Annotated in this window: 52 protein-coding genes and 2 pseudogenes (2 of these 54 cut by a window edge); 28 read left to right on the forward strand and 26 right to left on the reverse strand. The window is 70.4% G+C overall.

Going from position 1 to position 55,978, the window contains the following annotated elements; genetic code table 11:
* The 4 genes in view from ACIP6N_RS23665 to ACIP6N_RS23680 are tightly spaced (at most 10 nt apart) and all read left to right on the forward strand, a layout consistent with a single transcriptional unit that may run on beyond the window.
* Positions 1-122 carry the 3' end of an ABC transporter substrate-binding protein gene (locus ACIP6N_RS23665; protein ID WP_401818827.1) on the forward strand. Its footprint begins 1,078 nt before the window's first position, so the window shows 122 of its 1,200 coding nt (coding positions 1,079-1,200); its start codon lies beyond the left edge, outside the window; the stop codon is at positions 120-122.
* 1 nt (position 123) lies between these two features.
* Positions 124-2,217, forward strand: a complete 2,094-nt coding sequence (locus ACIP6N_RS23670) for a branched-chain amino acid ABC transporter permease (RefSeq protein WP_401818466.1) — start codon at positions 124-126, stop codon at positions 2,215-2,217.
* Positions 2,214-3,023 carry an ABC transporter ATP-binding protein gene (locus ACIP6N_RS23675; RefSeq protein ID WP_401818468.1) on the forward strand — a complete coding sequence of 270 codons (810 nt, stop codon included), beginning with the start codon at positions 2,214-2,216 and terminating at the stop codon, positions 3,021-3,023. The genes ACIP6N_RS23670 and ACIP6N_RS23675 overlap by 4 nt, the downstream gene beginning before the upstream one ends.
* Before the next feature lie 10 nt (positions 3,024-3,033).
* Complete coding sequence (locus ACIP6N_RS23680; RefSeq protein ID WP_401818470.1) at positions 3,034-3,762, forward strand: ABC transporter ATP-binding protein; 729 nt, start codon at positions 3,034-3,036, stop codon at positions 3,760-3,762.
* Between the two features lie 108 nt (positions 3,763-3,870).
* Here ACIP6N_RS23680 and ACIP6N_RS23685 read toward each other — a convergent pair whose 3' ends face one another.
* Positions 3,871-5,088, reverse strand: a complete 1,218-nt coding sequence (locus ACIP6N_RS23685) for an FAD-dependent monooxygenase (RefSeq protein WP_401818472.1) — start codon at positions 5,086-5,088, stop codon at positions 3,871-3,873.
* A gap of 931 nt (positions 5,089-6,019) precedes the next feature.
* On the opposite strand from ACIP6N_RS23685, the gene ACIP6N_RS23690 reads away from it, so the two are divergent.
* Positions 6,020-8,431: a hypothetical protein gene (locus ACIP6N_RS23690; protein ID WP_401818474.1), complete on the forward strand. Its 2,412-nt coding sequence runs from the start codon at positions 6,020-6,022 to the stop codon at positions 8,429-8,431.
* A gap of 404 nt (positions 8,432-8,835) precedes the next feature.
* Positions 8,836-9,738, forward strand: coding sequence for a phosphotransferase family protein (locus ACIP6N_RS23695; protein WP_401818476.1), 903 nt, complete (start codon positions 8,836-8,838; stop codon positions 9,736-9,738).
* Positions 9,739-10,040: 302 nt separating this feature from the next.
* Here ACIP6N_RS23695 and ACIP6N_RS23700 read toward each other — a convergent pair whose 3' ends face one another.
* On the reverse strand, positions 10,041-10,316 hold the full coding sequence (locus ACIP6N_RS23700; RefSeq protein ID WP_401818477.1) for a helix-turn-helix domain-containing protein: 276 nt from the start codon (positions 10,314-10,316) through the stop codon (positions 10,041-10,043).
* A gap of 56 nt (positions 10,317-10,372) precedes the next feature.
* On the opposite strand from ACIP6N_RS23700, the gene map reads away from it, so the two are divergent.
* Positions 10,373-11,140 carry a type I methionyl aminopeptidase gene (gene map / locus ACIP6N_RS23705; protein ID WP_401818479.1) on the forward strand — a complete coding sequence of 256 codons (768 nt, stop codon included), beginning with the start codon at positions 10,373-10,375 and terminating at the stop codon, positions 11,138-11,140.
* 97 nt (positions 11,141-11,237) lie between these two features.
* Here map and ACIP6N_RS23710 read toward each other — a convergent pair whose 3' ends face one another.
* The 5 genes from ACIP6N_RS23710 to ACIP6N_RS23730 form a co-directional block, all read right to left on the reverse strand.
* The gene (locus ACIP6N_RS23710) at positions 11,238-12,914 is read right to left on the reverse strand and encodes a hypothetical protein (RefSeq protein WP_401818482.1); all 1,677 of its coding nucleotides are present in this window, start codon (positions 12,912-12,914) and stop codon (positions 11,238-11,240) included.
* Positions 12,915-12,922: 8 nt separating this feature from the next.
* A complete protein-coding gene (locus ACIP6N_RS23715) occupies positions 12,923-14,761 on the reverse strand; it encodes a flavin-containing monooxygenase (protein ID WP_401818484.1) in 1,839 nt (612 codons plus the stop codon).
* A gap of 73 nt (positions 14,762-14,834) precedes the next feature.
* Complete coding sequence (locus ACIP6N_RS23720) at positions 14,835-16,064, reverse strand: cytochrome P450 (protein ID WP_401818830.1); 1,230 nt, start codon at positions 16,062-16,064, stop codon at positions 14,835-14,837.
* Positions 16,065-16,271: 207 nt separating this feature from the next.
* Positions 16,272-16,472, reverse strand: coding sequence for a ferredoxin (locus ACIP6N_RS23725; protein WP_401818485.1), 201 nt, complete (start codon positions 16,470-16,472; stop codon positions 16,272-16,274).
* Between the two features lie 104 nt (positions 16,473-16,576).
* Positions 16,577-18,034 (reverse strand): MFS transporter, encoded by a 1,458-nt coding sequence (locus ACIP6N_RS23730; protein ID WP_401818488.1) that lies wholly within the window; start codon positions 18,032-18,034, stop codon positions 16,577-16,579.
* A gap of 159 nt (positions 18,035-18,193) precedes the next feature.
* On the opposite strand from ACIP6N_RS23730, the gene ACIP6N_RS23735 reads away from it, so the two are divergent.
* Positions 18,194-18,655, forward strand: a complete 462-nt coding sequence (locus tag ACIP6N_RS23735) for a MarR family winged helix-turn-helix transcriptional regulator (RefSeq protein ID WP_401818490.1) — start codon at positions 18,194-18,196, stop codon at positions 18,653-18,655.
* A gap of 165 nt (positions 18,656-18,820) precedes the next feature.
* Here the strand turns inward: ACIP6N_RS23735 and ACIP6N_RS23740 are convergent, their stop codons facing one another.
* The 9 genes from ACIP6N_RS23740 to ACIP6N_RS23780 all read right to left on the reverse strand — a co-directional run bounded on the left by ACIP6N_RS23740 (position 18,821) and on the right by ACIP6N_RS23780 (position 29,183).
* Complete coding sequence (locus ACIP6N_RS23740; protein WP_401818492.1) at positions 18,821-20,188, reverse strand: aldehyde dehydrogenase family protein; 1,368 nt, start codon at positions 20,186-20,188, stop codon at positions 18,821-18,823.
* 105 nt (positions 20,189-20,293) lie between these two features.
* Positions 20,294-22,072, reverse strand: a complete 1,779-nt coding sequence (locus tag ACIP6N_RS23745) for an asparagine synthetase B family protein (protein ID WP_401818494.1) — start codon at positions 22,070-22,072, stop codon at positions 20,294-20,296.
* A 123-nt stretch (positions 22,073-22,195) separates the two neighbouring features.
* Complete coding sequence (locus tag ACIP6N_RS23750) at positions 22,196-22,708, reverse strand: hypothetical protein (protein WP_401818496.1); 513 nt, start codon at positions 22,706-22,708, stop codon at positions 22,196-22,198.
* Positions 22,674-23,633 carry a hypothetical protein gene (locus ACIP6N_RS23755; protein WP_401818497.1) on the reverse strand — a complete coding sequence of 320 codons (960 nt, stop codon included), beginning with the start codon at positions 23,631-23,633 and terminating at the stop codon, positions 22,674-22,676. The genes ACIP6N_RS23750 and ACIP6N_RS23755 overlap by 35 nt, the downstream gene beginning before the upstream one ends.
* Positions 23,630-24,649, reverse strand: coding sequence for a hypothetical protein (locus ACIP6N_RS23760; RefSeq protein ID WP_401818499.1), 1,020 nt, complete (start codon positions 24,647-24,649; stop codon positions 23,630-23,632). The genes ACIP6N_RS23755 and ACIP6N_RS23760 overlap by 4 nt, the downstream gene beginning before the upstream one ends.
* Entirely contained in the window at positions 24,646-25,338 is a 693-nt protein-coding gene (locus tag ACIP6N_RS23765; RefSeq protein WP_401818502.1) for a cupin domain-containing protein, read from the reverse strand. The genes ACIP6N_RS23760 and ACIP6N_RS23765 overlap by 4 nt, the downstream gene beginning before the upstream one ends.
* Positions 25,339-25,611: 273 nt before the next feature.
* Positions 25,612-26,382 (reverse strand): DUF1801 domain-containing protein, encoded by a 771-nt coding sequence (locus tag ACIP6N_RS23770; protein WP_401818504.1) that lies wholly within the window; start codon positions 26,380-26,382, stop codon positions 25,612-25,614.
* Between the two features lie 76 nt (positions 26,383-26,458).
* On the reverse strand, positions 26,459-27,703 hold the full coding sequence (locus ACIP6N_RS23775; protein ID WP_401818506.1) for an amidohydrolase family protein: 1,245 nt from the start codon (positions 27,701-27,703) through the stop codon (positions 26,459-26,461).
* A gap of 1 nt (position 27,704) precedes the next feature.
* Entirely contained in the window at positions 27,705-29,183 is a 1,479-nt protein-coding gene (locus tag ACIP6N_RS23780) for a glutamate--cysteine ligase (RefSeq protein WP_401818508.1), read from the reverse strand.
* Positions 29,184-29,390: 207 nt separating this feature from the next.
* Between ACIP6N_RS23780 and ACIP6N_RS23785 the strand changes: the two are divergent.
* Both ACIP6N_RS23785 and ACIP6N_RS23790 read left to right on the forward strand, forming a co-directional pair.
* Positions 29,391-29,975: pseudogene (locus ACIP6N_RS23785) on the forward strand (polysaccharide deacetylase family protein); the annotation flags it as partial.
* Positions 29,976-30,141: 166 nt separating this feature from the next.
* Positions 30,142-31,041, forward strand: a complete 900-nt coding sequence (locus ACIP6N_RS23790) for a pyridoxal phosphate-dependent decarboxylase family protein (protein ID WP_401818511.1) — start codon at positions 30,142-30,144, stop codon at positions 31,039-31,041.
* 25 nt (positions 31,042-31,066) lie between these two features.
* Here the strand turns inward: ACIP6N_RS23790 and ACIP6N_RS23795 are convergent, their stop codons facing one another.
* The 3 genes from ACIP6N_RS23795 to ACIP6N_RS23805 all read right to left on the reverse strand — a co-directional run bounded on the left by ACIP6N_RS23795 (position 31,067) and on the right by ACIP6N_RS23805 (position 34,559).
* Positions 31,067-32,155, reverse strand: coding sequence for a SagB family peptide dehydrogenase (locus tag ACIP6N_RS23795; protein WP_401818514.1), 1,089 nt, complete (start codon positions 32,153-32,155; stop codon positions 31,067-31,069).
* A gap of 33 nt (positions 32,156-32,188) precedes the next feature.
* A complete protein-coding gene (locus ACIP6N_RS23800) occupies positions 32,189-33,481 on the reverse strand; it encodes a YcaO-like family protein (protein ID WP_401818517.1) in 1,293 nt (430 codons plus the stop codon).
* Between the two features lie 934 nt (positions 33,482-34,415).
* Entirely contained in the window at positions 34,416-34,559 is a 144-nt protein-coding gene (locus ACIP6N_RS23805; RefSeq protein ID WP_401818520.1) for an azolemycin family RiPP peptide, read from the reverse strand.
* Between the two features lie 502 nt (positions 34,560-35,061).
* Between ACIP6N_RS23805 and ACIP6N_RS23810 the strand changes: the two genes are divergently transcribed.
* The 6 genes from ACIP6N_RS23810 to ACIP6N_RS23835 all read left to right on the forward strand — a co-directional run bounded on the left by ACIP6N_RS23810 (position 35,062) and on the right by ACIP6N_RS23835 (position 40,666).
* A complete protein-coding gene (locus tag ACIP6N_RS23810; RefSeq protein ID WP_401818522.1) occupies positions 35,062-35,922 on the forward strand; it encodes a class II fructose-bisphosphate aldolase in 861 nt (286 codons plus the stop codon).
* A gap of 4 nt (positions 35,923-35,926) precedes the next feature.
* Entirely contained in the window at positions 35,927-36,721 is a 795-nt protein-coding gene (locus ACIP6N_RS23815; RefSeq protein WP_401818524.1) for an HAD-IA family hydrolase, read from the forward strand.
* A gap of 23 nt (positions 36,722-36,744) precedes the next feature.
* Positions 36,745-37,401, forward strand: a complete 657-nt coding sequence (gene dhaL, locus ACIP6N_RS23820; RefSeq protein WP_401818526.1) for a dihydroxyacetone kinase subunit DhaL — start codon at positions 36,745-36,747, stop codon at positions 37,399-37,401.
* Positions 37,402-37,559: 158 nt separating this feature from the next.
* Positions 37,560-38,555 (forward strand): dihydroxyacetone kinase subunit DhaK, encoded by a 996-nt coding sequence (gene dhaK / locus ACIP6N_RS23825; RefSeq protein WP_401818529.1) that lies wholly within the window; start codon positions 37,560-37,562, stop codon positions 38,553-38,555.
* A gap of 330 nt (positions 38,556-38,885) precedes the next feature.
* Positions 38,886-39,749: a fumarylacetoacetate hydrolase family protein gene (locus ACIP6N_RS23830; protein WP_401818530.1), complete on the forward strand. Its 864-nt coding sequence runs from the start codon at positions 38,886-38,888 to the stop codon at positions 39,747-39,749.
* Positions 39,746-40,666, forward strand: coding sequence for a VOC family protein (locus tag ACIP6N_RS23835; protein WP_401818533.1), 921 nt, complete (start codon positions 39,746-39,748; stop codon positions 40,664-40,666). Before ACIP6N_RS23830 ends, ACIP6N_RS23835 begins: the two co-directional genes overlap by 4 nt.
* A gap of 331 nt (positions 40,667-40,997) precedes the next feature.
* Here ACIP6N_RS23835 and ACIP6N_RS23840 read toward each other — a convergent pair whose 3' ends face one another.
* The gene (locus ACIP6N_RS23840) at positions 40,998-41,657 is read right to left on the reverse strand and encodes a GntR family transcriptional regulator (protein WP_401818535.1); all 660 of its coding nucleotides are present in this window, start codon (positions 41,655-41,657) and stop codon (positions 40,998-41,000) included.
* A gap of 323 nt (positions 41,658-41,980) precedes the next feature.
* Between ACIP6N_RS23840 and ACIP6N_RS23845 the strand changes: the two genes are divergently transcribed.
* Positions 41,981-42,373 (forward strand): YciI family protein, encoded by a 393-nt coding sequence (locus tag ACIP6N_RS23845; RefSeq protein WP_401818537.1) that lies wholly within the window; start codon positions 41,981-41,983, stop codon positions 42,371-42,373.
* Positions 42,374-42,797: 424 nt separating this feature from the next.
* Here ACIP6N_RS23845 and ACIP6N_RS23850 read toward each other — a convergent pair whose 3' ends face one another.
* Together ACIP6N_RS23850 and ACIP6N_RS23855 are read right to left on the reverse strand one after the other, a co-directional pair.
* Positions 42,798-43,316, reverse strand: a complete 519-nt coding sequence (locus ACIP6N_RS23850) for a MarR family winged helix-turn-helix transcriptional regulator (RefSeq protein WP_401818539.1) — start codon at positions 43,314-43,316, stop codon at positions 42,798-42,800.
* 63 nt (positions 43,317-43,379) lie between these two features.
* Positions 43,380-43,940 carry an NADPH-dependent FMN reductase gene (locus ACIP6N_RS23855; RefSeq protein WP_401818541.1) on the reverse strand — a complete coding sequence of 187 codons (561 nt, stop codon included), beginning with the start codon at positions 43,938-43,940 and terminating at the stop codon, positions 43,380-43,382.
* A gap of 269 nt (positions 43,941-44,209) precedes the next feature.
* Here ACIP6N_RS23855 and ACIP6N_RS23860 point away from each other — a divergent pair, with 269 nt between their 5' ends.
* A complete protein-coding gene (locus ACIP6N_RS23860; protein ID WP_401818831.1) occupies positions 44,210-44,644 on the forward strand; it encodes a cold-shock protein in 435 nt (144 codons plus the stop codon).
* A gap of 108 nt (positions 44,645-44,752) precedes the next feature.
* Here ACIP6N_RS23860 and ACIP6N_RS23865 read toward each other — a convergent pair whose 3' ends face one another.
* Positions 44,753-45,805: an NAD(P)-dependent alcohol dehydrogenase gene (locus ACIP6N_RS23865; RefSeq protein ID WP_401818543.1), complete on the reverse strand. Its 1,053-nt coding sequence runs from the start codon at positions 45,803-45,805 to the stop codon at positions 44,753-44,755.
* Positions 45,806-45,964: 159 nt separating this feature from the next.
* Here ACIP6N_RS23865 and ACIP6N_RS23870 point away from each other — a divergent pair, with 159 nt between their 5' ends.
* Both ACIP6N_RS23870 and ACIP6N_RS23875 read left to right on the forward strand, forming a co-directional pair.
* Positions 45,965-46,291, forward strand: a complete 327-nt coding sequence (locus ACIP6N_RS23870) for an ArsR/SmtB family transcription factor (RefSeq protein WP_401818545.1) — start codon at positions 45,965-45,967, stop codon at positions 46,289-46,291.
* A gap of 422 nt (positions 46,292-46,713) precedes the next feature.
* Positions 46,714-47,655: a TauD/TfdA dioxygenase family protein gene (locus ACIP6N_RS23875; protein WP_401818547.1), complete on the forward strand. Its 942-nt coding sequence runs from the start codon at positions 46,714-46,716 to the stop codon at positions 47,653-47,655.
* 143 nt (positions 47,656-47,798) lie between these two features.
* On the opposite strand, the gene ACIP6N_RS23880 is transcribed toward ACIP6N_RS23875, so the two are convergent.
* Entirely contained in the window at positions 47,799-48,227 is a 429-nt protein-coding gene (locus ACIP6N_RS23880) for a hypothetical protein (protein WP_401818548.1), read from the reverse strand.
* 362 nt (positions 48,228-48,589) lie between these two features.
* Here ACIP6N_RS23880 and ACIP6N_RS23885 point away from each other — a divergent pair, with 362 nt between their 5' ends.
* Positions 48,590-48,994: a hypothetical protein gene (locus tag ACIP6N_RS23885; protein ID WP_401818549.1), complete on the forward strand. Its 405-nt coding sequence runs from the start codon at positions 48,590-48,592 to the stop codon at positions 48,992-48,994.
* 67 nt (positions 48,995-49,061) lie between these two features.
* Here ACIP6N_RS23885 and ACIP6N_RS23890 read toward each other — a convergent pair.
* Together ACIP6N_RS23890 and ACIP6N_RS23895 are read right to left on the reverse strand one after the other, a co-directional pair.
* Positions 49,062-49,304: pseudogene (locus ACIP6N_RS23890) on the reverse strand (ABC transporter permease); the annotation flags it as partial.
* Positions 49,298-49,549 carry a hypothetical protein gene (locus tag ACIP6N_RS23895; protein ID WP_401818552.1) on the reverse strand — a complete coding sequence of 84 codons (252 nt, stop codon included), beginning with the start codon at positions 49,547-49,549 and terminating at the stop codon, positions 49,298-49,300. The pseudogene ACIP6N_RS23890 and the gene ACIP6N_RS23895, both read right to left, overlap by 7 nt.
* Before the next feature lie 306 nt (positions 49,550-49,855).
* Between ACIP6N_RS23895 and ACIP6N_RS23900 the strand changes: the two genes are divergently transcribed.
* The 7 genes from ACIP6N_RS23900 to ACIP6N_RS23930 form a co-directional block, all read left to right on the forward strand.
* A complete protein-coding gene (locus tag ACIP6N_RS23900) occupies positions 49,856-51,157 on the forward strand; it encodes an alpha/beta fold hydrolase (protein WP_401818833.1) in 1,302 nt (433 codons plus the stop codon).
* A 149-nt stretch (positions 51,158-51,306) separates the two neighbouring features.
* The gene (locus ACIP6N_RS23905) at positions 51,307-52,338 is read left to right on the forward strand and encodes a hypothetical protein (RefSeq protein WP_401818553.1); all 1,032 of its coding nucleotides are present in this window, start codon (positions 51,307-51,309) and stop codon (positions 52,336-52,338) included.
* 284 nt (positions 52,339-52,622) lie between these two features.
* A complete protein-coding gene (locus ACIP6N_RS23910; protein ID WP_401818555.1) occupies positions 52,623-52,880 on the forward strand; it encodes a DUF5133 domain-containing protein in 258 nt (85 codons plus the stop codon).
* Between the two features lie 54 nt (positions 52,881-52,934).
* Entirely contained in the window at positions 52,935-53,528 is a 594-nt protein-coding gene (locus tag ACIP6N_RS23915) for a helix-turn-helix domain-containing protein (RefSeq protein WP_401818556.1), read from the forward strand.
* A 78-nt stretch (positions 53,529-53,606) separates the two neighbouring features.
* Entirely contained in the window at positions 53,607-54,575 is a 969-nt protein-coding gene (locus ACIP6N_RS23920) for an NADPH:quinone oxidoreductase family protein (RefSeq protein WP_401818558.1), read from the forward strand.
* Positions 54,572-55,753 (forward strand): acyl-CoA dehydrogenase family protein, encoded by a 1,182-nt coding sequence (locus ACIP6N_RS23925; protein ID WP_401818560.1) that lies wholly within the window; start codon positions 54,572-54,574, stop codon positions 55,751-55,753. The genes ACIP6N_RS23920 and ACIP6N_RS23925 overlap by 4 nt, the downstream gene beginning before the upstream one ends.
* A protein-coding gene (locus tag ACIP6N_RS23930) for an acyl-CoA dehydrogenase family protein (RefSeq protein ID WP_401818562.1) crosses the window boundary here: on the forward strand, positions 55,750-55,978 show its 5' portion. The gene runs 908 nt beyond the window's last position; only the first 229 of its 1,137 coding nucleotides appear in the window; its start codon is at positions 55,750-55,752; its stop codon lies off the right edge, out of view. Before ACIP6N_RS23925 ends, ACIP6N_RS23930 begins: the two co-directional genes overlap by 4 nt.

Genomic DNA, 55,978 nt, shown 5'->3' on the forward strand with positions numbered 1-55,978 from the left:
CCTGGGAGTTCGGCGACAAGGAGCACTCGCCCGTGCAGGCCTGGTACCTGCGTCAGGTGCGGCCCGACGGCAAGCAGTTGGCCAACGTCGTGGTGCAGGACCTGGCGACGCTCGGCGGCTGACATGGGATCCCTCGATGCCCACCTCGTGCCGGCGGTGGACGGAGTGGCCTACGGGCTGCTGTTGTTCGTCGTGGCCGCCGGACTGAGTCTCGCATTCGGTACCGCCGGGGTGCTGAACCTGTCGCACGGCACGCTGTACGCGATCGGCGCCTACACGGGGGCCGAGCTGAGCGACGGGACCTGGGGCGGTCTCGCCCTCGGGCTGGCGGCCGGGACCGCGGCGGCGTGCGCCGCCGGGGCAGGTCTCTCCGCCGCGACCGCACCGCTCGCCCGGCGTGGGCATCTCGCACAAGCACTGCTGACGTTCGGGCTCGCCCTGATCGGCGGTGATCTCCTCATCCAGCTCTTCGGGGCGGACGAACTGCCCGTCCGCGTTCCCGGAGCGCTCGACTCCTCGGTGACGCTGCTGGGCCACCGGTACCCCACGTACCGGCTCTGCTTCATCCTGATGGCCCTGCTGCTCGCGGCGTTCGGCACCTGGGTGCTGACCAGGACCCGGGTGGGTGCGGCCGTACGTGCCGCCGCCGACGATCCGCAGATGCTGGCGGCCACCGGCCACAACCCCCGGGCGGTGCACACCGGCGTCCTCGCGGCGGCGGGTGCGCTGGCCGGTGCGGCGGGCGTGCTCGGGGCGCCGATCATCGGTCCCGGTCCCGGCACCTCCGAGAACGTGCTGATGCTGTCCCTCGTGGTGGTCGTCCTCGGCGGGCTGCGCTCGCTGTGGGCGACGCTCCTCGCGGCGATCGCCGTGGGCGAGGTCCAGACCCTGGGCGTCTCGGTGGCTCCCGGCCTGGCGCCCTACCTGCTCTTCGCCGCAATGGCGGCGGTCCTGGTCCTCCGCTCCCGACTCGCGGAACCGGCGACCGTGCACGGCCCCGAGGGAGCATCCTTTGACCCGGTGGCCCGGCTCCGCCGCCATCTCGCCGCGCGGCTCGGGCCGCGTCGGCAGGAGGCGGCTTCGGACGCGGGCCCTGCGGCTGACACGAAGTCCGTTGCGGAATACGCGGGTTCGGAGCCTCCGACGGCTTTCTCCGGCAAGCGCGGGGGTGCTCTCGCCTCGACCGGGTGGCTGTCGCGCGGGCCCGCGTGGCGACAGGCCGCTCCGTTGCTCGTGCTGCTCGTCCTGCTGATCGCGTTGCCGGGGATGCTCGACGCGTACAGCATCACGCTGGCCGGTTCCGCCCTCGCGCTGGGGCTGCTCGCGGTCAGCGTCACCATCCTCACGGGATACGCGGGACTGCCCACCCTGGGCCAGACCGCGCCGTTCGCCGTCGGCGCGTATGCCACCGCGAACCTCGCGGACGCCGGGTGGACCATGGGCCCGGTCCAGGTCGTCCTCTCGGCGCTCGCGGCCGCGGTCTTCTCCGTGGCGACGGGGCCCGCGGTGATCCGGGCGCGCGGCACCACCGTGCTGATGATCACGCTCGCCATCGGTGAGCTGAGCGGCGCGGTCATCAACCAGTTCAAGTCCGTCACCGGCGGCGCCGACGGTCTCGTCGGCTTCCCGTCCACGCAGGCGCTGTGGGGCGGGGAGGGGATGTCCGAGGAGAGCGAGGTCTACACCTACGCGCTCGTCGTCGCCGTCGTCGCCGTCGCCGTCACCCTGCTCGTGCTGCGCTCCCCGGCAGGGAAGCTGCTGACCGGCACCAGGAGCGCGGAGGCGCGGATGCGCGCCTCCGGGCATCCGGTGGGGCGTTATCTGCTGGTGGCGCACGTCTGCGCGGGTGCGCTGGCCGGTGTCGGCGGCTCGCTGATGGTCACCGTCCAGCAGTACCTCTCGCCCGCGGACGTGGGCTTCGAGATCGCCGCGTTCGCGCTGCTCGCGGCCGTCATCGGTGGTACGACGTCCGTGATCGGCGCCCTGCTGGGCGCCGGGCTGATCGTCACCACCCGTGACTGGGTGGCCAGTTCGTGGCCGGGCCACGGGCCGCTGCTGCTCGGCGCGCTGTTCGTCGCCGCGGTGTACCTGCTGCCCCGCGGCCTCGCCGGCCTGCGCGGGCCGGGCCGGAGCGGGCCGACGTCCGACGTGTCCCAGCGCGACGAGGGGCCGCAGGACGCGCCCACCCCGACCCTCGCCCGGAAGGTCTCCCCATGACGTCCGTACCGACCGTCGCACCGGTACCCCCGGTGCTGGACCTCACCCGCCTCACCCGCCGGTACGGCAGTCTCACCGCTGTCGACGACGTCAGCCTGCGGCTCCCGGTCGGCGCCCGGCACGCCGTGATCGGTCCGAACGGCGCCGGAAAGACCACTCTCCTCAACCTCATCGCGGGCACGGACAGGCCCGACCACGGCACGATTGTCCTCAGCGGTACGGACGTCACCCGTAAGGCCACTGCCAGGCGCAGCCGCCTCGGTATCGCCCGCAGCTTCCAACAGCCGACGGTCATACCCGAGTTGACGGTGCTGGACAATGTCGTGCTGGCCGGCTGGCCGCACCACCCGAAGCGCCGTGGTGCCTGGCGCAGCCCGTCCCGCCTGCGGTCGCACACCGAATCCGCTTTCCGTCATCTGACGACCGTGGGTCTCGCGGACATCGCCCACCGGACGGCCTCCACGCTCTCCCATGGACAGCGCCGCATGCTCGACCTCGCAGCCGCACTGGCGGGCGAGCCGCGCCTGCTGCTCCTGGACGAGCCGGCCGCCGGGCTGACCGATGGTGACATCGGACGGCTGCTCGGCATCCTCGGCGGTCTGCCGGCGAGCGTCGCGATCATCCTGGTCGAGCACCACGTCGAGGTTGTCGCCCAACTCGCCTCGACCGTAACCGTATTGGCGGCAGGACGGGTGCTCGTCACCGGACCGACCCAGGAAGCACTGGCGCACCCCGAGGTCCGCGACGTGTACCACACCGGCACGAAGGCCGACATGTCTCCTGCACCTGCCGACCAGAGAGGATGACCGGCCCCCGATGCTCGAACTCTCCGGCCTGACCGCGGGCTACCACGGCGGCACCGTTCTGCACGGGCTCGACCTGTCGGTCACCGCCGGCACGGTCCACGCCGTCGTCGGTCACAACGGCGCCGGCAAGACCACACTCGTCCACACCGTCGCCGGACTGATGCGCCCCAGCGCCGGCACCGTACGGCTCGACGGCAGGGACGTGACGGGGCAGCCCGCACACCTGATCGCCCGCGCCGGGATCGGTCTCGTACCGCAGGGCCGCCGCGTGTTCGCGAGGCTCACCGTCGCGGAACACCTGCGGCTGTCCCACCGTCCACCGCGCCGCGGTGACACCACACGCCCCAGTGTGTGGACGCCCGCGCGGGTACTGGAACTGCTGCCCAGGCTCGGCGAGCGCCGGGACAACCGGGGGGCGGATCTGTCCGGCGGCGAACAGCAGATGCTGGCACTCGCCCGCGCGCTGCTCGGCTCGCCGAGCGTGCTGCTGCTCGACGAGCCGACCGAGGGCCTCGCGCCCGCACTTGTCCAGCAGGTCCACGAGTTGGTGGTCACGCTGGCGGACGAGGGCATTGCCGTCCTGCTCGTCTCCCCGAGCCCGGCGCGGGCGGTCGAGTGCGCCCGCACGCTCACGGTGCTCACCTCGGGGCGGATGACACTGCGGCTCGACGGCGCGGACGTCCGGACAGACGCAGGCGCACTGCACGCCGCACTCGAACTGGCGCCGCAGGCAGGCTGAGCCGCGATCGGTGCCGGACCTGTGTGCGGCACCAGGGTCCGGGTGCGGTACCGGGCCCTGGTACGGGCCACTTCAGGTGAGGCGCCGCCCCCGGTACCGGTCCCGGGGCTACTCGGCCTTCATGCTGTGGCCGCCGAAGCCGCTGCGCCGGTCGGAGCCCTTGTTCTGGTCCTGCCACCACGCCTCGAACTCCGGTTGGCCCATGGCGGACCAGTCGGGGGTGTGCTCGACCTGCGCGCTGCCCATCCTGCGCGCGAGCGCCACCATGGCCGCCCCCACGGCGCCCCGGTTGGCGTCATACCTCTTCAGAGCCTCCCGCCAACTGTCCCCGGTCATAAGGGCCGCCTCCAGGGCGGTGGCGTCCTGGAGCGCCTTCACACTGCCGGCTCCGATGTGCGGGCGGGCGACGCTGGCGGCGTCGCCGACGAGCGCCATCCGCCCCGAGGTGTAGTGCGGCACCTCCAGGTCGTAGATGGGCTGGATGAACGTGGTCTCAGCGGGCGTGCCGAGGAGCTTCGCCGCCCAGTACGGCGGGAAGTGCTCGGCGACCAGGGCGCGCAAGTGCTCGGTGAGCTCCGAGTTGAGGCGGCCGGGCGGCAGGGAGGTCGGGATCTTCAGGTCGGGGTGGAGGCCGTCGACCTGCGGGGGCTCGGTGTAGAGCACCCAGTTCAGCAGGTGGCCGCCTGAGCCGTCCGGAATGCGGTAGGCCATGCAATGGCCCCCGGGGAAAACGATGTTGTGCGCGTCATAGCCGTCCGAGGGGAGACCGGAGACGTCCGGCGACGTACCGCGCCAGCCGATGTAACCGGCGTACGTCGCGCCGGCGCCGGGGAACATGGCCTCGCGGACGACCGAGCGGTACCCGTCGGCCCCGATCACGACGTCGAAGTGCTCCTCGTAGCCGTCCGCGAGCCGCAGCGTCCCGCCGTCGTCGTCCGGTTCCACGCCGGTCACCACCGCGCCGGAGCGGTAGGAGACCTCCTCGGGCACACAGCGGCGCAACTCGCTCCACAGAGAACCCCAGTTGTAGGCACGGAAGGGGAACGGCTGCTCGCCGAGGGCCCTGCCGTAGTGCGCCTCGCCGTCGCGCACGGACCACACCCGCCGGTTCAGCGGCGCCCAGGGCATCTCGGGGGCCACGTACCCGGCGTCCCGCAGCTCGTCGTACCGGTCGCTCTGGATACCGATTCCGACTCCCCTGTCACGGAGTTGAGCGTCAGCACGCTCGAAGACGGTGATCCTCTCGGCTCCGCCGCGCGCCGCGGCCAGGGCCGCGGCGCACCCCGCTATGCTGCCGCCGACGACCGCGATGCTGCCTCCACGCATGACTGGCTCTCCACTCACTTGGTGTTCCGGTCGCCGTTCCTGGCGCTGTCACGCCGGACGTGACCGGTCTGAAATCCCTCTGATTCGGCGCTCGTTGTCCCGCTTCCCGCGGCCGGCACCTGGTCAGGATCCTATCGAGGGACGCTCGGACAGCCGGCGGCGCACGTACTCCCGTGGTGCGTCCGGTGTGCGGAGCGGTGCGGGAGTACGTGCGGACCAGATCTGCCCTTCGAGGGCAGCCCGCTGAACGACAGGTTTAGGTCGCAAGACACCCGATGAATCTTCACCAGTGGCAGTTCGGGCAACGCCGAGAGCACGGGGTTGGCGAGCGTATGCCTCACGCCCTTGGCTGATCAATTTCCGAGGTCCGGGACGCCGTGCGCAGACCCTTGACAGGAAGAGCGGGCAGCCCGAGTATTCACCAAACATCGGATGTAAGCGCATGGACGGTCAGGCGCCCCGCTCGCCCCCACCCCACTCGCCGGAGGCAGGCTCTCAGACACTGGCGAGTCTTCCAGCGGACGCACTACCCGTTCGTCCTTCGATACCCGGGCTTCCCGATGCCGGAACTTCTTTGACGAACAAGCGTGTTGCCCGGCCCTCCGCGCCAACCCTCCGGACACCCAGAAGCAGCTCATCCGCACATGGGAAGGACCCGCCCGTGTCACCACAAGGTTCGATCACGCGGAGGCTGCTGCGCCGCGTCGGCCCGATCGCAGCAGCCCTCGGTCTGATTCTGACGGCGCCCGTAGCTCAATCCGCCACTGCCGCGCCCTCCGTGACGCTTTACGCGTCGCCGTCCGGGGCGGGTTCGGCTTGTTCCTCCTCGGCTCCGTGTTCCCTGTCCGGCGCCCAGCAGGTGGTTCGCGCCCGTCTTGCCGCGGAGCCTTCCGGGGACGTCAGCGTACTGCTGGCCGACGGTGTATACCGTTTGTCGAGTACCTGGTCCCTCGGCCCGGCGGACTCGGGTACGCCGGGTCACCCTGTGGTGTGGAAGTCCGCGCCGGGGGCGCATCCGGTGATCTCGGGGGCCTCGCAGATCACCGGATGGACGCAGCGCGGATCCAGCGGAGTGTGGTCCGCTCCGGTACCCGGCACCAGCGACAGCCGCCAGCTGTACGTCGGCGGCCATGAGGCCCCGATAGCGCAGGCGACACCGGCGAGCCTGGGATTCCGGGGCTCGTGGACCGGATCGTCGACGGGCTACACGATCTCCGGCGACCAGGCGGCCATGGCGTGGTTCGGGTCGCTGACCGCAAGCCAGGTGGCGGGAGTTGAGTTCGACTACCCCGGCGGCAACGGGCCGTGGACCGAGTCGAGGTGCCGGGTGGCGAGCTTCTCCGCGGCGGCCGGAACACTGAAGATGAGCCAGCCGTGCTGGACCGATGTGACGGCCCGGGCGTCCTTCGCGCAAGGCAGCGGTGGCCTGCCGTCCATGTCGACCAGCACGATGCCCGCGCTCGTCGAGAACGCGCAGGCACTGCTCGGTTCCGGGCAGTGGTTCCTGGACGGGGCCGGCGGCACGCTGTACTACAAGCCTTCCGCGGGCCGGCAGATGTCCGCCCTCGACGTGGAACTGCCGCACCTCGAGTCCCTGGTCCGGGGCGCCGGTACGCTCGCCGCGCCCGTGCACGACATCACCTTCAGCGGTCTTCAGTTCTCGTACGCGACCTGGAACGCTCCCTCCACCGCCTCCGGGTTCGCCGACGTGCAGAGCAATCTGCGGATGACCGACGCGAACAACCAGGGCATGTGCACCTTCTCCACTCCCGCGGGAAGCTGCCCCTGGGGATCGCTCACCCAGCCCCTGGCGAACGTCTCGTTCACCGCTTCCAAGAACATCACGCTCACCGGCAACCGGTTCGCCGAACTCGGCGGCGCCGGGCTGAGCGTGATGTACGGAGCGACCAACACCCTCATTCAGGGAAACGAGTTCACCGACACCGCCTCCACCGCGATCCTCCTCGGCTGCACCTACGACCCGCTGCCGACCGACCCGTCCGAAGCCGCCGGGATCAAGAAGAATTGCACTCCCGATGGTGCGGCCGACCGGTACGACCGCGATGCGATCGGCACCAACGAAATCCTGACCGGTACCACCGTGGCGGACAACGTCATCCATCACATCGGCACCGACTACTCGTCGGCCAGCGGGATCACCCTGCTGTTCTCGCAGCACACGACCATCACCCGGAACAACCTGTACGACCTGCCCTACACCGGCATCACAGCCGGAGTCGTCCAGGGACACGTCGACCAGGCCACCACCCCGCAGAACAGCACGAACATCAACAGCTCGAACACCATCAGCGACAACATCCTGCACGACTACCTGTCCGTCCGAAGCGACGGCGGCGCCATCTATGTCGAAGGGCACCAGGCGCAGTACGTGTTCCAGGCGGACGGAAAGACGGTCGACCCGGTGCAGACCCTGGCCAACGGCCTTCAGGTCACCGGCAACATCGCCTACGACGGTCCGTCGACCAACTTCACCTACTACGACGACGCCGGCTCGGAATGGGTCAACTGGCAGGGCAACGTCGCCTTCGGCGCCGGCGACAGCGCGCAGGGCGGCTGCAGCCCGACGGGCCACTTCTGGATCACCGGCAACTACTTCTCCGCCGGCATCCAGTCGTACCCGTGCGCCCAGCCCGTCGACACGCACGCGAGCGGGAACACGACCATCCCGGCAACCCCCAAGCCGGCCGACCTCCCCAGCGCCCTGCTGCGCGCGGCGGGCGCGGGCTCCGGATCCTTCACGCCGGTCCTCTCCGTCCCCGCGAGCATCTTCTACGTGTCGCCCACGGCCGACGCGACGCAGGTTCTCGTCGCCGGCGAGGGCTTCGGCCCGGCAACGCCGGTCTATATCGGCACCGCCGCGGTCGGCGATGTGACCCACCTGTCCAGCGGATTCATGCTCGTCCCGGTTCCGGCCGGCACCTCGGCCGGGCAGATCTCCCTCACTCCGCAGGTCCCCGGGTCGATCCGGCTCAACGACGACGACAGCACCGTCACGTACAGCGGGTTCGCGTACGCGGGCGGCCGCTCATACGGCGACTACCGCAATGACGTCCACTACGCGACGGACAACGGGTCGACCGCGTCGCTCACCTTCACCGGTACCACGATCACGGTGTACGGCGAGCAGTACACGGACCAGGGAAACATCGGTGTCAGCATCGACGGCGGGCCGCGGCAGGTCGTCAGCACACTGCCGAGCGACGGCGCTCGACACGCGAACGTCGCGGTGTACACCTCCGGTCCGCTCTCCTCGGGCACACACACCATCGTCGTGACCAAGCTGTCCGGTCAGTACAGCACCCTCGACGGATTCACCGTCTGAGGGCGAGCGATCCGGCCTCGACGCGGCACTGACCGGGAGAACTCGCGTCCTGTGCCGCCACCACTGTGCCTGGCACTCCCTCCACGGGGTGACAGGCACAGTGGTGGCAGGCGGCGGCTGCATCGACGGGCGCCCCGGAGGATCAGGCGGCTCTCGACGCGCCGGCCGCATACGGTGAACTCTGATTCGGCCCGTGTGCTCAGGCTTTACGGGCGAGCAGGTGAATCCCCTGGAACTGCCGCCGGTCGGTGGGCTGGGGAGGCCCCGGGCACGAGGAGCGGAGCACCGTCGCCGTCGCCGCCGGTGAAAAGCTTTTGTGCGTGCCGTCGTCCGGATGATGGGGTGGCACGGTGACCAACCACGATGATGAGGCGGCGGCTGTCCGACCGTCGACACTGGCCTGGGTGAGCCGACACCTGGAGAGCGGCGAACGGGTCGTCGGAACGGAGGCGCTGCACGGCGGCATCACCGCCGAAATGCGGCGGCTGACCATCGGCGGGCCGGACGGAGGCACCCACGAATTGGTGTTACGGAGCTTCGTCGACGTGGAGCACGCCGAGGAATGGCTGAACAGAGAGGCCGGCGCCCTGACCGTGCTCACGGGGACCGCTGTGCCGGCGCCTGGACTGGTCGCGGTTGATGCCACCGCCGCGCATTGCGAGCATCCGTCGCTCCTCATGACACATCTGGCGGGCCGGACAGTCCTCGACGACGAGGGATTGGAGACGCGCGTCCCTCTGCTGGCCCGTCAACTGGCGGCGATCCACGCGCTGCGACCGGCCGAGCGGCCGCGGGAGTACGCGACGTTGACGACCGCAGACACCGTCGTGACTCCGAAGGGCGCCGACACGGCGGCATGGGCCGCGGCCATCGACGTGATCCGCAAGCCCGCGCCGCGTTATGAAGGCCGGTTCCTGCACCGGGACTTCCACCCCGGCAACGTGCTCTTCGATGCGCCGTCCCCAGGCGCGGCAGGTGCCCGGATCACCGGCGTCGTCGACTGGGCGGCGACCTCCTGGGGCCCGGCGGATCTCGATGTCGCCCACTGCGCCACCAATCTGGCGCTGCTCCACGGCCCGGCGTGGGGGCTGCGGTTCGCCGATGCGTATGAGGAGGCCGGCGGGGTGCTGGCTGCGGCCGCGAACGAGCGGCTGTACTGGCTGGTGCGCGACGGGCTGGCGTTCTCAGAAGAGGTGCAATTGGTGGCGCGGCCATGGCGGGAGGCGGGGAGGACGGAGCTGACGACGCGAGCCGTGGAGGAGCGGCTGGACGCCTACGTCACGGTCCTGATGGACGCGCTGGGCTGAACCGAGGCGTTTCGCGGCGCGAGCGCGGCGACCGACCGCCCTTGTGGCCACCTCGATCCGAGCAGCGGCATCGCCTCGCCGTGAGCATGGCCCGTGATCGTGACCGACCTCAGAACCCGGCGCCATCGACGCGCCCGAAAGCCCGGACAGGGCCGGCTCGGCCCGGTCCTGACAGCCGCCGGACTTTCGGTGCTCGACCTTGACGCTGCGGCAGGGTTTCTACTGGAGGTATACGCCGAGGGCGGGCATCCCCGCGCGAGGTCGGGGAACATCTGCCTGTCGGACGGCAAGCCTCCTCCCGCTCACGCCGACATGGCCCGGACCTCGCTGTCGGCATCCTCCGCGCAGGCCGCGGCCAGGTCGTCCAGCGACAGGTTCAGCGCATGGGCCAGGGCCGCCACGGTGAAGAAGGCCGGGGTCGGGGCCCGGCCGGTCTCGATCTTGCGGAGCGTCTCCGCTGACACCCCGGCCGCCGCCGCCACCTCCACCATGCTGCGGTCGCCGCGGACCTCGCGGAGCAGGGCGCCGAACCGCTCTCCACGCTGCCGCTCCTGCGGGCTCAAAGGAACTCTCACCATGCCTGTGATACTAATACCGGTATAAAAATTGGGTCGCATCGCAGGGAGCACGACACATGGTGGAGATCAAGACCGACACGGCACTGGAGAAGATGCGTGAAGCCGGACGCGTCGTGGCCGAGGCCCTTGAGGCCACCCGCCGAGCGGCTGCGGTGGGCGTCAGTCTGCGTGAACTCGACGAAGCCGCCCGCACCGTCCTGACCAAGGCCGGAGCGCGCTCTCCGTTCCTGGGCTACCAGCCTTCCTTCGCCCCGACGCCCTTCCCGGCGGTCATCTGCGCCTCCGTCAACGACGCCCTCGTGCACGGCATCCCCACTGACTACCGCCTGCGCGACGGCGACCTGGTCAGCATCGACTGCGGAGCCGAACTCGACGGCTGGACCGGCGACGCCGCGATCAGTTTCACCGTCGGCACCCCCCGCCCCGCCGACCTGGAACTCATCGCCGCCACCCAGCGGGCACTGGACGCCGGTATCGCCGCCGCCACCGTCGGCCACCGCATCGGGGACATCGCCCACGCCGTGAGCACCGTAGCCCACGCCGCCGAGTGCGGTATGCCGACCGACTTCGGCGGCCACGGCATCGGCCGCCAGATGCACGAAGATCCCCACGTGCCCAACCACGGACGGCCCGGCCGCGGCTTCCCCCTGCGCCACGGTCTCACCCTCGCCATCGAACCCATGCTCATGGCCGGAGGGCGCAACGAATACCGCACCGACCCCGACGGATGGACCCTGCGCACGATCGACGGCAGCCGCGCCGCCCACATCGAACACACCATCGCCATCACCCAGGACGGCCCCCGCGTCCTGACCCTGCTCTGACCTCGGACCGGGTGCACACGCCGGCCCTCTTGATCCGGGTCCCGCAGGTACGCCGACGGCCCCCGCGGACACATCCGCAGGGGCCGTCGGCCGTGCGTCAGCTGCGGTCGGCGGCTCCGGACGCCGGGTACAGCCTGAGCAACGATCCCTCGCCGTTGGCGGACAGCAGAAGCGAACCGTCCGGTGCCGAGGCGAGGCCCGCGAAGAGGGCCGGGGAACCGGGCATGCCGTTGGTGAACAGGGCGACCTCGGCGCGCGGGAGCAGGCCGGGCGGCGGTCCGACCGCAAGGTCCTCGACCTCGACCCTGGTCTCCCCGGTGATGAGGGAGACGGCTTTCAGCGCGCGGGCCCCGGTGTCCACCGTGAACAGGTCCGTGCCCTGGACCGTCAGCCCCTGCGGCGCTCCGAGTCCGTCCGCGACGGTCACCGTACGGCCGCCGTCGATCCGCAGAACCGCGCCGAGCCGGTCGTCGCTGACGTAGCAGCGCTGCTCCGCGTCGAGAGCGACGTCCACCGGGTGGTCGAGCCCTTCCGCGAGCACGGTGACGTTGTCCGCCGCGTCGATGGCCAGGACCCGGCCCGCGCCCGCCTCGGCGACGATCAGCGTGCCGTCCGCCCCCACCGCGATGCCCAGAGGCTGGTCGAGCCCGGTCGCGCGTACGCGGGTGGTCCTGTGCTCGGGATCATGGGTCCGCACGGAGCCGTACTGGGACGTGAGGTGCAGGAGTCCGCTGTCGTCGGCGGCGATGCCGTGCGAGAAGGGCATCAGGTGCCGGGTCACGGCCCGGCCCGGCTGTTCCGCATGTGCGCCGGGTGCCCGCTCACTCCCGCCGGAGTCATCCGGGCTCGCGAGGCGGTAGTGATCGGCCGCGTGGACCGTGCCGCCGAGGTCGATCGTCACGCCGTACGGTCCGACGAGCCCGCCGCGCACGATCTCGCGTGTGCGGCCGTCGGGGTGCATCTCCGTGACACCGCCGCCCGCGAAGCTGGAGACGAACATGCGGTTCTCGGCGTCGAACGCGGCGTTGTCAAGACCGACGACACCGCTGGTGACGGTCGACCGGGACCCGGTGCCGTGGAGGTCGATGCGGGTCACGATGCCGGCGACGCCGCGGGACAGGACGAGCATGACGCCGCCCCGGTCGAAGCGGACGGCGACCGGATCGTGCACGTCGCGCGCCACGACCTCGGGCGCGCCTCCGTCGACGGGAATGCGCCAGACCTCGTTGGTCACCATGTGCGGGTAGTACAGACACCCGTCCGGACCGATCTGCATCGCGTTCCCGAGAGCCAGCCCCTCGGTCAGCACCACCGGATCGCCGCCGTCCGGGAACAGTTCCAGCAGACGCCCGTTCATCCTCATCTCGTTGACGAACAGCCGGTCGCCGACGCAGGTGATGCCGTTGGGCACCTTCACCTGATCGGACACCAGGGTGTAGTCCCCCTCGGGGCTGCGGCGCCACACCCTCCCGGGGACCAGGTCCGCGATGTACATCGAACCGTCGGCCCCGAACGCGAGGTCGTCCGGCGACTGCACGGGACCGTCCATCGGGACCACGACATCCACGTCCCCGGTGGTGGTGTCCACGGCGCTGATCTGCCCGGCGAGGAACTGGGCCGCGTACAGGCGTCCGTCCGGGCCGAAGGACACACCGTTCGAACCCCACAGCGGGCTCGGCGTGTTGAGCCTCCGGGGCTTCCACCGTTCGCTCGTGGGCCGGCGGCGGCCGGTCGCGTCGAACCGACTGGGCCGCGCCGTCTCAGAGTCGTTCATCCCGGCGCTCACTTGGTCCCGACGACATCGTCCATGCCGCCGTCCTCGCGCCAGCGCTTGAGCAGGGCGTGGAACGCGACCGGCCCGTCACCGTACGACTGGCTCCGCTCCCTGGGCTTGCCCTCGTTGTTGTAGTAGCCGGGCGTGCACTCCGCCTGGAAGGCGTACAGGTCGTGCGCCTTCTCCCGGATGGTGTCGACCCAGGCGGCCTCGGCGGCGGCCGTCGGCTCGACGTACGGTGCCCCGCGCTTACGGGCCTCCGCTACGACTTCGGCGACGTGAACGGCCTGTTCGTCCAGGATGTGCACGTAGTTGACCGCGCTGGCGTTCTGGAGCGAACCGAGCTGGAAGAAGTTGGGGAAGCCGTGGCTGTAGAAGCCGTGCAGTGTCTTCGGCCCGGTCTTCCACGCCTCGGAGAGGGGGACGCCGTCCCGGCCGTACACCGGGAGCTGTCCGGCCAGGACGCCCGAGGCACCGACCTGGAACCCGGTCGCGAAGATGATGCAGTCGACCGCGTACTCCTTTCCGCCGACCACCACGCTGTGCTCGGTGATCCGCTCGACGCCATGGCTGTCGGCGGTGTCGACGAGCGTGACATTGGGCCGGTTGAACGTCTGGAGGTAGAAGTCGCTGAACGTGGGCCGCTTGCACATGTAGCGGTACCAGGGCTTGAGCGCCTCGGCCGTCGCCGGGTCCTCGACCGTGGATTCCACCCGGGCGCGGATCTCGTCCATCTTGCGGAAGTCGGCGACCTCGTCGAGCCGTTCCCGCTCCTCCGGCTCAAGCTCCTGGAACGCGCCGGTCGGAAGGAGCTTCTGCTGAAGCCTGGCGCTGCTGGTCCAGCCGTCGTTGATCATGTCCTCCTCCACCCGGCCACCGGTGACGAGCGTGAGGAAGTTGTCGCGGCGGCGCTGCTGCCATCCCGGAGTCAGCGTCTCGGCCCACTGCGGGTCCGTGGGCCGGTTCCCGCGTATGTCGACCGAGGAAGGCGTGCGCTGGAACACGTAGAGGTGCCCGGCGTCCTCGCCGAGGTGCGGTACGCACTGGATGGCGGTCGCGCCGGTGCCGATGAGGGCCACGCGCTTGCCGGCCAGCCGGTGGAGGTTCCCGTCCGCGCTGCCACCCGTGTAGGCGTAGTCCCAGCGGCTCGTGTGGAACGTGTGTCCCTTGAAGCTCTCGATACCGGGGATGCCGGGCAGTTTCGCCTGGGTCAGCGTTCCGCTGGAGATCACCACATGGCGTGCCCGCATGCGATCGCCGCGATCCGTGCCGACCAGCCACTCCAGCGCGTCGTCGTCCCAGCGGAGTTCGGTCACCTGCGTCTGGAAACAGGCGTCCCGGTAGAGGTCGAAGTGGCGCCCGATCGCCCGCGCGTGCTGCCGGATTTCCTCCCCCGGCGCGTACTTCCACTTCGGGATGTATCCGATTTCCTCGAGCAGGGGCATGTAGATGTACGACTCGATGTCGCAGTGGATGCCCGGGTACCGGTTCCAGTACCAAGTACCCCCGAAATCACCGGCCTTCTCGATCATCCTGATCGACTCCACGCCTGCCTGGCGCAGCCGCGCTCCGGCGAGCAGACCGCCGAACCCGCCCCCGATCACCACGACGTCGACCCGGTCCTCCAGCGGGTCGCGGTCGAACTCCCTTTCCACGTAAGGGTCATCGGCGTAATAGCCGAACTCGCCGTCGACGCGCTGGTACTGCCCGTTGCCTTCGGGGCGGATCCTGCGGTCGCGCTCCGCACGGTAGCGGGCGCGCAACGCCTCCAGGTCGTAGCCCGGTTCCCCGGTGGTGTGCGGCGCGGAGCCGGCCGCGCCGGGGGAGGGGGTGTGGGGGAGAGACATGCCTGTCCTCGTTCCTGTCTGTACTGGAAGGGCTTCGGGCTGGGGGGACTTGGGACTGGGCGGGAAGGTGCTTCTACCAGGTGACGGGAAGCTCGTGGAGGCCGTAGATGACCGCGTCGTACTTGAAGGGAACCTGTTCCAGGTCTGTCGCCACACTCAGAGTGGGGATGCGGCGGAAGAGGGTGGGATAGATCACCTGGAGTTCCATCCTCGCCAGGGGCTGACCGACGCAGTGGTGTGCCCCCGCGCCGAACGCCTGGTGCCGGCGGGCGTCGCGGGTGAGGTCCAGGCGGTCGGGGTCGGGAAAGACGGCGGGGTCCCGGTTGGCCAGCTCCCCGAGCAGGATCACGCCCTCTCCGGCACGGATGGTCCGGCCGGCGACCTCGATGTCCTCCAGGGCCGTCCTGCGGCGCCCGAGGTGCACGATGGAGAGGTAGCGCAGCAATTCCTCCACGGCTGCGACGATCACCCTGGGATCGTCGGTGTCGCGGATGCGGGCGGCCTCGTCGGGGTGCTGGAGAAGCAGCAGCGTGCCCAGGCTGATCATGTTCGCGGTGGTCTCGTGGCCGCCGAGCAGCAGCAACACGCCCATCGCGGTGGCCTCACGCCGGGTCAGCTCGCCCGCTTTGATCTGCTCGCCGAGCCGGGACAGGAGGTCGTCGCCGGGCGTGGCGAGCTTCTGGCCGACCAGGTCGTCGAGGTAGTCGGCCAGGTTGGTGTGGGCGGCTTGGCGCACCTCGGCGGCCGCGGTCGCGGAGACGATGTTCTTGCTGTTGGTCTGGAAGAACTCGTGGTCCTCGTAAGGCACTCCGAGCAGTTCGGAGATCACCAGGGAGGGGATCGGCAGCGCCAGCGCCTGGACGAGGTCGGCGGGCTTCGGCCCGGCGAGCATGCGGTCGATGAAATCGTCCGTCATCTTCTGGACCACGGGCCGCAGCGCCTCGACGCGTTTGATGGTGAACGTGCCGCTGACCATACGGCGCAGCCGGGCGTGCTCGGGATCGTCCAGCCCGACGAAACTCAGGTCCGTTCCCCCTCCGTGGCTGTGGGCAACGGGGCTCGGGTAGCCGGGATGGGAGAAATCCACGCTCAGCCGGGGGTCGGAGAGCAGGGTCTTCTGCTCGGCGTGGCTGGTCACCACCCAGGGGGTGGTGTCACCCCAGGAGCGGACCCGGCCCACCGGACCGAGCCGCGTGAGGTCGCGCAGCTCCGGCGACGGGTCGAAGGGACAGACCGAGGAGCGGGGCTGGGGGAACCGGGGCATCTCGGCCGGGTCGGTGGTGGCGTCGGGCACGGTGGTCATCTGCGTCATCCAATGCTCAGTGGGGGAGCGGAAGCGCGAGCGCGCTTCCGCCGTCGTGCGGGATGGGTGCGCGGTGTACGGGCGTGCGGGGTAAGGGCGTTCGGGGTACGAACGCGCGGGGACGGCGCGCGGGCCTGTTCGGGCACGCGTGGGTCCGTCACGCGTGGCGGACCGTGCGGCCGGCTGTCCGACCGCTCTCGGGTCCGCTCACGCGTCGTCGCCGAGGTGGATGGCGGCAGCCGGGCAGACGGCTGCGGATTCCCGTGCGGCCGCGTGGTGTTCCTGCGGCGGTGCGGTGTCGAGCAGGATGACGATGCCGTCCTCGTCGCGCTGGTCGAACACTTCGGGCGCGATCAGAACACACTGACCGGCTCCGCAGCACTTGTCCTCGTCCACGGTGATCTTCATGGTGTGCTTCTCTCCAGGTGGGGGATTGTTCCGGAGTGGTGAACCGGCCGGTCGATCGCGTCGATCGACCGGCCGGGCAAGCGGTACCGGCAGAGAGACGCTGGTCAGGCCTCGACCGCGGACTTCTCGGATTTCAGGGGCCCGGAAGTCTTTGCCGCGCCGGTCGCGATGGTGCGCACGGCGGGGATGAGGGCCGCGATCGCGGCGGAGACCACGGCGAGACCGCAGCCGATCAGCAGGCCGGTGCGGAAGCCGTTCTCGGAGGTGAGGCTGTGGCCGCCGAAGTCGACGGTCATCTGGGAGAGAACCAGGCCGATCACGGCCGCGCCGATCGAGGTGCCGAGCGAGCGCATGAGGGTGTTGAAACTGTTCGCCGCGGCCGTCTCCGAGAGCGGGACGGAACTCATGATGAGCGCCGGCATGGAGCCGTAGGCGAGGCCCACACCACTGTTGATCACCATGATCGCCACCATGATTCCCCAGACGGATCCCATCAGCGCGAGGGACAGCCCGTAGCCCGCGGCGATGACCAGCACGCCGCTGAGGAGGGTGACCTTCGGGCCGGAGGCGTTGGTCAGTTTGCCGCCGAGCGGGGAGACGATCATCATCATCACGCCACCGGGCGCCATCCACAGACCGGACGCGAGGATCGACTGTCCGAGGCCGTAACCGGTGGCTTCGGGGAACTGCAGCAGCTGCGGCACCACCAGCATGCTGGCGTACATCGCGAAACCGACGAAGATCGAGGCGATGTTGGTCAGCAGCACCCGGGGGCGGGCCGTGGTGCGCAGGTCGACCAGGGGGTCGGTGGTACGGAGTTCCCACGCGCCCCAGGTGACCAGGAGCACGACGGCGGCGGCGAACAGGCCGAGCGTGGTCCCCGAACCCCAGCCCCAGTCCGCTCCCTTGGATATCGCGAGCAGCAGAGCGACCAGCCCGGCGCCGAGGCCGAGCGCACCCGGTGTGTCGAAGCGCTGCCCCTTGGCACTGGCCGGCACGCTCGGGATCAGGAACCAGATCATCAGCGCGATCACGGTGGCCAGCACGGCGGAACCCCAGAAGAGCACCCGCCAGTTCGCGTACTGCGCGACGGCCGCGGCGATCGGCAGGCCGAGGCCGCCGCCGATGCCCATGGACGCGCTCACCAGCGCGATGGAGGAGCTGAGCTTCTCGGCGGGAACGACGTCGCGCAGCAGGGCTATGCCCAGCGGCACCATGCCCATTCCCATGCCCTGGAGGCCGCGTCCGACGATCATCGGGACGACGGAGGACGAGAGAGCGCACACCACCGAACCCGCGATCAGCGGCACAGAGCACACGAGGAGCATGGTGCGCTTGCCGATCAGGTCGCCCAGGCGGCCGACGACAGGGACGCAGACGGCCGCCACGAGCAGGGTGGTGGTGATCACCCAGGTGGCGTTCGACGAGGTGGTGTGCAGGATCTGCGGCAGCTCCGCGATCAGTGGCGTGACCAGCGTCTGCATGATCGCCGCCGTGGTGCCGGCGAACGCCAGCGTGGCGACCACACCACCCGAGCGGGAGGTGGGCTGTGGGGCGTCCATGAAAGGGACTCCTAGGGCTGTCCGATCGGATGAAACGATGTGCATCGTACACGTCTTGTGTATCGCGCACTGTACGTGCACGATGCACATTCATGGAACTGGAGTCGGGGCCGCCCGGACGTGGTGCGACAATGACCGGGAGGAAAGGCAGGAGGCGGCATGCGCAGTTTTGGGGCGACGCACGAGGTCGAGTACGAGCAGATGCTGCTCAGCCGGTACTCGTCCCTGATGCAGGGCGCCGGGCGCCGCAAGGACGGACTGCTGGAGCGCAGCGCCTACATTCTGCTCAGCCGTATCCGCTTGCAGGGACCGATGTCGATCGGCGAACTCAGCGACGCCTTCGGACTCGACGTCTCCACCCTGAACCGGCAGACGGCCGCCGCGATGCGCGCCGGACTCGTGGAGCGCATCCCGGACCCGGACGGTGGGGTGGCCCGCAAGTTCCGCATCACCGACGAGGGCGCACGCGTGCTCGACGAGGAGCGGGAGGGCATCGTCCGCTCCCTGGACGAGGTGATGGCCGGCTGGTCGGAGGAGGACATCGCGGCCTTCGCCGGCTATCTGAAGCGGTTCAACACCGACATCGAACGGCTCGGGGGCAGGCCCTGGCCCCGGCGGTAGAAGCCGGACAGACCGGCGGACCCCGCGCGGGGCCGGTGCGGTGGTCCGGTGGGCCGGTTCCCGTGCTGCGGCAGTTCCGTGTGACGGTCCCAGAGCTGGTCCCGCGCGGCAGTTCCGTGTTGCGGTCCCGGTGCCGGGCCGCTGGGTGACGGTCCCTGTGACGGTTCAGCGGAAGCGGGGAGCCAGCCGTACCCGTGCCGTGATCGTCTTCGGCCGCTGGTACTCGTTCAGGGCCAGCGTGCTGAGGTCCGTGCCGTGGCCCGAGGAGCCCCGGCCGCCGTGCGGCAGCTCGGCCGTCTGGACGAGGTGACAGTTCAGCCAGGCCTCGCCCGCGTTCAAGCGGCCCGCCAGCTCGAGTCCCGTCGGCAGGTCCCGCGTCCATACGCTCGCGGCGAGCGCCTGCGGTACACCGTTGGCCAGGGCGACGGCATGCTCGACGCTGTCCGCCGCCTGCACGGTCAGCAGCGGGCCGAACACCTCCTCCCGCACCGCCGGGTCGTCGTCCGGCAGCTCCGCGAGGACACGTGCCGGGCGCCAGAAGCCGCCCTCCTCGCCGTCACCGGGAGTGGACGGGCCGGTCTCCGACACCTTCGCGGCGGAGGCGGCCACGAGCCGGTCGTACCGCGCCGCCTGGTCGGCGTTGTTGAGCGGGCCGAAGTCACGGCCCGCGTCCAGCTGCCGCATCGCGTCGGTGAGCTGGGCCACGGCGGCGTCCCAGTTCTCCCGGAGCGTGATCACCCGCGCCGGGACGGCGCAGCTCTGTCCGGCGTTGTACGTGGCAGCCGCCGCCAGCTCCGTCCAGGTCTCCTCGGGGGCGTCGGGCAGCACCAGGACAGGGCTGTTCCCGCCCAGCTCCAGGCTCACGCGCCGGGTTCCCGCGCGCGACGCCACCTCGGCGCCGGCCGCAGCGCTGCCCGTGAAGGCGATCATGTCCACCGCACTCGCCACCAGCAGCCGGCCGGTCTCGCGGTCGCCGGTCAGCGTGCTCAGCACGGCCGCGCCCAGCGCCTGATCCGCGTGTTCGGCGAGCAGTGTCAGCGAGTCGGGGGTCGTCTCGGCCGGCTTGACCACGACGGTGTTCCCGGCCGCGAGAGCGGGCGCACAGCGCCAGGCGGCCATCATCATCGGGTAGTTCCACGGGACGACGACACCGGCGACGCCGATCGGCTCCCAGCGGACCCAGCTCTCGTGCCCCTCGACGTAACCGCCCGAGGCGGGCGCGGCCTGTGTACGCGCGGCCCAGGCGTAGAAGCGGAACAGGTCCGCCGCGTTCGCCACTTCGCCGACCGCCTCCGCGGCGGGCTTGCCGGTCCCCGCCGACTCGCGCGCCGCGTACGCGTCGGCGTGCTCCTCGATCAGCCCGGCCAGGCGGTCGAGCCGCCGGGATCGGTCTGCCGGAGTCAGGGCCCGCCAGCCGTCGAAGGCCGCGCGGGCGGCGCCGACCGCGGCCAGGACCTGCGGCTCGCGTGAGACGGTCGTGCTGCCGCGGGTCCGGCCGGTGCGCGGATCGATGAGCGGGATCGAATGCAACAACTGGTCCTCCATCAGGCCGGGTTCACGGTCCGGGCACTGGCTGAGCCAGGTCTGGATCGCCGGATCGCGTCAGGAATGGCTCGGGGCAGGTGAGTTCGGGCCGGTTCACGTCACGTCGTAGGCACGGAGCCACAGTTCCAGGGTGAGGAGCAGCCACAGCTTGCCCCCCTGGCGCGGCAGCAGTGTGCCCTCCCCGCGCATCCACGCGCGGACGGTGTCCTGCCGGAACAGGCCACGGGCGCGGGCCTCGCGGCCCAGCAGCAGTTCGCCCGCCAGCTCGCGCAGCGGTCCGCCGAGCCACTGCTGCACCGGCACCCGCATGCCGCTCTTCGGCCGGTCGACGACAGTGCCGGGCAACAGGTCCCGTACGGCCTCCTTCAGCACCCACTTCTCCACGGCGCCGTTCAGCTTCAGGCGCGGCGGGGTGGCGAAGGCATGATCGATCACATGGCGGTCGAAAAGCGGGGACCTGCCCTGAACGGCCTGGGAGGCGGTGAGCCGTTCGACCTTGGTGAGAATGTGGTGGGCGCCCTTGGTGCGCAGGTTGCAGTGGAGCAACTGGTTCAGCAGGCTCGTCATCACGGCCCCTCCTCCGCCGGGCGGCGCCTGGCCCAGATAAGGGGCGACGAACCGCTCCGGCCGGGGCGCGGTGCCGAGCGCGGCCAGCGCGTCGGCGGTCAGGAGATCCGGCAGGTCGGTGTAGCACTTGCGGTACGAGCGGAGGTACGCGGTCTCGCGGGAGTCCCCGCCGTCCGGGCGGGCCGACTCCGCCAGGTCGTCGCGGTGCATCTCCTGGACCAGCATCGGCAGGTTCTTCGGGCCGCCGAACACCGGGTCGCCGCCCTCCCCGTTGAGCACGACCCGCAGTCCGTCGCCCGCCACGGCCTCCGCGAGCATCAGATTCGGCACGGTCAGCGGATCGCCCACCGGGCTGTCGAGCAGCGACGCCGCCTCCGCCAGCCGCGCGGCCACGGCCTCACCCGAGACCGTCAACACCCGGTGGCGGGTGTGACAGTGGGCGGCGACGAGCCCCGAGTAGCCCAGCTCATTGGGGAGTTCGTCGCCGAAGCTGATGGAGTACGTGTGCACGGGTCCCGTGTGCAGTTTGGCGGCGAGCGCGGTCACCAGAGAGCTGTCGACTCCACCGGACAGCAGCACACCCGCGGCCCCGGCCTCCGGCAGCTGCCGCGCCGTCGCCTCCTCCAGCAGCTCACGCAGTCGCAGCGCGTACGTCCCCGGCGTCGCACCGGCGGCATCGATCCGTTCCTCGGGCTCCCAGTAGCGCTCCTCCGTGACGCCTCCGTCCGCGGTGAGCCGCAGACAGCGGCCGGGCAGCACCTCGCGCACACCGTGCAGCAGCGTCTCCTCACCGGGCAGGTAGGCGAAAGTCAGGAAGGAGCGTACGGCGGCCAGTTCGAGGCCCGTCCCGAGCGCGGGCCACCCGCGCAGAGCGCGGAGCGAGGTCGAGGCGGCCCAAGTGTGCCCGGCCCGGGCGTAGAAGAGCGTCCTGGCCCCCACATGGTCTCGGATCAGGACGAGTTGACCCGCGTCCAGCACGGCCAGCGCGAACATGCCCTCGGCCGCCCGGATCCCGGCCGGACCGAGCCGTACCCAGCAGCGCAACAGCAGTTCACCGTCCGGGCAGTCCGGCTCGGCGGGGGCACCGGCGCCGGCGAGCGCGGCCAGCAGTTCGGGCCGGTTGTGCAGGGTGACCTCGCCGACGGCGGTGCGCCCGTACGCGGTGAACGGACCGGTCGCGTGCCCGGGTTCGTCCGGGATCAGCGCCACGCCCGGGGTGTCCGCCCGTACCGCGCCGCCCATCGCCGCGAGATGGTCGTACGACCGCTCGGGGGTCACCGCCAGACAGGCGCAGAAACGTGCCATCGTCCGCTCTCCCTCATGTACTTGCGTCCGGTTCCGCACCCGGGCGGGGCCGGTGTGTCCGTATCGGTCTCGCGCCCCGGTTGGGCCGGTGTGTCCGATCCGCGGCCGGTGCGTCCGTGTGTGTCAGCCGAAGTCGTCGTCGCTCCAGCCGCCGTCGTTGTCGCCCCAGTCCCCGTCCCAGTCGCCGCTGTCCGTAGAGCCCCCGATGCCACCCGAGGAGGTCTGGGCGGCCGCCTGGCTGCGCAGTTCCTCCTCTTCCTCGGGAGTGAGACCGACCGGCGGAAGCTGTGCGGCGGTCAGCGCACCGAGGGTGACCAGGCCGAGTCCGGCCAGTACCGCTCCCACACGCCCGCCGAACGTCGTCCGGTTGACGAGGACCGTCTCGCCGCGGCCCCAGACCGTACGGCCGTAACCGATGTCCCGGCCGTAGACCACGGTGCCGTCCGCGTACCTCCGTTTGACGATCCGCTGCCCGAGCGGTTCGTCGGTGCCGGACGCGCCCTGGTTGTCGTGCCAGCGCACGACGGGGCCGGTGTCCCGCCTGCGCCACTCCTCGCGCCCGTCCCCGTACCGGCGGTGCACACTGCCGTCGGCGAGCAGGTCATCTCTGTACGGGATTTCGCGTGGCCGGTTCATCGCCTCGTGAGCCTCTTGTCGTCGGGTCGCCCGGATTGGTCACCGGCCAGGTCAGGAAGCCCGTGGTGCGCAGTTCACGCAGGCCGCTCCAGAGGGAGTGGCTCGGCGTTCGCGTACCGCGCACCACGCGCAGGACCGTACGCAGCAGCCGCGCGGGAGCCACGGCCTCCACCTCGGCGAAGCGGCCTCCCGCGAGCCAGTCGCGCTCGCGGGGTTCGATTCCGGCGGGCAGGATGTCAAGGGCCGCGCCGGGGCCGGGGGCGCGGCCGGAGATCAGGTGCAGGGCCGCCGCGTGCCGGGGGACGAGCCCCATCGACACGACGCGCACGCCGGGCAGCTCACCGCGTACCCGGGCGGTGAGCGCGATCCCGGACACACTCGCGTCGTGCAGGACGTGCACGGTGGCGCCTTCGACCTTGCCGAGACCGGCCACCAGCCGTGGGTCCAGCGGCAGCCGGTCCGCTGCGAACACCGGGCAGGCGGCCTCCAGATGCACGTCATTGGCGAGCAGCATGCGGGCCACGGCGCGGCTCTGGCAGATCAGCATCCGGGGCAGCCCGTAGTCGTAGAGGTCGGCCTCGCGCGGCTCGCGGAGCGTCCGCCGCTCCAGAGGCACGGGGCCCGGGAGCGGGCCGAGCAGCCCGGCGACGGGGCCGTGGCGGATCAGCGCCGCCGCGAACCGCTCGTACCGTACGGGCGGGGCCGGCGTGACCGGTATCCCGCGCGGGACGGCGCGCGGCGGGCGCAGAACGCGGCACGTCTCGAAGTAGAGCTGGCGTTCGGTGAAGCGGATCCGTCCGGGCGTACCGGCACGGGCGACGGCGGTGACGAGCGTGCGGTCGAGGGCGCGGTCCAGCAGCCGGGCTGCGGCGCCTCGTCCGGCGGGCGGCGAATCGCCATGCCGAGAGGCGCTGTTCGCGCTCAACGGTCCTCCTCGCCGGGCCAGGTGAGGAAACCGACGGCCTCGGCCCTGCGCCGGTCGGCCGGGGCGGTGACGCGCTCAAGGACCCGGGTGACGGCGGTGAGGAGTTTGCGGGGCGGCAGGCCCAGGAGAGGAGCGGACCAGCCCTTGGCCAGCCAGGTCAGCTCGAGGGCGGTGAGCCCGCCGCTCTCGCGCAGTCCCTGGACGGTTTCCTGAGCGGGTGCGGGGCCGCGGACCGCCAGTGCGCGCTTGTTGTTCATGGCTGCGCGCGGCGGCAGGCCCGCGTCCACGACGCGGCGGCCGGGCAGCGACGCCCTGACGCGCGAGGCGAGTCGGCAGCCCGCCGGGTCGGCGTCGTGCAGCACGACGACCGGTACCCCGGGCGGCAGCTGTCCGGGGTCGGTCGCGAGGAAGACCCCGTACCGGCGCGGCACGTCGTTGGCCGCCAGGAAGGTGGCGACGCCGTGGTCCTGGCAGAGCAGCGCGGCCTGTGGCCCGCTGGGCTGAGTGACGGCCGGGGGCCCGCTGTCGTCCACGACGCCGGGCGGGAGCGCGTCGTACACCTGTAGCCAGCGGCTCATTGTCCTGCCGCGGAAAACACCGACCGTGACCGGTACTTTCGCCCGCCGGCCGGCCACGAACATCGGCACCGCCACCAGGAGAGACAGCCCGATGAGCCCGGCCCCGACGGCCGCGAGCGCCGGGACGCCGCCGGAGGACGCGCCGATGGCTAACAGCACCGAGCCGAGGGACAGCCCGGGGACCAGACAACCGAGGGCGCCCGCACGGCCGTTGCCCGACCACATGGCCTTGCGGGCGAGCGCGCCCCACAACTGCCCGACGGTGACGGTGATCTGGCCTTCGGCGGTGAGTTTCTGGCTGAGCTTGCGGACGCGCAGGTCACTCAGTCTCAGCGCGTCGGTCTTCGGATCGAAGGCGAAAGCACGCCGGCACTTGCCGCAGACGCGTCCGGTCCGCTCGCGCTGGAGTACGTTCTGTGAGCAGTGCGGGCAGATCATCGTGGTCCCTCCAGGACGGCCGCCGCGCGGCGCAGCCCGGCGGCGAGGCGCTCCCGTACGGAGACGGCGCCAACGCCCCTGACCCGCTGGCCGCGTTCGATGCCGCGGAGCGCCGCGGCGAGCGGACCGTAGTCCGTGACCGCGGGCCGGGCCGGACCGACGCCGCTGCCGCTGTCCGGCGCTGGCCGGGCCGCGGCGCGGCGCTCGGCCTCGTCGGCGGTGATCGCGTAGTCCTCGTGGTCGATACCGAAGCCGGTGTTCGCGGCGAGGATGTTCAGCGGCCGCGCGCCCCGGTTGGCGAAGGAGTGCGGCATCATCTCCGGGATGCGGATCATGGCCCCGGGGAAGAGCCGGACCTCGGTGACGCGGCGGCGCCGCTCGTCGTAGAGACCGCACGCCGCGTGGCCGAGGCTGAGCACGATGTGCTCGCCGCCGTGCGCGTGCGGGGTGAACGCGCTGCGCGGGCCGACGACTCCGAGCTTGACCGTGGCGTTGGACGGCCGTTCCGGCGAAGTCTTGGCGTCACCGACGAGGTAGTGGGCGAACTGGCCGTCGTCGATGAAGCGCAAGAACTCCTCACGCGGGCCCAGCAGCCGGGCGCCCTCACGGTCCGCGAAGTGCACACTGCCGTCGGGACGGAGATGGAAGAGCTCTACGCCGTAGGGCAGTTCGCGTGCCAGCCGTTCCATCGCACGCAGCCCAGGACCACGTGACGGCCCTTGTGAGGCCGGTGGCCGGCCGCCGGCCGGATGTGCGCCAGGACCGTCATTCTCATCGGACATCAACGCCCCCCATCGCGCTGTCGACCACGATCGCATCGTAGGAGCACATCCGGGAACACCCGGAGCGGCGAAAAGGCGGAAAGGTGACGCCCGGCCGAACACTGGGGGCGCTCCCGGGAGGCGCGTACATCAGCGGGCGACCGTCCCGAAGGCCGGCAAGGGAGTGCGCTCGACCAGCGGCTACGGATGCGTGTCGGTGCCCAGGGCGGCGCGGGCGAAGGCGCGCAGTTCGTCATCGGGGATGGAAGCCGCGTCACCGGGACGCAGACGGATGGTTCCCTTGCTCGTGGTGAGCGCGGGGTGGCGGGAGGCGAAACCGGCATCGCGGCCCAGCCAGCCGTACAGCGACAGTCCGTGTTTCCACACGCCCACGTGGAGCCGGCGCTTACCGACCGTGTACGTCGGCATTCTGTACGAGAGGCTCATGACCGCTTCCGGGTGGGCTTCGAGGATCAGCCGGTGTATGCGGTCGAACAGCGGGCGGTGCTCGGCGGCGATGCCGTCGATGTAGGCCCGCAGTTCCTCGTCCATCCTTCCATTGTGCTTCCGGCGCGCCGGGTCCGCGCGGTCGAAGGGCGGCGGCTGCCCGGATCTCATCACCAGGTCACATATCCGGCACCGGTCGCGCCCGGGGCCTGGCGGACCGGCGTGGATCGGCCTCGTGTCCCGGCTGGGACCTGCGAGGCCGGTGTACCGCCGATGGCCGGGGCGTCGCGGGTCCGGGCCGCAGAGCCGTGCCTGCGCGGGCGGCGCGACCATGGCCTCGGACTGATTCGCGCGGCGGAGCGCGTCGGCCACGAATCCGCCGGCTTTCGGCTCCTCGACCAGTTTCCGGAGGAACAGGACAGTCTCGGGCCGTCGAGTCACGATTGCCCCCACCGCCTGCTGGATCTGCATGAACCGGCCCTCGATCAGCCGGACTTCGGGATGTGTCGCGACGAACTCGGTCATCTGCTCCCTGATTCCGGCCGCGACATCCAGCCCTTGAGCGCGGAACTCGTCGGGCGCGCCAGGGTGTATGCCGGTCTCAGCGGCGGACTGTGTTGTTCTGCGCGGGGTGCGGGCAGCTGTGGCCGCCCTGCATGACGTAGCTGACGCGGCCCGTCGCGTTGATGTCCTGGAACGGGTCGCCCCGCAGGGCGACCAGATCGGCCGTCGTTCCCGGTGCGATGCGGCCGAGTTCGGGGCGGTCCAGTAGTTCAGCGGCCGTGCTGGTCGCCGCACGGAGGGCGCGTACGGGGGAGAGGCCGTTCGCGACCAGGGTCGGGAACTCCCTCCAGCTCTCGGTGTACGGGAACATCCCGGCGTCCGTGCCGAAGGCGATTTTTGTGTCGGTGCGGGCCGGTCGGCGCAGACCCTCCTCCAGGTCCTGTGCGAAATGCCGGTAGGCGCGGCGCATCTTGGGTGGTTGGCCTGCCCAGAGGAGGTCCTCGTCCAGCCGTTCCAGGAAGTACGTCTGCGCGTACTGGGTCGGCACCAGATACGTGCCGTTCTCTTCCATGAATGCGTACGCCAACGGCGTTGCCAGGCAGGCGTGTTCGATGCTGCGTACGCCTGCGCGGATCGCCCGGGTGATGGACTCGTCGTCGAAGGCATGGGCGGCGCACGGGAGATGGAGGTCTCTTGCGGTGGAGACCAGCGTGTCCATCTCCAGCTGTGAGTAGGCGGTGTCGTCGGGTTTGTCCACCGGAGAGGAGAAGCCTCCACTGCCGACGAACTTGATCCAGTCCGCTCCGGCCCGCGCCTGTCGGCGTACGGCGCGGCGCAGTTCGTCCGGGCCGTCGGCGACCGTGCCGATTTCCGTGCCGTAACGTTCCGCGAGCGCGGGCGACTTGTCGGCATGGCCTCCGCGCGGAGAGAGGATGTTGGGCGCCACGAGCATGCGCGGGCCGCGTACGAGACCTTCGTGCACAGCGCTTCGCAGTGCCGTGTTGAGCGGCTGGTCCGCGCCTCCGAGGTCACGGACGGTGGTGAACCCGGCGGCCAGCAGGCCCCTCAGCACGGGCAGGGCCCTCAGGGTCTGGTAGGCGGCCGGCGCGGTGTCCAGCCGTTCGTCCAGAACGTGCACATGGCAGTCGATGAAGCCGGGCACCAGTGTGCAACCCGGCAGGCCGATGACGTCCGCGTCCACCGGCAGCGGGGGCGCGGCGCTCATCTCCGCCACCCGGCCGTCACGCACCAGTACGGAAACCCCGTCGGCCGGAGCCTCGGAGCTGCCGTCCCACAGCCGGTCCGGGCGCAGCCACGTGTCTCGGTGCGGCGTTCTCGGCATGTCATCCCCTCCGGGCGGGGATCCCCCAGGTATGCACGGGCTCGTGTGACGCGCTCACCTGTGTGTAGGCGTCGGTGAGCCGGCACAGCGCGGTACGCCGGTCGGCGCGCTCCTCCAGGGCTTGCAGCGCGCGCAGTTGCCACACGGATCCGGTCTGCCCGGTGCTGACGCGGCCGGCCACCACCCACAGCAGTTCTTCCGCTTCCCCGGCGTCGACTCCGGCGGATATCAGGCCTTCGGCGGCGAGCGGCAGCAGCCGGGGGATCAACTCGGCGGCGCTGCTCCAGGCCAGTCCGGTCTGGTCGGCCGAAGGCCAGCAGAGCCGGGCTTCGAGGCCGGAGCGTGCGGCGCGGTAGAAGTTCTCCCGGGCTGTCTCGAACGCCATGGTGGTGCGGATGTCATTCGGCTGCCGGGACAGGTACAGGGTCAGCCCCAGCAGGAAAGCGGAGTTGGCGGCCATGTCGATGGAGGTCGGACCGCTGGGCAGCGCGCGGAACTCGATACGGACGTGGCCGTCCGGGTCGTACACCGGACGGTTCCAGGTCCACACCGTGCCCTGGTGCAGGCGCAGTTCTTCCAGCCAGGGAGCGCCGGACGTCCTGTGATGGGCCGGTTCCCGCGCGGACAGCACCGGAAGCAGGACCTCGTGGTCGCGGACAGCGTCCTCGAACAGCCGCACCACACCACCGTCCAGCCAGTGGCTGCCGAACGACGCCCGCACAGGACCCGCGGCTGCGGCGGCACGGTCGCCGAAGCCCTGCTCGTACATCGGGATGCGCGTCTCGTGCCAGAGCCGGCGGCCCAGGAGCAGTGGTGAGTTCCCCGCTGCCGCGAGTACGGGCCCCGTCGCGAGCTGGGCCGCGTTGTAGGCGCGGGTGAACTCCGCGGGTGTCACGACCAGATGGAGCTGCCAGGAAGAGGTGGCGCCCTGCACCGCTATGGAGTCGGCCATCAGTGTGCAGGGCTCGTCGCCGTCGAAGACGAGAAGGTACGGCGTGCCCCGGCGCCGGGCCAGCGCGTTCTCTATGTGGTGGAACCGGCCGCGCGGGGTCAGCGCCGAACGGCGCAGATCGGACGGTACGAGCGTGGGCAGGGTGCCGATCAGCACCGGTCTCGCTCCGTGGGAGCCGGCCGCCCTACCGACGGCTTCCAGCAGCGTGTCGGTCTCGGCGCGCATGGCGGTGAAGGGACGTCCCCGAAGCTCCACCGGCGTCAGATTCGCTTCAAGGTTGAACTGGTCCACTTCCAGCGCGATGCGACGGTCCGAGACAGTCCTGCGGACGCGCTCGTTGAGTGCCGCGGGCCGGCCGTCCGCGGTCATGAGGAACATTTCCAGTTCCGCGCCGACGCTGGTCTCCGACTGACCGAAACCCGGAACGGCCAATGCCTTGTGCAATGCTCCTACGGAGTCTTCCAGGCGTTCACGGAAGAGGGAGTAGTCGGCCTCGTCGAAGGTCTCCTGCTCGATTTCCAAACCCATGCTCGGCTCCTTGATGGAGGACTGGCCCGGCAATCTTTCCAGGCGTGCACGCCGGCTACCCGAGTTTATGCGGTCCGGCCGATTCATGTCGTCCGGCCGAGTTCGCCGCTGATTCCGAGTCCGTCACTGATGCCGCGCCCGTGCCGCCGACCGTACAGATGCGTCGCGAGGCAGATGGGCCGACACTGAAACAGAAAGGGTTCCGCCATGCCCACGAACTCGCGGAATTGGTGTTTCCATGGTGAACCGAACGGCAGGTGGCGACATTTCCGAGAGGGAGAGACCGGCCCTGATCAGCCCTGGCGCTGGCCGGAAGAGAAGTGGCGGAGCGTTGCCGCACACGTGGGTGCGGGGCGCGGAGCGGGTCTGTCCTGTTGGCCGGACGGAATATCTGTTGCCGTCGCCACAAGCTTTGATGTCGACAACGAAACAGCGCCCTTCTGTCTGAAATCAACATCTCCCGGCTATATTTCGCAGGCGCAGTGCGGGAACCGTGTCGGCCTGGCTGACGTTCTGTCAACGCTGAAGGAATACGGAGTCCCCTCCTCCTTCTTCATTCCCGCGGTATCCGTGCAACTGCATCCGGAAGCGATCGGCGAGATCCAGGCGCAGGGCCAAGAGATCGGGATGCACGGATGGATCCACGAGCGGTGCAGTGAACTCTCCGAGGCGGAGGAATACGCCCTGGCCGAACGCAGCGTCGGCGTGCTCCAGCGGTACGCGGGCGTCAGGCCCCGGGGCATGCGCACGCCCTGGTGGGACTACACGAACCGCACGCTGCCCCTCGCGCGGCACCTGGATCTGCTGTACGACTCCTCATGGTGGCGACGTATCGTGAATCGTTCGGCGCCGCGCCGATCCCATATCGCCGATCCCATATTTCGCTGGGCGTTTCCGGACGACGTCATACGGAAGCCCCTGCTGGAGAAGTACTTCACCATCATGGTCGACTATATGTTTGAGCGTCCTGGTCGGCGAACACACGCATGTCTCGGTCCTGCGCGGTCTGCGACTACTGGGCCCCGGTGGCCAGATCAGCTGGGTCGACGCCGACGACGACGGCCGTATGAACGCGTATCACCTGTCCGAACTGGCCGCTCGCGCGCCCGGCGGACTCATCGTGTGCGGGCAGGCCGGCTCCACCGACTGCGGCTCGGTCGACCCTCTCGCCGAGATCGCCGCCATCACCCACGCACACGGCGGCTGGCTCCATCTGGACGCCGCCTTCGGCATGTGGGCCGCCGCCTCGCCCGCGCTGCGCCCCCGGTTGAACGGCCTGGAACGGGCGGATTCCTGGGCCTGCGACGGCCACAAGTGGCTGAACACGCCCTACGACTGCGGGATGGCCCTCTGCGCACGCCCGGCAGCCCTCCACGAAGCGGTGGGCTTCAGCGCCGACTACCTGCACACCACCGAGCGCGAGGGCCGCGATCCGATGGACCACCGGGTGGAGATCTCGCAGCGCGCCCGCGCGCTGACCCTGTGGGCGATCCTCCATCACTTGGGGCATGACGGGATCGCCACCATGATCGAACGTAACTGCGCCACGGCCCGCGAGGTCGCCCGCCGCCTCACGCGGGAACCGGGCATCCGTCTGCTCGCGCCCGTGACCCTCAATCAGGTCCTGCTGCACGTCGGCGACGAGATCGACACACGGCAGATGGTGGACACACTCAACAGCAGCGGTTCGTGCTGGGTGACCATCACCACCTGGCACGGTCACGCCGCGGTACGTGTCTCCGTGTCCAACTGGCAGAGCGGCAGCGAAAGCGCCGAGACCACCGCCGCCTTCATCCGGGCTCATCGCCATCCCACGGGCGGCGCGCCCCTGGAGCAGACACGCACGCCCGCGAAATGACCCCCCGCCCTGAGCGCGGCCACGCTCAGGGCGGGGGCCCGGCCTGGGGGAGGGGTACCAGGCCGGGGGCTGTGGGCGGGTCCGTGGGCAGACCCAGGGCCAGGCTGCCCACGTGGATCAGCCTGGCCCGGTGCCGTTCGAGAAACGGCGCGGCCACGGGTGCCTCCATCGCGCCGGTCAGACAGGACGCGAGCCCCAGATCGGTCGCGGTGAGGCACATGGTCTGCATCAGGCAGCCGGTGTCGCGGTAGACCAGGCTCAGCGACATCCCCTCGTACTTCCATGTGGTGCGGTCGGCGCAGGAGGCCAGATAGATCCCGGCGGGCGGTGCCTCCGTCATCGCGGCGGCGTCGACAACGGTTCTGCGCTGCAGCGCGGCCAGTTCGTCCGTCCAGGAGGAGAGCCGGTGCAGGGTGTGGCCGAACGGGTCGTAGTGATACGCCCCGGCCGTCAGCCCCGCCACCTCGCGCGCCAGCAGGTACACCTCCAGGCTGTGCCGTCCGCCGCCGGACGGCGCGGCGCGCTGGGTCTGTTGACATGCGCGCGGGGGAAGGTAGCCGCGCACCCGCGCGGTCCGGTCGAGGAACGCGCCGACCAGCGGCAGCGGCACGGGGGACGGGGCGAACGCACGGACACTGCGCCGCTCGGCCAGCACGTCCGCCAGCGGGCGGCTCGGCGCGTCGCGGCCGTCGGGGAGCGCGACGACGCCGGTGGCCTCGGGGTGGCTGAAGCGGGCGGACGGCGGGGACCCGCGCCGGGCGCCCGGCAGAGGCCCCTTCCCGGCCTGGGCGTGCACGGCGAGTTCGTACGGAGTCCAGCCGTCGCCGCCGGAAGCCGTCGCCGCGTCTTTGCCGTCCGGCTCGCACCGCCGTACGATCCCGGCCGCGGCAAGCCGCTCCAGGAGCGCGCCCGTCTCCCCGGCGTTGGCGGATTCCGGCCAGCGGTGGTGCAGTTCCTCCCCGGTCAAGGGGCGGTCGAGGTGGTGGAGCAGGCCGACGAGCACCGGTTTGGCGGCGAACTTGCGCCAGCGGCGGCAGTCGACGAGCACCGGTCCCGCACCCTCGTCCCACTCCAGCAGCAGGTCGGGGTTGCGCCGGTAGAGATGGCCGGTCATGGATTCTCTCCCGTCACTCGTCGTACAGGGTCGTCAGAGGAAGGGCAGGGGAAGCGGATTCAGCTCGTCCTCGGCGAGGCCGCTCGCGCGCAGACCCATGGCGACCGGGGCCTCGAACACCCGGGGGCCGCCCCGCCGGTGGAAGTCGCTGCGCAGGGTGAGCGGACACAGCCCCGGCACCACGGTCCTGACCACCGAGACCCCGCACTCGGCCACATCGACGGGCGTGATGTCGACGGTGAGCGTCTCGTACCCCTGGGCGGCCAGTCGCCGTACCGCCTCTTCCACGTCCGCGCGGAGCCCGGCGGACGGCCTGGCGCGCGGGACCGAACGCAGCGGTCCCTCGTCCCAGAACGCCAGATGCCGCTGACGGTCGGGAGCGCAGTAGTAGAGGCAGAATTCGCTGAGGGCACTCAACACGTCGTCGGGGCCCGGGACTTTTTCCTCTTCGAGCCAGATGCCCGCCCCCGTTCTGCACAGGCGCGCCTCTTCCAGCGCGCCGAGGAGCGCCGCGTGCGGGTCGAGGTCGGCGCGTGCGGCGTGGACGACCACCGGCCGGTCGGCGGTGCCTTCGGTGAAGCGGACGGCCACGGCCGGAATACCGAGATCCGTGGTGAGGTCCTTGCAGGTGACCGCGGCACCCTCCGCGGTGACCCGGTCGATGATGCGCCGGGCCGGACCGTCCTGCAGACGCGCGAGATCCAGACTGGGCAGAGTGAGTCTGTTCTCCCAGAAGACGAGCGTCGAGTCACGCTCGACGATCTCCATCAGGCCGCCGAACACGGCGTGGTGGTAGGTACTTCCGGCGGCCAGGCCGGTGGAGATGGGATCGAACCAGGGGGTGTGGCCGCGGGGGAAGCGATAGGGCAGGTACACCGCGCAGGCCGGAACGTACCGCGTCCGGCCGGTGGTCAGGGAGTGGCCGCGGACCCAGTCGATCTCCGCGTCCGGATCGAAGGGGCCCAAACGGGGCTGCTCGGCGTACTCCTTGGCGGAACCGAGCGGGAGGGTGCGCGGGTCCACGGCCTCGTCGCCGAGCGCGGCGAAGGTGGCGCGGACCAGCCGGTCCGGATCGTAGACGCCCGCGGCGTAACGCTCCATGGTCTCCCCGACGGCGCAGACCCGGGCACCGGTCGGATCGCTCTTGACCGCTCCGCCGCGCGCTTCCGCCTCCACCGGGGAGAACCAGGTCGTGGTGATCGACCCGGCGGTGCGCGCGTACGTGGTGCTGCCCGGGCCGCCGTCGCCCTCGTCCACCCGCAGCTCGGGCACGAGGCCGGTCAGCGGGTCGACAGCACCCCGCATCTGTTCCCAACTGGCGTGCATGTCCACGGTGTCCGCCCCGGCCCTCGTGGGCGGGACGACGGCCTTGGCGCAGCTGGGGCAGTGCGGCGTGTGGAACAGCGCGTGGCCCGTGCGCTCCAGCGAATGGTGGTCGATCTCGGTCAGGACGGCGGGCTCGGTGCGGGGGGGCCGAGGTCAGGGTGGCGAGGACTTCGTGGGCGAGGACGCCGGCAGCGATCGCGGTGGTGGGCCATGCCTCGCTCTCCGCCGCGCCGAGCAGTACGTCGAGCGGCAGATCGGCGACCGGCTGCCAGGTGTGGTTGGCACGGATACGCCGTACGAGACAGACGGGGCAGGCGGTGTCGGGCGGGGTGAGGGTGGCGAAGAGCAGGCGCGTCGGCGTGCTCAGGTACGTCACCAGCGGGGTGCCCCTGGTCAGTGAGAGCCCGGCCCAGCGCTGAAGCTCGGGCTCGGGCAGGTCGAGCGGCAGCAGGACCGCGTTCGCCTCGGCGTGCCGCTCGGGAGGCACGGTCCGCACGCCGGCCCGGCTCAGGTGCGCGGCGGCTTCCGTCGCCGGCAGCCCGTCACCGGCCATGGCGACCGCGAGGTCGCCGCGCTCCTGCTCCCGCCCGTAGAGGGGGTGGTGGCGCTGTCCGTCGCCGGGACGGGCCAGGCCCCGGGTGCGCATCCCTTCCACGACACGGTCCGGTACGGCGTCGAGCGTGAGAAGACCGTTCTCCGCGTGGCGCGGGGCCGGCAGCCGGGCCGGTACGCGGAGCGTCCCCGTACTCGCGCAGATGTACAGATGATCGCCGCGGGTGACGAGCCGCACGTCGCGCCGGGGGGTCAGCGAATCGGAGCGGGGGGTGGCCGGGTCCGGGCTCGTTTCCAATTCTGTTCGCCTTCATGAGCAGTGGTCGGGTACGGGGGGAGAAGCGGCTCCCGGTGCTGGCGCTGCCAGGAGCCGCTCCGGGTGCTACTCGGCGGATTCGGCCTCGAACTCGGTCGCAGCGGAGAAGCAGCTGTGACCGGCGAAAGCCTTCTCCGATTCCGGAACCGACATTTCCTCGAAGAGTTCATCGCTTTCGAACATGGCGGTGCCCTTTCTCTGAAACTCCATTACTGGAGGTTCCTGCGGATTTCCGAAGTGCGCCGATGCCCTGGTTTCATGGAGGGCGGCGGCGCTTTTTCAGTACAGGGCACGTTCGAATACTTGGTCAAGAAGAATCCGGAAATTGCTCAAGAATTCTTATTCTGCAATTGTATGACGGTTGATATTGGCCTATGGCAGTGCGCCGTGGTGCGTGGAAAGCGAGACGGCTGCCGGGGCCGCGCCCGCCCCGGGCCCGCGCGCATCGGATCCCGGCGCGCGCCTGACTCCTCGCGTACCGGGCTCCCGTACGCCCGGAAAGGCGCGCGGCCCGGCTGTCCCGGCGGCCCGTGTCCCTGACGGCCCAGCGGAGCCCTCTACGCCTGTTGGCCCAGTGCGCGCCGGGGATTCGGCCGGGCCGGAGCACCGATGCCGTACGGGTCCTTCCGCCCGCACGGCGCCACGTTGGAGTGGCGGCGCCTGTCCGGCTGGCGTCGAATGGGGTTGGGCGAGACCGAACTCTGGAGGCAACGTGTCTGTCGTACCGCTGGCCGACATCCTGTCTGACGCTTTCGACAAGCGTTACGGCGTGCCGGCCGTCAACGTGTTCAACGATCTCACCCTGGAGGCGGTACTCGCCGCCGCCGTGGAAAACGCGTCACCGCTGATCGTGCAGACCTCCGTCAAGACGGTGAAATCGATCGGCAGCGATGTGCTCTATGCGATGTGGACGTCGATGACGGCGGGCATCGACGTGCCAGTCACGCTCCACCTGGACCACTGCCCGGAGCGTGAGGTCATCACCGAGTGTCTGCGGCAGGGCTGGAACTCGGTTCTCTTCGACGCCTCCCGGCTGCCGGTGGAGGAGAACACCCGGCAGACGGTCGAAGTGGTCGCGGAGGCGCGCGGGTACGGGGCCCATGTCGAGGGCGAGATCGAGTCCATCACCGGGGTCGAGGACGGGATCGGCAGCGACAGTACGGCCGCACAGCAGGACCTGGACGTCGCTCTGGACTTTCTCAGGACCACGCGGGTCGACGTCTTCGCGCCGGCGATCGGCAACGCCCACGGATCGTACAAGCAGGCGCCGGTGCTCGATGCCCAGCGCGTCTCCGACATCGTGGCGGCGTATCCGCTGCCGATCGCGCTCCACGGGGGCAGTGGCCTTTCCGACGAGCAGTTCCGCGACCTCATCTCCCGCGGGTGCGCGAAGGTCAACATCTCGACCGCTCTCAAAGAGACGTACATGAAGTCGAGCCTGGCCTTTCTCCAGGCGACGGAGAAGAAGCAGAAGTGGGACCCTCCGTCGCTCTTCCGGTCCGTGCGCCAGGACGTCATCGAGATGACCGGCTCGCTCATGACGCTGTTCGGCAGCGCCGGACGGGTGGGGTGACACCGTGCCCGCCCTCATTTTCGACTGCGACGGTGTACTCGCCGACACCGAGCGCTACGGGCATCTGCCCGCGTTCAACCGGACCTTCGAGGAGTTCGGCCTCCCGGTGCGCTGGAGCGACGACGAGTACGCGCGGAAGGTGAAGGTGGGCGGCGGAAAGGAGCGCATGAAGACGCTGCTCACTCCCGAGTTCGTCGCCGAGGCGGGCCTGCCCACCGACGCGGACGCGCTCGACGAGCAGGTGGCCCGGTGGCACCGGCGCAAGACCGAGATCTACACCGGGATCATCGCGAGCGGGGCCATTCCGCCCCGGCCGGGTGTACGGCGCACGGCCGAGGAGGCCGATGACGCGGGCTGGGCACTGGCCGTCGCCTCCACATCGGCGGAGCCGTCCGTACGCAGTGTGCTCGAACTGGCCGCGGGATCCGAACTGGCCGCGCGTTTCAGTGTGTTCGCCGGAGACATCGTCCCGCACAAAAAGCCCGCTCCGGACATCTACACCTTCTCCTTGGGCCGGCTCGGGCTCGATCCCGCGGATGTCGTCGTGATCGAGGACAGCCGCAACGGGATGCTGGCGGCGCTCGGTGCCGGGCTGGCATGCGCGGTCACGACCAGCGCGTACACCGGTCAGGAGGACTTCACCGGAGCGTCGTTGGTGGTGACCTCACTCGGCGAGCCGGAGCCGCGGGAAACAGTTACAGAGGTACTGAGCGATCCGCTCGGCCTGGACCCGCGTCCGTTCGTACGTCTCGCGGACTTCGAATCCCTGCTCGCCGCCTCCGCCGCCGGGCCCAACTGACGTCACGCCAGTCAGGAGAGACCATGTCACCGTCATCGACAACACCCAGTGACCTCGAGTTCGTCGTCAGGACGATCGCCCGGACCGCTGTCGACAACGAACGAGAGTTCAGCGAACTCGACGCCGTCGCGGGGGACGGGGACTTCGGATACTCGCTCGCGCGGGGGTTCGAAATCGTCCTGGCCGACTGGGACACTCTCGACCGCAGTTCGCCTTCGGAGTTCCTGAAGAAGGTCGCGCTGGTGATCTCCAAGCGGGTGGGCGGGACGTCGGGACCGCTGTGGGGAACCGCCTTTCTCAGGGCCGCCGGAGCGGTCAAGGACAAGACGGACCTGAACGGCGCGGACGCCGTCGCGATGCTGCGTGCGGCGGCCGAGGGCATCAAGACACGAGGCAAGTCCGATCTCGGTGACAAGACACTGCTGGACGCGCTGATCCCGATGACCGACGCGCTGGAGAAGCAACTCCACGAGGGTGACCCGGCGGTCGGCCCCGCCGAACTCGCCGTCGTCGCCGCCTCGACAGCCCGTGGGGCGGCGGACGAGACCACCGGGATGCAGGCGATGCGCGGCCGTCAGAGCTACACGGGGGAGCGCAGCATCGGTTCGCCGGATCCGGGCGCGGTGGCGATCGCGGTCATGGCGGAACGCGTCGCCGCCGACTGGTCCGCGCGCGACTGACCACACGCCGAGCGTCAAGCACGCGCCGACCGCGCGGGAGAGACCGTACACACGACCGACCGGCGGACCGGCCGGCCACCGGTCGGCTTGCGTACCACCGGCCATCTGTGCCCCTGCCCCGTGGAGCCCCCTCAACGACGAGACCCTGGAGCGACGTCATGAAGAAGTTCGTCAACGACCCGAAGGACTACGTCTCGGAGATGTTGCAGGGACTGGCCCTGGCCAACCCGGACACGCTTCGGTACGTCCCCGAGTACAACCTGATCATTCGTGTCGACGCGCCTCGGGAGAACAAGGTCTCCATCGTTCAGGGTTCGGGATCCGGACACGAGCCCGCTCACGTCATGACCGTCGGCAAGGGAATGCTCGACGCCGCGTGTCCCGGAGACGTCTTCTCCGCGCCACCGGCCGACTACGTCTACGAGGCGGTCAAGTTGGTCGCGTCACCCAAGGGCGTCCTGCTTCTGGTGAACAACTACACAGGTGACCGGATGGCCTTCGAGATGGCGGAAGAACTCTCGCAGGCCGACGGGATCACCGTCCGCACGCTGTTCATCGACGACGACGTGTCCGTGCAGGACTCGACCTACACGGTCGGCCGCCGCGGAGTGGCCGGCAACTTCTTCGTGATGAAGGCCGTCGGCGCGGCCGCCGAACGCGGCGCGGACCTCGACGAGGTGCACCGGATCGGCGAGAAGGTGAACTCCGTCACCCGCACCATGGGGATGGCCCTCACCGCGTGCACCCCGCCGGCCAAGGGCTCGCCGCTGTTCGAACTGCCGGACGACGAGGTCGAGATGGGCGTCGGCATCCACGGCGAGCCGGGCCGGCGCCGACAGAAGATCCAGCCCGCGGACACACTGGTGCGCGAACTCCTCACCGCCGTGGTCGAAGACCTGCCGTACACCACGGGTGACCGGGTCGCGCTGATGGTCAACGGACTCGGCGGCACACCGATCAGCGAGCTGTACCTGGTCTACGGACTGGCTCACAAGCAGCTGGTGGAACGCGGCATCGAGATCCGGCACAGTTATGTGGGGGAGTACTGCACCTCGCTCGACATGGCCGGCGCTTCGATCACCCTGGTCCGGCTGGACGACGAGATCTCCGACCTCCTCGCGGAGCCCGCGCAGATCCCGAACCACGTCTTCTGACGGGCTTCCTGCCCCCGGCAGTTCACGTCCGGGGCCCACGAAGTCCCCATGCCCGGCGACGTATTCGGCCACGCCGCCGGGCGTCTCTCCATGACCAGTCCGCCGGGCAGGGCCTGCCGCGGGCACTGTTTCTGCTCGGTCGACAGCACGTTGGAGCGGCCCGCCGAGAGGCGCAGCCGCGGACTCATTCACCGGACGCGGTCCCGCACACGGGGAGTTGGCACTCTCCGGCCCGGGTCGTTGGCATCTCAAAAATATTCGAATATCTATTGAATGCTCGATTAGTGGTGGGCATCATGGAGCCGTCAAGCGACGAAGCGGAGGCTCAGTATGCGCATCGCCCATGTGAACGGCCGGCTGTCACTGGTGGTCAAGGGCGGGACGGTGGACGTCGGCCGCGTGACCGGGGGCAGGTTCGGTTCCGATCCGCAGTCCATCTACGAGCGGTGGGGTGAGTTCCGTGACTGGGCGGACGGCTTCACCGGTGCTCCCACGGGGCCCCCTCCGGCCGACGGGCTGGGCTCACCGGCTCCCGGCCCGGGCCAGGTCTTCGCGATCGGGCTCAACTACCGCGACCACGCGGACGAGTCGAACCTGTCCATCCCGAAGAACCCCCTGGTCTTCACGAAGTTCCCCTCCTCGATCACCGGGCCCCGGGGCCGTGTCGTCCTGCCGGAAGGATCGGTGGATTGGGAGGTCGAACTGGTCGTGGTGATGGGAGCGCGGGCCCGGCGCGTCTCCGAGGACCGCGCCTGGGACGCGGTGGCGGGTGTCACCGTCGGACAGGATCTGTCCGAGAGGGTCATGCAACACAGCGGGCCCGCACCGCAGTTCGGTCTCGCCAAGTCCTTCCCCGGGTTCTCCCCGATGGGGCCCGTCCTGGTCACTCCGGACGAGTTCGACGACCCCGACGACCTGTCCATCGGATGCGCCGTGGACGGCGAGGTGGTCCAGCGGGGCAGAACCTCGCAGATGATCTTCTCGGTCCCGGAGTTGATCGCCCGGCTGTCCGCGGTGCTCCCGCTCTCAGCCGGGGACGTGATCTTCACCGGCACACCGTCCGGCGTCGGTGCGGGCCGCACCCCACCCCGTTTCCTGCGGCCCGGTGAACGCCTCAGAAGCTGGATCGACGGTGTCGGTGAAATGGAACACGAGTTCGTCGCGCAGGAGTCGGAAGGTGAGGAGCTGTCATGAGCCTGCACCGGTTGGCGAGCGTGACGCTGGGGGTTCCCGATGTCGGCGCGGTGGGACGTTACTACGAGGAGTTCGGGCTCACGAGGACAGCGGACGCCGCCTTCAGCACCCGGGAAGGAGGTGAACAGCTCCACCTCGACGTCGCGCCCTCCCGGCGTCTCCTCGCCGTGGTCGTCGGAGTCGACGACAGCGACGACTTGGCACGGGCGGCGGAACGGCTCACCCGTCTCGGTGTGATGCCGCGCCACGGCGCCGGTACGCTCGCGGCCCGCGAACCGGTGACGGGCGTGCGGTTCGAACTCACGGTCATGCCGCGCGTGAGTCAGCGTCAGGCGACCGCGAGTCCGGTGAATCTGCCGGGCCGCGTCGAGCGCCGCGCGGCCCGTACGCCCGGCATCCTGCGCGAGGGGCGGGTCATGCCCCGCAAGCTGGGGCATGTTGTGCTGGGTACGACCAACTTCGAGGCCACTGAACGGTTCGTCGTCGACGGCATCGGGTTCAAGGTCAGCGACCGGGTGAGCGACCACGGAGCCTTCCTCCGCTGCTCGACGGACCATCACAACGTTCTCATCCAGAAGTTCCCGGTGAACTTCGTGCACCACACGGCGTGGCAGGTCGACGACATCGACGAGGTGGGCCGCGGCGCGATGGCGATGCTGGCGGAACACCCCGAGCGGCACGTCTGGGGCCTGGGGCGCCATTACGCGGGCTCCAACTTCTTCTGGTACCTGCGCGACCCGGCCGGAACCTTCAGCGAGTACTACAGCGATCTCGACGACATCGGCGAGGACGACCTCTGGGAACCGGACGTGCTGGAAGGGGACCGTGGTCTGTTCAGCTGGGGCCCGCCACCGCCGCCGTCGTTCATGAATCCCGAAGACCTTGCCGGTCTGATGACCGGATCGCACTCGAGCTGAGGCCTGTTGATGCGGCCAGGGGAATCGCGTCCATGTCCCACCAGCTCAAGAAGGCGGTCACGCACGGGGCGGGAAGGCCGCGCCGGGACGCCGGCGCCGGCACGACCGTGACGTCGGCCCGCGGAGATCCTGGTTGTCGCGGACGAGACGGCCGTCCCTTTCCTTGTGGCGGTCGGCCCGCTCGGCCGGGCACGGCCCCGACCCGCCCACCGTCATCATCACCACGTCGGAGACACCGGCCGTGCGGTGATCGGCCACGTGGACCGGCTGCCGCCCGTGATGTCCGTCCCGGACCCCGCCTGGCGCGACCAGGGTGAGGACCGTGCTGCCGTCACAGTCCTCGTCGCAGCACCTCGTCCGTCCGCCGGATGTGCGAGGCCAGCCGCTCGACAGCGAGATCGGCGTCCCGGGAGAGCACGGCGTCAAGGATCCCGCGGTGCTCTCCCGGGACGTCCCGGCGGGCGGGGGCGTCTGCCTCCACCGACCACCGCCGGTACAACTCGGCGCTGTCACGCAGCCGGTGGGCGATGCCGAGGATCAGCCGGTTGCGGCAGCCCTCCAGCAGGACCGTGTGGAAGGTGCCGTGCGCCCTGCCCCACTCGGCCGTGAAGCGCTCCTGCGAATCCTCGGACTGACGCGGGGTGACCGAGAGCAGGTGGTGGACTCCGACGAGCCGTGACTCCCATTCGGTGTCGCCCTCGTTCACGGCGTACCGCAGGGCCAGCGTCTCGATGTCCAGCCGGGCCTGGGTCAGATCACGCAGATCCTCGGCCGTCAGCTCGGTGACGCGGAACCCCTGCATGGGCCGTACCTGCACCAGGCCGTGCTCGACCAGCCGGAGCAGGCTTTCGCGCACCACGCCCACGCTGGCGCCGTACCGCTTGCACAACTCGGCGGTCGGCAGCTTCTCACCCGGTCTGCGAGAACCGGACAGGATGTCTTTCCGCAGCTCCGTGTATACCCGCTCGTTGCGGGTTTCCTTGTCCACCACGTGACCACCTTACAAATATTCGACTCCGTGATGTCTGGTTCATCCAGGGCCGCACCTCTAGAATATTCGATGATGCATTGCATATTCGAGTATCAGTGTTACGGCCTCACGAAGGAGGGGCGATGGCCGCACTCACCGTGAAGTACGCCGGGCGCGTTCAGGACGAGTGCGCCCGGGACACCGCGAGCTGTCCGAACGACCTGCCCACGCGCTGCCTCCGCGTGTGACCTGCCCTCGCGCACCAGCCGGGCACACCGCCCGGCCAACCGACCCGTACCGCCAACGGCAGCGGCCGGTCCGCAGCCGGCTTGAAGGGATTCCCCATGAGCACCGACACCGACCAGACTGTCCTGACCGGCCTCGAACTGCGGCTCTTCCAGCTCTACGTCATGTTCGGCACTCCCACCGGTCAGTGGGACATCGAATCGGAACGTACACAGAGCGCGCTCGGCGAGCATGTCGCTTACCTGCGCGAACTCGAAAGCACCGGAGTGATGTTCATGGGCGGCCCATTCCGGGCGGCCGACTACGAGTGGGACGGATCAGGAATGATCGCCGTCCGCGCGAAGTCGCTCGCGGAGGCCCGAGCGACCGCGGAGAGGGACCCGCTGTTCACCCAGGGCCTGCGCACCTACGACGTGCGCGGATGGCAGCTCAACGAAGGACGAATGGTCCTGACGGTCGACCTCGACTCCAACAAGGTCGGCATCGCCTGACCCATCGGCCGTTCGCGCTCGCCGACGTCACCTGTCCGTCCGGCACCGGGCCGGACCTCGAACGGGTCGGTGTGGTCTGACGCCGCACCGACCATGCGGTGTCCCTCGTGGGCTCGGCCACGCGGTACGGCGATCCTGGCCACGGAGACCGCGCCCGGGATCGTCGAAGCATTCGGTTCCGTGGGCGTCGGCTCCCGCTGGTCCCGGAGCGAGACCGGCAACGGGCCATCGTCCGAACGGCGTTGGAGGGCCGGTGCCGAGTGCCGGCCGATGCGCCGGGGTGTCGGCTGGACCCTGCTCCCCCGGGGAGCGGGCGGAGCAGGGTCCGATCCCGCCGACACCCGGGAGGCGCTGAGTGAACTGATCCTGGTTTCTCCAGGGACGTAACGGGCAGTCAACTTCCGGCTCAGGCCTGCCTGGTATGTCAGCGCAGACGCGCCGGGGGCGGCGTACGGTCGCCGAGCGCCAGCAGGACCTCGCGCAGACCGTCGGCTGCCCTGCCCGAGACGTCGGCGCCGACCGGGCTCAGGATGGCCGACTGGGCGCCCACGGCGGCCTTGACGGTCGCCTCCGCCGTCTCGACGCCCAGGGGCGTCAGCCGTACCCAGGACGAACGCGCGTCCTCAGGATCCGGCTCGCGCTCGATCAGTCCCGAACCGGCCAGCTTCCGCAGGGCGTTGCTCGTGCCGCCGGACGTGAGCAGCACACGTTCGGACAGATCGGTCGGTCGCAGGCGGTAGGGCGCGCCGACCGCGCGCAGCGTGCTGATGATGTCGTACTCGGCCTTGGTGATCCCGTACGGGGCCAACTGCTTGACCAGGGCGTCCCCGAGCGAATGATGCAGTCGCGCGACCCGCTTGACCAGTTCGAGTTCGGGTCCGACGATATCGGGCAATTCGGTGCGCCAGGCGGCCATGATCGAGTCGACCAGGTCCTCAGCCATTCGTCTGTCCTCTCTTTGCCTGCCCCGGACTGCGCTTTCCCCTATCCGGTCCGGATGACCCGGTCACGGGGTGCGCTGTCGGATCTCGTCCCGGAAAGCCTCCAGGAATTCGCGCAGGAACGTCAACGTGGTCTCGTCGTTGACGTGGCCGGCGTCGTCCAGCCGCTGGTGGGCGCCGAAGACCATCAGCTCGGGCCGGGCGAGCACATGGCTGCGTGTTCCCAACAGCACCTGACGCAAGGCCATTTGTCCGCGTGCGGTGCCGAAGTTGCCGGGGGATGCCCCGGTGAGGGCGACCGGTTTGCCGGCCAGGCTCGACCCGGTGGTCGGGCGGGACGCCCAGTCGAGGGCGTTCTTGAGGACTCCGGGCACCGAGTAATTGTACTCGGGCGAGGCGATGAGGAGGCCGTCCGCGCGGGCTATCGAGGACCGCAGGTCCGCGACGGGCTCAGGCGGCTCCGTGCCGTCCAGATCCTGGTTGTACGGCGGAACGTCGGCCAGCCGCTCGTAGAGGTGGATGTTCATGCCCGCCGGTGCGTGCTTCTGGGCGGCGCGCAGCACCGCCGTGTTGAACGAACCCGCGCGGAGGCTGCCGGAGATGGCCAGCACATTGACTACGTCCATGACGATGGATCCCGCTCTCACTCGATTGTCTTGCGCGTCCTGCCGCAGCCCGCTGGAATCACAGGCAGAAAGCTTGCTGTGAAGGTATATGGAAATCCTTCAAGTTTCAATGAGCTGCGGCCGGTTGTCTCTTGGGCCGACACCGCCGTCGCCACCGTCTCCGGCCCCCGCTGCCCGGCGCGTCGGGTATCGCGCGCGGGGTGGGGCGAAGCTACGATCCTGGGGTTCGTTCCTCGGGCAAGGGGCTTGAGGGGGTTGAGGGGTTTGGCGTGGTTGTTGGTCGTGTGGTGCGGTTCGACAGTGTGCGGGGCTTTGGGTTCATCACTCCCGATTACGGCGGGGAAGACGTATTCCTGCACGTGAACGACCTGCTGATTCCTGAGTCGAGCGTGCGCGCGGGTCTCGCCGTCGAATTCGATGTGGAAGAGGGCGCCCGGGGGCTCAAAGCGTCGGAGGTCCGGCTGGCCGAGGGGACGGAGATCTCTCCGGCGGGTCCGGCGTCGTCGGGCGCTCCGAGAACGGCCGCGCTCCGGCATCCCGACGGGGACGATTCCCTGTGCGACGTGCTCAGCGTGGCGGAATACACCAGGGAACTGACCGAACTGCTGCTGGCGGCCGCGCCGTCGCTGACCGGAGAGCAGATTCTGCGGATCCGGCGCGAGGTGGTGCAGTCCGCGACACGGCACGGCTGGACCGAGGGCTGACAGCCGCGTACCGGATGGCGCCGCGCACGCGTGATGGCGCCGCGCACGCGTCGGGCCCGAACGCCGTCCTGGTGTCCGGGCCCGACGCGTATGCGGCAGGAGTGGTGCTCAGTCGCGCAGCTGTGCGATGTCGATGACGAAGCGGTAGCGGACGTCGCTGGCGGTGACGCGGTCGTACGCGGCATTGATCTCGTCGGGGCTGATGACCTCCACCTCGGCACCGAAGCCGTGCTCCGCGCAGAAGTCCAGCATCTCCTGGGTCTGGCGGATGCCGCCGATCTTCGAACCGGCCAGGCTGCGGCGCGACCCGATCAGCGAGAACGCCCGGAAGGCGTCCGGGCTGTCGGGCACGCCGACGAAGACCAGGGTGCCGTCGAGCGTCAGGAGCCCGAGGTAGGCGTCCACGTCGAGGTTGGCCGAGACCGTGTTGATGATCAGGTCGAACGTGCCCGCGAGGTCCTTGAAGGTCTGCGGGTCGCTGGTGGCGTGGTAGTGGTCGGCGCCGAACTTGACCGCGTCGTCCTGCTTGCGCAGCGACTGGCTCAGGACGGTGACCTCGGCGCCGAGGGCGTGGGCGATCTTGACGCCCATGTGGCCGAGCCCGCCCATGCCGATGACCGCGACCTTCTTGCCGGGTCCGGCGCCCCAGTTGACGAGCGGCGAGTAGAGGGTGATGCCGGCGCACAGCAGGGGCGCGGCGACATCGAGACCGAGGCCCTCGGGTATGCGCAGGACGTAGTTCTCGTCCACGACGATGTGGGTGCTGTATCCGCCGAGAGTCGGCTCGCCGTCGTTCGCGACGCCGTTGTACGTGGGGGTCTCGCCCCGCAGGCAGTACTGTTCCTCGCCCGCAAGGCAGTTCACGCACTCACGGCACGAGTCGACGAAGCAGCCGACACCCACCCGGTCGCCCACGGCGTACCGGGAGACACCCGGGCCCGTCGCGGTGACGACGCCGGCGATCTCATGGCCGGGCACCATCGGGAAGCGTGCGGGTCCCCACTCCTCGCGGACCTGATGAATGTCCGAGTGACAGATGCCGGAGTAGGCGATCTCGATCAGTACATCGTGCTCACGCAGGTCCCGGCGGGGGATCGTGGTCCGTTCGAGAGGAGTGCTCCCGGCGGGCGCGGCGTAGGCGGTGGCGGTGACAGAGGTCATCTCACGTCTTTCCGGGCAGCCGAAGCCGCCCTTTCACTCATCTGGGACGCCCGCGAGCGGACGGTCCGGATCGTGTCCAGGGCGCTGGTGCGCGGGACCACTGAAACCGCAAAGTATGATGGCTGTCAAACTTTGAGTCGTGCGAGCGCAGGGATCATCATGCTTCCCACCGACCGTTCCGGCGCCGGACATCCCGACCTGGCCGACATCGGGCTGCAGCAGGTCCTGGACGCCCTTGTCGACCCCGTCCGGCGGGCCATCGTCGCCGAGCTCCACGCGTCCGGCGTCCCCGTCAGATGCGGCGACTTCGACCTGCCGGTGAGCAAATCCACAGCGACGCACCACTTCCGTGTCCTGCGGGAAGCGGGCCTGATCCGGCAGAACTACGCGGGGACCTCCCGGATGAACACCCTGCGGCGTGAGGAACTGGAAGCGGCCTTCCCCGGGCTGCTCGCCGCCGTGGTCTCCGCCGAACACCGCGCATAGCCGAACGCGGGCCGCGACCGCACCCCGTCCTGGCCATGACCGGGACGCCACCAGGACGGGGTCCGGCCCGTGGGACGTGTAGCGGCCCCGGAGTTTGCCGGAATCACGACTGCGGTACGGTGCCTGTCATGGGGACGTACTCGAACTGCCGTACAGAGGAGCCGCGCTACCGCGGTCCCCACGGCATGTGCGTGCCCCGCGGCTACCGCTTTCTGCGCCGTCGCGGCCGGGTGGGCTCTCCCCCGGCTCCTTCCTGTCGCTGACCAACCGTGCGGTTCCCGGCCCCTCGTCGCCGGGCCCGGCCCATCACGTCAGCGCTGTTCCCCCCCCGATCTTCCCCGAAGCCCCGGCTAGTGCCCCGCCTCCTTGTCCAGGCCGGCCCCGCACCCCCTCGTCGACTCGTTCCCCCACAGAGGAGACCCGTGACCGTCACCACCGCACCCGCCCATTCCGTCCAGCCGGTCCTGCGCGACCACCGCATCCCCGCCGACGGCCTGTACGAGGGCCCCCGCGAACTGCGCCGGGTCCCGGAGGGGTGGGAGGACCGCCCGTACGAACTCTTCCGACTCGTCCCGCTGGGACGCGTCATAGGCGCCGAGATCCGGGGCCTCGACCTGTCGGAACCGACCTCCCCCGCGGTACGTGAGGAACTCAACCGCGCCCTGCTGGAGTGGAAGGTGCTGTTCTTCCGCGGCCAGCACCTGTCCTCAGACGCGCAGCGCGGATTCGCCCGGCACTGGGGCGAGTTGGAGACCAATCCGCTGCTCACCGCGGGCGACAACCCCGAAGTGGTCCGGTTCGACCGTACGGCTGTGCCGACCTTCGAGAACGTGTGGCACACGGACGTGACCTTTCGCGAGCGGCCCGCGCTCGGCGCGGTGCTGCAATTGCGGGAAGTCCCGCCGGTGGGCGGCGACACCATGTGGGCCGACATGGCGGCGGCGTACGACAATCTGGCGCCGGAGGTGAAGGAGCGCATCGACGGTGCGCGCGCCGTCCACGACTTCGTTCCCGGCTTCGTCCGGTTCTACTCGCCCGATCAACTGGTCAGGTTCCAGGAGCAGTTCCCGCCGGTCGAGCATCCTGTGGTGCGACGTCACCCGGAGACGGGCCGGCGGATGCTGTTCGTCAACACCTCGTTCACCACCCGGATCGTGGGATTCGAGCAGGACGAGAGCGACCGGTTGCTGCGGCTGCTGTTCCAGCAGGCCCATGTGCCGGAATTCCAGGTGCGGTTCCAGTGGCAGGCAGGAGACGTGGCTTTCTGGGACAACCGCGCCACTCAGCACTACGCGGTGAACGACTACGCCCCGCACCGCCGGGTGGCCGAGCGTGTCGCCATCGCGGGAGACCGGCCGTTCTGACCCACCCGGCCGCCGGTGCGTGACACCGGTGGCTCCGGATGAGTCAGGAGGTGTTGGCGCCCCGCCCCGTCGCGGGGCGCGAACACGCGGCGCGCGACGGCGACCTCCGCCCGGCGCAGGGTCCGCTCGGTCTCCCGCGCCCATCAGCCCACCCCGAGCATCGGAACCGCGTCACCGGGCGAGAACGTCAGGAGGGGCCCTGCCCGACGACCGCCAGGACCAAGTCCGCCGACCCTCCAGGTACTTGGGCCGCCAACAGCGGCCCCTGACCGGGCCGGATCGTCGTCCAGGACGAACGAACGCAGCCCACGCTCGCGCGTGGCGCGCAGCTCTTCGCCGAGAAGCGGCTCCGCGCCGGTGCCGTACCGACGCGGCGCACCTCTCAGCACGGCGCCGGTCGCCAGGTCCACCAGCCCGGTCCAGTAGCCGGTGCGGTGCGCGAGCCACTGGAGCAGCGCTTGCACGCCGTCCGTTCTGCGGCACAGCCGGTACACCGTCAACACCTGGGCGGCGCGCCGCGCGTTCTCGTCGTGCCCGCCGGCCGCCGGGCGTGAAGGCTTCAGCCGTTCCATGCCTACGTCTTGCCCTGCCGCCCGCGCAGCACGACCGGCCGGGGGTTGCCGGTGCCTCGCACGGGCGGGCCGCACGCTGCCGGGCCTGGAAGCACTACGCCGAAAAGGCGACTGCCGAATGAGGAGACCGGCGCCCCCACGCAGCGCCCGGACCAGGCAACTTGACCGGCCGAGGCTCCGGCCGTGCGTCGGCGCAGGTGGCGGCGGCCGATTTCTCGCAAGGACATACGTAACCCGTGATGCTCTGCTTCCGAGAGTGAGCCAATCCGGCTCACAGCGCTGTGGACTCCGCCCTCCGGCTGTCGCTCCGGACGCGGGCTCCCCTTTCCCCTGACAGGGGTTCCCTCATGAAGATTCACCGCATGGCCGTCTCGTCTCTCGCCGCCTGCGCCCTCGTGCTCGGCGGTGGCGCGTTCAGCGTGGCGCAGGCCGACACCGGCGTACCCACCGCACGCTCGGCCCCGACCGGCCGCACGCCCGCGGACGCCGCCGCTTGCGCCGCCTCCACGACTGCCGCTGCCGCGGCCGCCGCCAATGCCGCCACTGCGGCCGACGCGGCCAATACCGATGCCGCCACCGCCGCGGCCGCCGCCAAGACCCTCGCCGCCGCCATCGCGGCGGGTGACGTGGGCCCTGCCCTTGCCGCCGCTGCCGCCACGGCCGTCGCCACCTCCACCGCCGCGGCAACCTCGGCCACCGCCGCACTGGCCGCCGCAACGACAGCCGCGACGGCCACGGCCGCGGCCGTCACCGCCTGCGCTGCCTGAGCCGCGCCCTCGGTCTCACCCGCCGTCCCCTGACCGGACCCGTCGCGATGCTCAGGGGACGGCGCGCGTACGCGGAGCGGTAGAAGCCCCTGCCGGAGCGCATGTTCCTCAGGAGCAGCGCGATCCCGAGAGCGAAGGCCGGCTTCAGCGGAACCGCGACCACCACGAAGACCAGTGTGGTGCCCACCGACCGCCGGTAGCGCGGATCGGCGGTGAACATGTCGGTGTAGTTGCGCGTCCCGATCCACTTCGGCGCGTCGAAGAGGTTGTAATCGGTGAGCGAGACGGCCATCGGCGCGAGCGTCAGCAGGGGGCGACACCGAGGTCCCGGTCGAAGTCGGTGGCGGCCGGCTCGCGTCCCATCGGGCCGTGTCCGATGGTACCGCTGGTCCGGGACGTGTCCTTGGCCTGTGAGGCCGTGCCCTTCCTGCGCAGGCCATCGGTGAACGTCCAGAACGCGTTGAGATCCTTCCCGGTGAAGCCGAGCCGGTGTTCGGAGGCGTAGAGCTTCTTGCCGTGGCCGCGCAGCCGGCCCTCGAATGCGTCCGTGTTCACACCGATGTCTGTGAGCCCGGTGCTAGTCCAGGCCCTTGAGGCCGAGTGCGCTCATACGCGGCCCGCTTCGATGCCCAGTCCTCCCAGGTCCAGCCTGGCTTGGGCGCGGGCACTCCGGCCTTCTTGAACACCGCGGAGTCACCGGTCAACGGCCGCCCCGGCCGCGACAGGCGCCGGCGGGGCCGGATCTGCACCCATGGGGCGGCCTCCCGGCCCCGGTGTCCGTGTGCTGAAATGTCCGACGTGAGCGCCCAGGCGCGGGCGGACGAGAACCCGGCGCGGGCGATCGAGAACAGGAGCTTCCCCTTGACCAGCTACCGCCAGCCAGGCGTCGTCCTCACCGACCACCGCTTCACGGTCCCCCTGGACCACGACAACGCGTCCGGCGAGCAGATCGAGCTGTACGCGCGCGAGGTCGTCGCCACGTCGAAGGCCGACGCCGACCTGCCCTGGCTGCTGTACCTGGAGGGCGGACCCGGCTTCGGCGCACGCCGTTTCGCCGGCCGGCAGGCCTGGCTCGGCCGCGCGACGGAGGAGTTCCGCGTACTCCTCCTCGATCAGCGCGGCACCGGCCTCTCCACCCCGGCCAACCGTCAGACCCTGCCCACTCGCGGCGGCCCGCGCGAACAGGCCGACTACCTGGCCCACTTCAGGTCCGACAGCATCGTCCGCGACAGCGAGTTCATCCGCAGGCAGCTGACCGGCGGCGCCCCCTGGACCGTCCTCGGCCAGAGTTTCGGCGGTTTCTGCGCCACTCACTATCTCTCCGCGGCCCCGGAAGGGCTGCGCACCGTCCTCATGACCGGCGGTCTGCCCTCCCTGGACGCCACGGCCGACGACGTCTACCTCGCCGCCTATCCGCGGATCGCGCGCAAGGTCGAGGCGCACTACGCCCGTTACCCGCAGGACATCGGCAGGGCCAGGCGGATCGCGGAACATCTCGCCGAGCACGGGCCCGTCGTACTTCCCAACGGCTACACGTTCACCGTCGAGGCGTTCCAGTCCCTCGGACACATGCTCGGCGGCGGCGAGGGCAGCCATCAGCTGCACTACCTGCTGGAGAACGCCTTCGTCCCGGCGGCCGGGGGACACACCCTCTCCGACGCCTTCCTGGAGAACGTGGCCGCCACACTCTCGTACGCCGGGCACCCGCTGTACGCGGTGCTGCACGAGGCGATCTACGCGCAGGGCGGCCGGCCCACCGCCTGGGCCGCCGACCGCGCCCGCGCCCGCTTCCCGCAGTTCGACGCCGCCAAGGCCCTTGCCGGGGAAGACCCGTTGTACTTCACGGGCGAATGTGTCTACCCCTGGCAGTTCGAGGCCGACCCCGCGCTGCGCCCCCTGCGGGAGACCGCGGAACTGCTCGCCGCACGCACCGACTGGCCGGCTCTGTACGACCCTGCCCGTCTGGCGGTCAACGAGGTGCCGACCGCGGCTGCCGTGTACCACGACGACATGTACGTCGACACGGAGCACTCATTGCGTACGGCGGCGGGAATCCGCGGACTGCGCCCCTGGGTCACCAACGAGTACGAACACGACGGTGTGCGCGCGGGCGGTCCCCGCGTACTGGACCGGTTGCTGGGGTTGGTGCGCGGCGAACTCTGATACGGAAAGCGCCGTGCGGCCTGAGTACGCTGACCGTGCCGCCGCTGGCTGGTTACAGATGGTTACGACTGACCGGAAATGGCTGCTTTGCCGGATCCACCGGTGGGGAGCATGAACCGGTAACTGATCATCGGTAGCAAGGTAGTCACGTGAAGTGGGCACAGGCTTTCAGCAGAGCGATGGAGGAGCTGGCCGCGATACGCGGTCAGCTCGGGGAGGCCGCGTCCGGCGCGACCGCCCTCCGCGGAGAACTCGGTCAGACGGGCCAGAAGGTCCTGGACTCGGTCCAGAGCGGAACTCTCGTGCTGCGGGAGGAGAACAGGGAACTGCGGGCACGTCAGGACAAGGCGCTCGGTGAGCTGGCCGAGGCCAGATCCGAGATCCGGGCGGTCCGGCTGGAACTCGCGCGGAGCGCTGCCGCTGCCGCGGCCGTCGCTGAATCCGCGTCCGGGGCGGGAGAGGCCGCGGCCTCCGGCCCGCCGGAACATTCCGGCGCGGTGGTCGTCGCAGCGCCGCGGGGCCGGGGCGCGACCGTCCCGGCCGGTGACGACAGGAGCGAGGAGCGGTACGTGTACCAGGACGGGGCGGGCCCTGCGCGCGGCAACGGCAGGGAGAACGAGAGCCACGTGCCGGGGACGGACCGTGACGGGGACGCCTCCGACTGGGCGGCGTTGAAGAAGGCGGCCGAGGACTCCTGCAGCGGTACTCCTGCCGTGTCCCGGGCCATTCCGGCTCAGCGCGGCCCGGCGTCGGAAGCGCGGCAACCGCGCGGCGAGCGGTCGGAGGAGCAGGACGCGGACCCCCGGGTGGCGCACGGGGCTCTGCTGCTGACGGCTGCCGGTGTGTCGTCGGCGGAGCTGGTCTGCCACCGCGACACCTGGGAGTTCCTGGCGGGCCTGGCCGCCCGGCAGCCGCATTTCCGTACGCCCCCGGCCGTGGAGGACGCCGATCGCGGCCGCGTGCGGGCCGCGCTGTCGGGCCGCTCGTTCATCGCCCTTCTGATCGCCCTGTGGGACACACGGCGGCAGTCGGCCCCCTTCGAGGCGGACTGGGCCCTGGCGACCACGGCGTACCGGCGGATCGCGGACGAGCTGCGGGCCGTCACCCCGGGCGCGAGCAGGGACACCGTACGGATCGCCCTGGACGACGGGATCCAGCAGGACGCTCCGGCCGCCGCGTAGGGCCGCGACCGTATCCGTGTGAGGCCGCGACCGGATTGGCGTCCGCGCGCCACGCCTGGGTACGGGCCCGTGTCGGACAGCCGGGTACGGGCCCGTACCCGGCTGTCCGACACGGGCCCCGGAGGCTTCGCCGAGCGGATGCGCGGCGGCGGGTGGAGAATGGAAAGCGGGGGACATGAGCCCCGATGTGCGCGGGGCCTGTTCCGTATCCACACGCCGTCTCCGCGCGCCCGGCGGGCAACCGGCCCCGGGCGAGCGGGACTCCGATGCTGGAAGTGGTGGACATGCTGCTGCCTGACCGACATCTGGTCGCCGACCTGCTGAGCCGCTACCGCGCATGGGAGCGGCTGGTCCTGGCCGATCCGCTCGACGCCACCACTCGCGGCCGGTTCGAGGACGTGGCGTACACCCTGTGCGTGCTCATGGGCCAGCGCACCGCGCGCGAGGCGATCGTGAAGGCGGAGGCATATCTCCGCCGTATCAAGCCGGTTCCGATCTTTCCCGGGGGAACGCCGGGCGGCGGTAGCGGAGTTCGTGGCTGACCACCCGGTCCGTGCCGTATTGACAAGCCGCGTTGCCGTTTCTGCAATGGACCCATGGACGACATCGCCCCGCCCGACGAACTGGCCGCCGTACTGCAGGGCGTGGGACCCCGGCTGCGCCGCGTCAGGCGCGAGCGGGGCGCCACGCTCAGTACTCTCTCCGCCGTCACCGGGATATCCGTGAGCACCTTGTCGCGTCTTGAGTCGGGCGGCCGCAGGCCCACCCTGGAACTGCTGTTGCCCATCGCACGCGCCCATCAGGTGCCGCTCGACGAACTGGTCGGTGCCCCGCGGGTCGACGACCCGCGCGTCCGTATGAAGCCCATCGTCCGGCGCGGCCGCACGATGCTGCCGCTGACCAGGCAGCCGGGCGGGCTCCAGGCCTACAAGGTGGTGGACGAGGCGGGCACCGGGGAGCCCGATCCGCGGACCCACGAGGGCTACGAATGGCTGTACGTCCTCGCGGGACGGCTGAGGCTGGTGCTCGGCGAGCACGATGTGGTGCTCGCGGCCGGGGAGGCGGCGGAGTTCGACACCCGCGTCCCGCACTGGTTCGGCCCGGCGGGCGACGGGCCGGTGGAGTTCCTGAGCCTGTTCGGTCCGCAGGGCGAACGCATGCATGTACGGGCCCGGCCGAAGAGGCCGTGAGTCTCCTGTTCCCAGAGTCCCAAGCGACCGCTTAGTATGCGCGCAGGATCGTACAGCCCATCGTGTGGAGGCCCCCGAATGCAGGCATGGCGAGTGCACCGGAACGGCGAGCCGGGCGAGGTGATGCGGCTCGAAGAGGTGGACCGGCCGGCGCCCGGCGACGGGCAGGTCGAGTTGCGGGTCCGCGCGGCGAACATCAACTTCCCCGATGCCCTGCTCTGCCGTGGCGAGTACCAGGTGCGGCCGCCCCTGCCCTTCACGCCGGGCGTGGAAATCTGCGGCGAGACGCCCGATGGCCGGCGTGTCATCGCCACGCCCGCGCTGCCGCACGGCGGCTTCGCCGAGTACGTCGTCGCCGACGAGGCCGCCCTGCTGCCCGCGCCCGCCGCGCTGGACGACGCGGAGGCGGCCGCCCTGCACATCGGCTACCAGACCGGGTGGTTCGGGCTGCACCGCAGGGCCCGCCTCCAGCGGGGCGAGACGCTGCTCGTGCACGCGGCGGCCGGCGGGGTGGGCAGCGCGGCCGTCCAGCTGGGCAAAGCGGCGGGAGCCACCGTCATCGGCGTCGTCGGCGGCCCGGAAAAGGCCGCCGTCGCCCGCGAACTGGGCTGTGACGTGGTCGTGGACCGCCGTTCGGACGACATCGTCGCCGCGGTGAAGGAAGCGACCGGCGGCCGGGGCGCGGACGTCGTCTACGACCCGGTGGGCGGCGACGCCTATGCCAAGTCCGCCAAGTGCGTGGCCTTCGAGGGCCGCATCGTCGTGGTCGGCTTCGCGAGCGGCGACGTCCCCGCCCCCGCGCTCAGTCACGCCCTGGTGAAGAACTACTCGGTCCTCGGACTGCACTGGGGCCTCTACGCCGTGAAGGACCCGGGCGCCATCGCGCGCTGCCACGAGGAGCTGACCGAACTGGCCGCGCAGGGCGCGATCAAGCCGCTCGTCAGTGAACGGGTCACGCTCAAAGACGCCGCCGACGCCGTACAGCGCGTCGCGGACGGCACCACCACGGGGCGCGTGGTCGTCGTCCCCGAGAGTGAGGTCCGATGACAGACGCCCGTGAACTGCGCGAGCTAACCGGCGCGTTGCTCGCCGAGCACCCGCCCGCCACGACAGAGCGCGCCGACTTCCTGAAAGCGCGATTCGACGCCGGACTCGCCTGGGTGCACTACCCGGCAGGGCTCGGCGGGCTCGACGCACCGCGCTCCCTCCAAGCCGTCGTGGACACGGAGTTGGCGGCCGCCGGCGCACCCGACAACGACCCGCGCCGGATCGGCATCGGTCTCGGCATGGCCGCGCCGACCATCCTGCGATTCGGCACTCAGGAACAAAAGGAGCGTTTCCTGCGGCCGTTGTGGGTCGGCGAGGAGGTGTGGTGCCAGCTGTTCAGCGAGCCGGGCGCCGGATCCGACCTCGCGGCGCTCGGTACGCGAGCGGTGCGCGACGGCGACGACTGGATCGTCAACGGCCAGAAGGTGTGGACCTCCAGCGCCCACCTCGCCCGCTGGGCCATCCTCATCGCACGCACCGACCCCGGTCTGCCCAAGCACCGCGGCATCAGCTATTTCATCTGCGACATGACCGACCCCGGGGTCGAGGTGCGGCCGCTGCGCCAGATCACCGGCGAGGCCGAGTTCAACGAGGTCTTCCTCACCGACGTACGCGTACCCGACACCCACCGCCTCGGTGAGACCGGCGAGGGCTGGAAGGTCGCGCAGACCACGCTCATGAATGAGCGGGTCTCCATCGGCGGCTCGCGCGTCCCCCGCGAGGGCGGCATGATCGGCCCGATCGCGGCGACCTGGCGTGAGCGGCCCGAACTGCGCACGCACGACCTTCACCAGCGGCTGCTCACGCTGTGGGTGGAGGCCGAGGTGGCCCGCCTCACGGGCGAACGGCTGCGCCAGCAGATGGTCGCGGGACAGCCCGGCCCCGAAGGCAGCGGTATGAAGCTCGCCTTCGCCAGACTCAACCAGGAGATCAGCGGCCTGGAGGTCGAACTCCTCGGCGAAGAGGGATTGTTGTACTCCGACTGGACCATGCGCCGTCCCGAACTTGTCGACTTCACCGGCCGCGACGCCGGCTACCGCTATCTCCGTTCGAAGGGCAACTCCATCGAGGGCGGTACGAGCGAGGTACTGCTCAACATCGTCGCGGAGCGCGTTCTCGGCCTGCCCGCGGAGCCGCGCAACGACAAGGACGTCGCCTGGAAGGACCTGGTTCGATGACTGACGGTTCCCCCGACCCGCTGACCGATGGTTCCGCGGATCTGCTCTACTCCGACACCGAGGACGATCTGCGCGCGGCCGTACGCTCCCTCCTCAGCGACCGTGACGACCTGCCGTCCGCGCTCGTACGCGCCGAGACGGGCGATCCGTACGACCCCGATCTGTGGACCTCGCTCGCCGCCGGCATCGGCGCGGCCGGACTGCTCGTCCCGGAAAAGCTCGGCG

Origin of the sequence: Streptomyces sp. NPDC088725 (assembly GCF_044751305.1) — a bacterium.
GTDB lineage: Bacteria > Actinomycetota > Actinomycetes > Streptomycetales > Streptomycetaceae > Streptomyces.

Bases quoted from the DNA above. Each gene is read 5' to 3' on its own strand.
- map (WP_401818479.1), top strand. From the start codon at position 10,373: ATGGTGGAGATCAAGACCGACACGGCACTGGAGAAGATGCGTGAAGCC.
- ACIP6N_RS23675 (WP_401818468.1), top strand. From the start codon at position 2,214: ATGACGTCCGTACCGACCGTCGCACCGGTACCCCCGGTGCTGGACCTC.
- ACIP6N_RS23795 (WP_401818514.1), bottom strand. From the start codon at position 32,155: ATGACCGGCCATCTCTACCGGCGCAACCCCGACCTGCTGCTGGAGTGG.
- ACIP6N_RS23780 (WP_401818508.1), bottom strand. From the start codon at position 29,183: ATGGGTTTGGAAATCGAGCAGGAGACCTTCGACGAGGCCGACTACTCC.
- ACIP6N_RS23855 (WP_401818541.1), bottom strand. From the start codon at position 43,940: ATGGACGTAGTCAATGTGCTGGCCATCTCCGGCAGCCTCCGCGCGGGT.
- ACIP6N_RS23745 (WP_401818494.1), bottom strand. From the start codon at position 22,072: ATGGCACGTTTCTGCGCCTGTCTGGCGGTGACCCCCGAGCGGTCGTAC.
- ACIP6N_RS23830 (WP_401818530.1), top strand. From the start codon at position 38,886: ATGCGCATCGCCCATGTGAACGGCCGGCTGTCACTGGTGGTCAAGGGC.
- ACIP6N_RS23765 (WP_401818502.1), bottom strand. From the start codon at position 25,338: ATGGAACGGCTGGCACGCGAACTGCCCTACGGCGTAGAGCTCTTCCAT.
- ACIP6N_RS23735 (WP_401818490.1), top strand. From the start codon at position 18,194: ATGCGCAGTTTTGGGGCGACGCACGAGGTCGAGTACGAGCAGATGCTG.
- ACIP6N_RS23800 (WP_401818517.1), bottom strand. From the start codon at position 33,481: ATGCACGCCAGTTGGGAACAGATGCGGGGTGCTGTCGACCCGCTGACC.
- ACIP6N_RS23775 (WP_401818506.1), bottom strand. From the start codon at position 27,703: ATGCCGAGAACGCCGCACCGAGACACGTGGCTGCGCCCGGACCGGCTG.
- ACIP6N_RS23670 (WP_401818466.1), top strand. From the start codon at position 124: ATGGGATCCCTCGATGCCCACCTCGTGCCGGCGGTGGACGGAGTGGCC.
- ACIP6N_RS23885 (WP_401818549.1), top strand. From the start codon at position 48,590: ATGGCCGTCTCGTCTCTCGCCGCCTGCGCCCTCGTGCTCGGCGGTGGC.
- ACIP6N_RS23700 (WP_401818477.1), bottom strand. From the start codon at position 10,316: ATGGTGAGAGTTCCTTTGAGCCCGCAGGAGCGGCAGCGTGGAGAGCGG.
- ACIP6N_RS23680 (WP_401818470.1), top strand. From the start codon at position 3,034: ATGCTCGAACTCTCCGGCCTGACCGCGGGCTACCACGGCGGCACCGTT.
- ACIP6N_RS23760 (WP_401818499.1), bottom strand. From the start codon at position 24,649: ATGATCTGCCCGCACTGCTCACAGAACGTACTCCAGCGCGAGCGGACC.
- ACIP6N_RS23720 (WP_401818830.1), bottom strand. From the start codon at position 16,064: ATGACCACCGTGCCCGACGCCACCACCGACCCGGCCGAGATGCCCCGG.
- ACIP6N_RS23910 (WP_401818555.1), top strand. From the start codon at position 52,623: ATGCTGCTGCCTGACCGACATCTGGTCGCCGACCTGCTGAGCCGCTAC.
- ACIP6N_RS23835 (WP_401818533.1), top strand. From the start codon at position 39,746: ATGAGCCTGCACCGGTTGGCGAGCGTGACGCTGGGGGTTCCCGATGTC.
- ACIP6N_RS23710 (WP_401818482.1), bottom strand. From the start codon at position 12,914: ATGAACGACTCTGAGACGGCGCGGCCCAGTCGGTTCGACGCGACCGGC.
- ACIP6N_RS23865 (WP_401818543.1), bottom strand. From the start codon at position 45,805: ATGACCTCTGTCACCGCCACCGCCTACGCCGCGCCCGCCGGGAGCACT.
- ACIP6N_RS23770 (WP_401818504.1), bottom strand. From the start codon at position 26,382: ATGACCGAGTTCGTCGCGACACATCCCGAAGTCCGGCTGATCGAGGGC.
- ACIP6N_RS23685 (WP_401818472.1), bottom strand. From the start codon at position 5,088: ATGCGTGGAGGCAGCATCGCGGTCGTCGGCGGCAGCATAGCGGGGTGC.
- ACIP6N_RS23925 (WP_401818560.1), top strand. From the start codon at position 54,572: ATGACAGACGCCCGTGAACTGCGCGAGCTAACCGGCGCGTTGCTCGCC.
- ACIP6N_RS23805 (WP_401818520.1), bottom strand. From the start codon at position 34,559: ATGGAGTTTCAGAGAAAGGGCACCGCCATGTTCGAAAGCGATGAACTC.
- dhaL (WP_401818526.1), top strand. From the start codon at position 36,745: ATGTCACCGTCATCGACAACACCCAGTGACCTCGAGTTCGTCGTCAGG.
- ACIP6N_RS23915 (WP_401818556.1), top strand. From the start codon at position 52,935: ATGGACGACATCGCCCCGCCCGACGAACTGGCCGCCGTACTGCAGGGC.
- ACIP6N_RS23880 (WP_401818548.1), bottom strand. From the start codon at position 48,227: ATGGAACGGCTGAAGCCTTCACGCCCGGCGGCCGGCGGGCACGACGAG.
- ACIP6N_RS23725 (WP_401818485.1), bottom strand. From the start codon at position 16,472: ATGAAGATCACCGTGGACGAGGACAAGTGCTGCGGAGCCGGTCAGTGT.
- ACIP6N_RS23850 (WP_401818539.1), bottom strand. From the start codon at position 43,316: ATGGCTGAGGACCTGGTCGACTCGATCATGGCCGCCTGGCGCACCGAA.
- ACIP6N_RS23730 (WP_401818488.1), bottom strand. From the start codon at position 18,034: ATGGACGCCCCACAGCCCACCTCCCGCTCGGGTGGTGTGGTCGCCACG.
- ACIP6N_RS23750 (WP_401818496.1), bottom strand. From the start codon at position 22,708: ATGAACCGGCCACGCGAAATCCCGTACAGAGATGACCTGCTCGCCGAC.
- ACIP6N_RS23870 (WP_401818545.1), top strand. From the start codon at position 45,965: ATGCTTCCCACCGACCGTTCCGGCGCCGGACATCCCGACCTGGCCGAC.
- dhaK (WP_401818529.1), top strand. From the start codon at position 37,560: ATGAAGAAGTTCGTCAACGACCCGAAGGACTACGTCTCGGAGATGTTG.
- ACIP6N_RS23845 (WP_401818537.1), top strand. From the start codon at position 41,981: ATGAGCACCGACACCGACCAGACTGTCCTGACCGGCCTCGAACTGCGG.
- ACIP6N_RS23715 (WP_401818484.1), bottom strand. From the start codon at position 14,761: ATGTCTCTCCCCCACACCCCCTCCCCCGGCGCGGCCGGCTCCGCGCCG.
- ACIP6N_RS23920 (WP_401818558.1), top strand. From the start codon at position 53,607: ATGCAGGCATGGCGAGTGCACCGGAACGGCGAGCCGGGCGAGGTGATG.